The sequence below is a fragment of the Pseudomonas sp. ok272 genome, from assembly GCF_900109995.1.
In the GTDB taxonomy this organism is placed as follows: Bacteria; Pseudomonadota; Gammaproteobacteria; order Pseudomonadales; family Pseudomonadaceae; genus Aquipseudomonas.
This window is the reverse complement of record NZ_FOCB01000023.1, coordinates 1-44422: the sequence shown is the minus strand read 5'-3', so window position 1 is coordinate 44422 and position 44422 is coordinate 1. Positions and strand designations below refer to the sequence as shown.

Below are 44422 nucleotides of genomic sequence, written 5' to 3'. Positions count from 1 at the left end.
TGCCCGTGAGGCTTGACCATATAACACCCAAGCAATTTGCATGCTCCAAGCTGAAAAGCGAAAGAGACCAGATTGCGGTGTGTGAAGACGAAACGAACCGAAAGTTCGAGATCTTGCAAAACACCGAAATCTATCACGTACCCAATTTGCTGAAGCGCGGCCAGCTGGCCACGATTCGGTACCCGAATTTCTTGACGACCATAGAGCATTGGAACCACCTGATCCCATCCCGAACTCAGCAGTGAAACGATGCATCGCCGATGGTAGTGTGGGGTTTCCCCATGTGAGAGTAGGTCATCGTCAAGATTAAATTCCGAAACCCCAATTGCGAAAGCAGTTGGGGTTTTGTTTTGCCCGCAAGAAACATTGGGATCGTCCGCCAGCTGTCACCGTCACCCGACAATGCTAAGGTTCGGCCCTGGTTTTGTACTTTCCAAGGAAGCTTTTATGGCGGACGCCTCGCTGCTCAGTGCTGGATTTATGGTGGTCCACGGCAATCGCCTGGATGAACTGCGTAGTCTGGTGGTCAGTTGGATGCGGCGTTACCCGCTGGCGCCCCTGGAAAATGAAATTGCCCTGGTACAGAGCAACGGTATTGCCCAGTGGTTGAAGCTCGCCCTGGCCGAAGACCCGGAAGATGACGATATGGGCGGCTGTGGCATCGCGGCGGCCATTGATGTGCAACTGCCGGGCAGCTTCATGTGGCAGTTGTATCGACTGGTACTGGGACGAGACGAGATTCCCGCCAAGTCCCTGCTGGACAAAGCCCCGCTGACCTGGCGGCTGATGCGCCTGCTGCCCGAGTTGATCGATCAGCCACACTTCGAACCGCTGCAACGCTTCCTGACCCAGGACACCGACCTGCGCAAGCGCTATCAACTGTCGGAGCGCCTGGCGGACCTGTTCGACCAATACCAGGTGTACCGCGCCGATTGGCTGGAGGACTGGGCCGCCGGTCGCCACCAACTGCGCAACGGCCGGGGGGAGGCTAAACCACTGGCGCCGGCCAACTGCTGGCAGGCGGAGTTGTGGCGCGCACTGTTGCTGGACGTGGGCGAGCAAGGCATGGCGCAAAGCCGTGCCGGCGTCCACCAGCGCTTTATCGAAACCATCAACCGTCTGGACACCGCGCCTGCAGGCCTGCCATCGCGGGTGATCGTTTTCGGTATTTCTTCACTGCCCGCCCAAGCCCTGGAAGCGCTAGCGGGGCTGGCGCGCTTCAGTCAGGTCCTGCTCTGCGTGCACAACCCCTGTCGCCACCATTGGGCGGACATCGTTGCCGACAAGGACTTGCTTCGTCACCAATACAAACGCCAGGCGCGCAAGGCCGGCATGCCGGTGGTCCTCGATCCGCAAACCCTGCATCAGCACGCGCACCCGTTGCTGGCCGCCTGGGGCAAGCAGGGGCGCGACTACATCAACCTGCTCGACAGCTACGACGACCCCAACAGCTACCGCTCGGCATTCCGCGATGGGCGAATCGACCTGTTCAGCGAATACCAGCCGCTGACCATGCTCAACCAATTGCAGGACGATATCCTCGAACTGCGACCGCTCAGCGAGACCCGCGACCTGTGGCCGGCGGTTGACCCTGAGCGCGATCAGTCGATTCGATTTCACATTGCCCACAGCACCCAACGTGAAGTGGAGATCCTCCACGATCAACTGCTCGCACGCTTCAGCGCCGACCCGACGTTGCGCCCCCGCGATGTGATCGTGATGGTGCCCGATGTCGACAGCTACGCCCCCCACATCCGGGCCGTGTTCGGCCAGCTTGAGCGTGAGGACAAACGCTTCATCCCCTTCACCCTGACGGACCAGGGCCAGCGTGGCCGTGACCCGCTGCTGATTGCCGTCGAGCACTTGCTCAAGCTGCCGGATAGCCGTTTCCCGGTGAGTGAAATCCTCGACCTGCTCGACGTCCCGGCCTTGCGTGCCCGATTCGGCCTGGAGGAGCGTGACCTGCCGACCCTGCACCGCTGGATCGAAGGCGCCGGCATCCGCTGGGGGATGAATGCCGCGCAGCGTGCCGGCCTTGGCCTGCCGGATGAGCTTGAGCAGAATACGTGGCGCTTTGGCCTGCGCCGCATGTTGCTGGGATACGCGGTGGGCAGCGGCCTGGCCTGCGACGGCATTGAGCCTTACGACGAAATTGGTGGCCTGGATGCGGCCTTGATCGGCCCCTTGGTGGCGTTGCTCGACGCCCTGCAGATTGCCCATGAAGAACTCAGTCAACCGGCCTCGCCCGAGCAGTGGGGCGTGCGCCTGCAGGGATTGATGCAGCTGTTTTTCCTCGCGAGCACCGAGCACGATGACTTCCTGCTCGCCCAGCTTGAGCTGCTTCGCGAAGGCTGGCTGGAGACCTGCGAGTCGGTCGGCCTGCAAGACGCGCTGCCGCTGACCGTGGTCCGTGAAGCCTGGCTCGCCGGGCTTGATCAGGGTCGGCTGTCCCAGCGCTTCCTGGCCGGTGCGGTGAACTTCTGCACCCTGATGCCGATGCGAGCCATCCCGTTCAAGCTGGTGTGTTTGTTGGGCATGAACGACGGTGACTATCCTCGAGCACAACCGCCATTGGACTTCGACCTGATGGGCAGCGATTACCGCCCGGGGGACCGTTCGCGCCGCGAGGATGACCGTTATCTGTTGCTCGAGGCCGTGCTCTCGGCACGTGATCAGCTCTACATCAGTTGGGTCGGGCGCAGTATTCGGGACAACAGCGAGCGCCCCGCGTCGGTGCTGATCGGCCAACTGCGCGATCACCTGGCCAACGGCTGGCGGCTGGCCGGCGAGCACGACGACGAACTGCTTGAGACGCTGACCCAGGAGCATCCGTTGCAACCCTTCAGCGCCCGCTATTTTCATCACGGCAGTGAGCTGTTCAGCTATGCCCGCGAGTGGCAGTTGCTGCATGAGCAGCACCACAGCCCGCAAGCGCCAGCCCTGCTGGAGGCCTACGAGCAGGAAGAACCCTTGAGCCTGGGCCAGCTTCAGGACTTCCTGCGTAACCCCGTGCGCCACTTTTTCAGCCAGCGCCTCAAGGTGTTTTTCGAAGCCGCCGAAGCGCCGTTGGAAGACGAAGAACCTTTCGTGCTCGATGCACTGCAACGCTACAGCCTCAGTGACAGCTTGCTCGACGCCGCCCTGACTCACCTGGATCAGCCCGAGCAGGCACTGCAGGCGCAAGCCAAGCGCCTGCAAGACAGCGGCTTGCTGCCCATGGCCGGTTTTGGCGAGTGCCTGCAGCGTGAGTTGATCGAGCCGTTGCCGGACCTGGTGCAGCGCTATCAGCACCTGTTGGCGTTGTGGCCGAGCCCACAAAACAGCGCGCGGCCGATTTCGTTGCAGCGCCATGGCGTCAGCCTGGAGGGGTGGCTCAGCGACCTGCACCAACGCAGCGACGGTGGCTTGCTGGCCGTGACCACCATCCCCAACAGCATCGGCTCGATCAAGAATCGCAAGTGGCATCGCCTGACCCGGCCCTGGGTCAATCACCTGGTGGCCTGTGCCAGCGGCTGGTCCTTGACGACCGGGCTAGTGGCCAGTGACGACACCTTGCTGCTCGCGCCTATCGAGCAAAGCCGCGCCCTGGACATCCTCGGTGATGTGCTGCAAGCCTGGCAGGCCGGGATGCGCCAGCCGCTGCCGGTGGCCGTCAAGACCGCATTTGCCTGGCTGGGTCAGACGGACCCGGACAAGGCCGACGCAGCCGCGCGCAAAGCCTATGAAGGCGATGGCCAGACCACCGACGGCGAGCGTCGCGAAAGCCCGGCGCTGGCCCGTCAGTTCGCCGACTACAACGCCTTGCTCGCCGACGAAACCTTCGGTGGCTGGTGTGACGCACTGTACCGCCCGCTGCTTGAAGCGCCGTGGCGCTCCGTGACCCAAGAGGACGCGCACTGATGACTGCCAAACTTCCCCTCGCCCTGGCGTTCCCGCTGCGCGGCAGCCAGTTGATCGAAGCCAGCGCCGGCACTGGCAAGACCTTCACCATCTCCGCGCTCTACCTGCGCCTGGTCCTGGGCCACGGTGATGCGGACAGCGGATTTGGCCGGGAACTGCTGCCGCCACAAATTCTCGTGGTGACGTTCACCGACGCCGCCACCAAGGAGCTGCGCGATCGGATCCGCACACGCCTGGCGCAAGCGGCGCGGTTCTTTCGCGATGAAACCCCGGCCCCCGACACCTTGATTGCCGAGCTGCGCGAGCAATACCGCACCGAGCAATGGCCGGGTTGCGCCAATCGCCTGGACATCGCCGCGCAGTGGATGGATGAAGCGGCCGTCTCGACCATCCACAGTTGGTGCCAGCGCATGTTGCGCGAGCACGCGTTCGACAGCGGCAGTCTGTTCACTCAATCCCTTGAGACCGATCACAGCGATTTGCTCGGCGAGGTGGTGCGCGACTACTGGCGCCGGTATTGCTACCCGATGCAGGGCGACGCCCTGAACTGGGTACGCGCCAACTGGGGCGGCCCGGCGGCGTTGCTGGCGCGGGTACGTGGGGTGTTCGACAGTGAACGCGAGAGCGTCGAAGGCACGGCTCCGGCCGAGTTGATCGCCGCCTGCTTGCAGGCACGGCGCGAGGCATTGGTTGCCCTCAAGGCGCCCTGGGGGCCATGGGCCCGGGAGTTGCGGGAGATCTGCCTGCAAGGCGTCGCCAGCAAAACGGTGGACGGACGCAAGATGCAAGCCCGCTACTTCGAGCCCTGGTTCGAAAAAATCAGCGCCTGGGCCGAAGACGAAACGGTGGAGGACCTGGACATTGGCACCGGCTTCACCCGCCTGACCCCCGATGGCATGGCCGAGGCCTGGAAAGGCCCGGCGCCCGAGCATCCGGGCCTGCACGCCATGGCCGCCTTGCCGGCGAGCCTGGACGCGCTGCCCACCCCCGACGCGGCGGTCTTGAAGCACGCCGCGCAGTGGATCGGCGAGCGCTTCGAAGAAGAGAAGCGCCGTCGTGCGGAGATGGGCTTCGACGACATGCTGCTGCGCCTGCGCGCGGCGTTGCAGGCGCAGGGCGGCGAGCGCCTGGCGACCTTGATTCGCGAGCAGTTCCCGGTCGCCTTGATCGATGAGTTCCAGGACACCGACCCGGTGCAATACCGCATCTTCGAGAGCATCTACCGCATCGAAGACAACAACCCCGAGTGCGGACTGTTCCTGATCGGTGATCCCAAGCAAGCGATCTACGCCTTCCGTGGGGCGGATATCTACACCTACCTGCGCGCTCGCCAAGCCACCAGCGGACGCTTGCACACCCTGGACACCAACTTCCGCTCCAGCCACGGCATGGTCCGGGCAGTCAACCACGTGTTCCAACAGGCCGAGCTGCGTGAGCAGGGCCGGGGCGCGTTTCTGTTCCGGGAGCCGGACGGCGACAACCCGGTGCCGTTTTCCCCCGTGCAGTCCCAGGGCCGCAAGGAGTCGCTAGAGATCAACGGCCAGCCGGTGCCGGCGCTGAATGTCTGGCAGCTTGGCAGCGAGCAACCGCTGTCGGGCGCGGTCTATCGCCAGCAACTGGCGGCGGCGTGCGCCAGTGAAATCAGCGCGTTGCTCAACGCTGGCCAGCAAGGGCAGGCCGGCTTCGTGCGCGACGCGCAAGTGCTCAAGGGCTTGCTGCCGGCGGACATCGCGATCCTGGTGCGCGACGGCAAGGAAGCCCAGGCCGTGCGCAGCGCCTTGTCGGCCCGTGGCGTGCGCAGTGTGTACCTGTCGGACAAGGACTCGGTGTTCGCCGCCCAGGAAGCCCACGACCTGTTGAGTTGGCTCAAGGCCTGCGCCGAGCCGGACGTCGAGCGCCCGCTGCGCGCCGCCCTGGCCAGCATCACCCTGAACCTGTCGCTGATCGAACTGGAACGCTTGAACCAGGACGAGTTGGCCTGGGAGAGGCGCGTCATGCAGTTTCGCGAGTACCGGCAGATCTGGCGCCTGCAAGGTGTGCTGCCGATGTTGCGGCGCCTGCTGCATGACTTCGAGCTGCCCCAGGCGCTGATCGCCCGCAGCGATGGCGAGCGCGTCCTGACCAACCTGCTGCACCTGAGCGAGCTGCTGCAACAGGCCGCCGCCGAACTCGATGGCGAGCAGGCGCTGATTCGTCACCTGGGCGAACACCTGGCGCTGTCCGGGCAGGCTGGCGAAGAGCAGATCCTGCGGCTGGAAAGCGACGAGCAACTGGTCAAGGTAGTGACCATCCACAAGTCCAAGGGCCTTGAGTACCCCTTGGTGTTCCTGCCGTTTATCTGTTCGGCCAAGCCGGTGGACGGCAGCCGCTTGCCGTTGCACTACCACGACGAACGCGGCAGGCCCCAGGTCTCGCTCAGCCCGACGCCGGAGCTGATCGCCCTGGCGGACCATGAGCGCCTGGCCGAAGACCTGCGTTTGCTCTACGTGGCCCTGACCCGCGCCCAGCACGCCTGTTGGCTGGGGGTTGCCGATCTCAAGCGGGGCAATCACAACAGTTCGGTGCTGCACCTGTCGGCATTGGGCTACCTGCTGGGCGGCGGCGAGCGGTTGGCCGAGTCGGCGGACCTGCAACGCTGGCTGCGCGACCTGCAACAGGGCTGTGATGCCTTGAGCGTGGGACCGATGCCGCAGGCTTCGGACCTACACTTCCATCCCCCGCGCAATGAAGCGGTGCTGCTCGCGCCGTTGATTCCCCGGCGCCGTGCCGCGGAGAACTGGTGGATCGCCTCCTACAGCGCGCTGCGGGTCGGCGAGCGGCTGAGCGCGGCCAGCGATGAGGCCCCGGAAAGCGCCCAGGCGCAAAAGCTCTTCGACGATGAGCGCCTCGACCCCCATGCCCCGCGAGAAGTGCTCGCCAGTGGCGGCGACATTCATCGCTTCCCCCGGGGGCCCAACCCCGGGACCTTTCTCCATGGCTTGCTGGAGTGGGCCGGTGACGAAGGCTTCAAGGCGGAGCCCAAGGCCATCGAAAAAGCCATTGGCCGTCGTTGCAACCGTCGTGGCTGGGAAGGTTGGATCACCACCCTGAGCGACTGGCTGGGGCACTTGCTGCAGGTTCCCCTGCGCCTGGGCGGGGAGCCGCCGCTGGTGCTGGCCCAACTGAGCCAATACCGGGTCGAGATGGAGTTCTGGTTCGCCAGCCATCAGGTCGACGTGCTCAAACTCGATGAGTTGGTGCGCCAGTACACCCATGCCGGCGCGCCGCGGATGACCGCCGAGTCGGCGCTGCTCAATGGCATGTTCAAGGGCTTTATCGACTTGAGCTTCGAACACGCAGGTCGCTACTACGTGGCCGACTACAAATCCAACTGGCTGGGGGCCGAGGATGGGGCCTACACGGAGCAGGCCATGGAGCAATCGATGCTCGACCACCGCTACGACCTGCAATACGCGTTGTACCTGCTGGCGTTGCATCGCCAGCTCAAGGCGCGCCTGGTCGACTATGACTACGACCGGCACATGGGCGGCGCGGTGTATCTGTTCCTGCGCGGGACCCGCAGCACCAGCCAGGGCGTGTACTTCGCCCGTCCACCCCGGGAACTGATCGAGCGCCTCGACCGCCTGTTCCAGGGCAAGCCAGAGCCCAAGGCACCTGTGGCCTGGGAACAGGGAGTATTGCTATGAGCCGTTCCTTTGCCGACCTGCTGCCCACGCCGCTGACCGCCGAAAGCCTGGCCCAACTGACACCCTTGAGCCGGGCCGAGGATTTGTTGCTGCTGCTCGAACGCTGGGTCGAGCGCGGCTGGTTACGGGCCCTGGACAAGGCCTTCGTGGCGTTCCTGTTCGAACTGGCGCCCGACACCGATCCCTTGGTGTTGCTGGCGGCCGCGCTGACCAGTCATCAATTGGGCCACGGCCACGTGTGCCTGGACTTGTTCGAGACGCTCAAGGAGCCGGATTTCGCCCTGTCCCTGCCGCCTGAAGGTGACGTGCAGGCCGGCGCCCAACTGTTGCCCTCGCAATTGCTTGAAGCCCTTGAGGGCGTGCACTGGTGCAAGGTCCTGGCGTCGAGCCCCTTGGTGGCCTTGGCCGCCGATGACCGCGAAGACAGCCGCCATCGGCCCTTGGTGCTGTCCGGCAAGCGCCTGTACCTGCGCCGCTACTGGGCCTACGAGCGGCGCATAGACAGCGCCCTTCGCCAGCGCCTGGTGGCCGACGAGCCGACCCCCGCCGACCTGGCGCAACGCTTGAGTGGCCTGTTCGGCCCGGCCAAGCCAGACGCGCCCATCGATTGGCAGAAACTCGCGTGCGCCCTGGCCACGCGTGGTGCCTTCAGCATCATCACCGGCGGGCCGGGAACCGGCAAGACCACCACCGTCGTGCGCTTGCTGGCACTGCTCCAGGCACCGGCGGTGGAGGCGGGCGAGCCGCTGCGCATTCGCCTTGCGGCACCGACGGGCAAGGCCGCCGCCCGCCTGACCGAGTCCATCAGCCAGCAAGTGCGCACCCTGCACGTCGCTGAAGACGTCCGGGGCAAGATCCCCACCGAAGTCACCACGGTCCATCGCTTGCTCGGCAGCCGCCCGGGCACCCGGCACTTCCGTCATCACGCCGGTAACCGTTTGCCCCTGGATGTCTTGGTGGTCGACGAAGCCTCGATGATCGACCTGGAAATGATGGCCAACCTGCTCGACGCCTTGCCCAGCCATGCCCGTCTGGTGCTGTTGGGCGACAAGGATCAACTGGCGTCGGTGGAAGCCGGCGCGGTACTGGGCGACCTGTGCCGTGACGCCGAGGCCGGCTGGTACAGCCCACAGACCCGCGCCTGGCTGGAGGCCGTCAGCGGCGAAGCGCTCGGGGCCAGCGGCTTGCACGAAGACCTCGATGCCAGCCACCCGCTGGCCCAGCAGGTGGTGATGCTGCGTCACTCGCGGCGCTTTGGCGAAGGCAGCGGCATCGGTCAACTGGCGCGCTGGGTCAATCAGCAGCAGGCCGAACAGGCCCGGCACCTGCTGCAGGCGCGCAGTCATGCCGACCTGTATTCGCTGGCGCTCAAGGGCGAGCACGACCGAGCGCTGGAGCGGCTGTTGCTCGACGGTCATGGCGAGGGACCGCAAGGCTATCGCCATTATTTGAGCCTGCTGCGCAACCAGCGTCCGCCAGAGGACGTGGCGCCGGACGACACGCGCTGGGTCGAATGGGCGCGCAACGTGCTGCATGCCTTCGACGCCTTCCAACTGCTGTGTGCGGTGCGCAAGGGACCGTGGGGCGTAGAGGGGCTCAATCAGCGCATCACCGCGGCCTTGCTCAAGGCCCGGCTGATCGACAGCGACCAGCAATGGTACGAGGGCCGTCCGGTGCTGATGACCCGCAACGATTACGGCCTGGGCCTGATGAACGGTGACATCGGCATCGCGCTCAAACTGCCTGACCGCGAGGCGCGCGAGCCCGGGCGCTTCGTGCTGCGCGTGGCCTTTGCGCGCAACGATGGCCAGGGCGGCGTGCGCTTTGTACTGCCCAGCCGGCTCAACGATGTCGAGACGGTGTATGCGATGACGGTGCACAAGTCCCAGGGTTCGGAGTTCGCCCATACCGCGCTGATCCTGCCGGATGCCCTGAACCCGGTGCTGACCAAGGAACTGATCTACACCGGCATTACCCGCGCCAAGGACTGGTTCAGCCTGATCGAACCCCGTGGCGGCATCTTCGAAGAAGCGGTGCGACGCAAGGTCAAGCGCTTGAGTGGGTTGATGCTGGAACTGGGCTGACCGGACGAACACCCCATCCGGACCCCTTGTGGGAGCAACTGTCTCAGCCATGCCGCTCGTCACCGCCATCGCGAGCAGGAATCTGGGTTGAGCCCGTAGGAGCGAGGCTTGCCCGCGAACCGGCCAGCCCATTCAGCATCGATGTCGCCAGGCTTACCGCCTTCGCGGGCAAGCCTCGCTCCTACAAGGAATTGAGCTGCTCCCCGGATGTGTGTTCGCCGTGGACCAGGGTGGGAGCGGGCTTGCTCGCGAAAACGTGGTGACAGTCAATGATGATGTGACTGACCTGACCCCTTCGCGAGCAGGCTCGCTCCCACAGGAAATCTGACCGGCTTGTCTGCTGATTTGTCGCGATAGGATACCCCGCCTGACCTCGCTGCCATTTCGCCGCTGTGCTATCGTTGCGGCATCATTTTGATGTATTCAAAGAGACCTCTGCATGAAGCTGGCTGTCTGGATGACAGGGCGCCTGGTTGGCTACAAGCGACTGTTGCTGCTCAGCCTGCTCTGTTTGGTGAACCTGCCCGTATCCGCGCAGCCCGAGGCCTCCGTAAGCATGGCCGAGCAGCGCGCCAAGGCGGTCACGCAAGTGGTGCTGGGCATCCTCAGTTACGCCCGCTGGCCGTTAGAACCCGCGCAGTTGCGCCTGTGCGTGATCGGCCCTACCGAGTACACCGACGACTTGGTCAAGGGCACCACCCAAGCCACCGGCCGTCCCGTGCGGGTGCGGCGCCTGCTGGCCAACCATCCGGCGATTGCCAGTGAGTGCGATGCGGTCTACATCGGCAAGCTGACCGCCGATGAGCGCAGCGGGTTATTTGCCTCACTGATCGGGCGTCCGGTGCTGAGCATCAGCGAAGCGGACGATCCGTGCACGGTGGGCAGCCTGTTCTGTCTGCGGGTCAGCGACAACCACGTGGCGTTCGAGGTCAACCTCGACTCGGTCGCCCGCAGCGGCGTGCGGATTCACCCCAGCGTCCTGCAACTCTCTCGCCGCAAGGCGGTGCACCCATGAGCCTGCTCAGGCCCGGTAAGCGTCTGACCCTGCGTTCGGTGATCGGCCGTGGCAACCTGGTGGTCGCCCTGGTGGCCGTGACCATGGCCAGCGTGTCCCTGACCCTGCTGGGCGTGTTGGCGTTGCGGGTATACGCCGATCACAACCTGCAGTTGATTGCACGCTCCATCAGTTACACCGTGGAAGCGGCCGTGGTCTTCAACGACCAGACTGCCGCGACCGAGGCGTTGGAGATGATCGCCTCCACCGAAGAAGTGGCCGACGCCCGGGTGTTCGATGACCAGGGCCACCTGTTGGCGCAATGGCAGCGCCCGGAAACCGGCCTGGTGACCCAGTTGGAAATGCAACTGGCCCGCACCTTCCTGGAAAAGCCCATCAACCTGCCGATCCTGCATCAGGACCAGATCATCGGCAGCGTCCTGCTCACCGGGCATGGTGCCAGCCTGATGCGGTTCCTGCTCAGCGGGTTGGCCGGGATCATCCTGTGCACCGCCCTGAGTGCCTGGCTGGCCTTGTACTTGGCCCGGCGCCAGTTGCAAGGCATCACCGGTCCGTTGAGCCGCCTGGCCGAAGTGGCCCACGCCGCCCGCAGCGAGCGGGCATTCGACCGGCGCGTGCCGCCTGCGCGGATCGCCGAGCTGGACAACCTGGGCAACGACTTCAATGCCCTGCTCGACGAACTGGCGTCCTGGCAGACCCACCTGCGCAGCGAAAATGAAAACCTGGCGCACCAGGCCAGCCACGACAGCCTGACCGGCCTGCCGAATCGCGGGTTCTTCGAAGGCCGCTTGATCCGCGCCTTGCGCAACGCCAGCAAGCACCGCGAGCGGGTAGCGGTGCTGTTTCTGGACAGCGACCGGTTCAAGGAGATCAACGACAGCTACGGCCACGCCGCAGGCGATGCGGTATTGGTCGCCGTGGCGACACGGGTTCGTGCGCAGTTGCGCGAAGAGGATCTGGTGGCGCGTCTGGGCGGCGATGAGTTCGCCGTGCTGCTGTCGTCGCTGCACAAGGTCGAAGACGCCGAGCGCATTGCCGGCAAGATCATCAGCAGTATGGCGTTGCCGGTGAAACTGCCGGACAACACCCACGTGTTGACCTCACTCAGTATCGGCATCGCGATTTATCCGGACCATGGCGCCACCCCAGGAGCCCTGCTCAACGCCGCCGATGCCGCGATGTACCAAGCCAAGCGCCTCTCCCGAGGCGGGCAATACACGGCGCAGTCGGAGCACTTCGCCGCCAACGTTCAAACCAGGAGCTAACCCCTTGTTCTCACTGACCCAGCGTTCCCTTCGTTTTCTCGCCCTGAGCCTATTCATGGCCATGCTGGCCCTGACCGGCTGCCAGACCGCCCCGCAAAAGGGTCTGACCGCCGCGCAGATCGCCGTGCTCAAGCAGCAAGGTTTCGAGCTGACCGACGAGGGCTGGGCGTTTGGGTTGTCGGGCAAGGTGTTGTTTGGCAGTGACGTCAAAACCCTCAACACGCAGAGCAGCGAAATCGTCTCGCGCATTGGCAAGGCGCTGCTTGGCGCGGGGATCGACCGCGTGCGCATCGACGGCCACACCGATGCCTCGGGCAAGGAAACCTACAACCAGCAACTGTCCCTGCAGCGTGCCGAAAGTGTGCGTGACGTGCTGGCCAGCGTCGGCATGCCTGAAGCGAACATCCAGTTTCGCGGCCTGGGCAGCAGCGCCCCCGTGGCGTCGAACAAGACCGCAGGCGGACGCACCGAAAATCGCCGGGTGGCGATTGTGGTCAGCGCGGACTAATCGGCAAAGCGCCTCAGATCGACCGCTGGTTCATGCGTTGGGTCAGCTCTTCGGCGGACTCTTTACGTTCCGAGTAGCGGTCAACCAGATCCGGGCGGTCGCGTAGCAGCAGCGTGAACTTCACCAGCTCTTCCATGACGTCTACCACCCGGTCGTACAGCGGGGAGGGTTTCATGCGGTTGGCGTCATCGAACTCCAGATAAGCCTTGGGCACGGAAGATTGATTGGGGATCGTGAACATGCGCATCCAGCGGCCCAGCACGCGAAGCTGATTCACCACATTAAAGGACTGGGAGCCGCCGCTGACTTGCATGACGGCCAGGGTTTTCCCTTGCGTCGGGCGCACCGCCCCCAATGCCAGCGGCACCCAGTCCATTTGCGCCTTGAACACGGCAGTCATGGCACCGTGGCGCTCCGGCGAACACCACACCTGTCCTTCAGACCACTGCATCAGTTCGAGCAGCTCCTGAACTTTCGGGTGATCGTTCGGTGCGTCATCCGGTAGCGGCAGGCCGGACGGGTTGAAGATCCGCGTCTCGGCACCGAAGTGTTCGAGCAGGCGGGCGGCTTCCTCGACCAGCAGGCGACTGAACGAGCGGGTGCGAGTGGAACCGTACAACAACAGGATTCGTGGCTTGTGCGGAGCCTCATTGCCCTGGGTGGTGGGCAGGGTGAGTGTGGTGTCGAGATTGGGCAGTGAATGGCTCATGAGGGCTCCAGTTAGAGGGTGCTGATACGTTCGAGTTCTCGCGCTAGCGCATCGCGATCCAGTTGCGAGAACGGCAGGGCCAGGAATGCTCGGCAGCGCGTTTCAGTGTGCGCCAGGGTGGCGTGGAACGCCGCCGCTACCGTCGCTTCGTCACCCGTCACCTCCGACGGATCTTCCAGCCCCCAATGCGCCTTCAGTGCCGGCCCGAAGTACACGGGACAGGTCTCATTGGCCGCCTTATCGCAGACGGTAATGACAATGTCCGGTGGGCTGCTGTCAAAAGAGTCGTTGCCTTTGCTACTTAACCCGTCGATGGCAATGCCAGCCGCTTGCAGGGTGGTCAGGGTGCGCGGCAGCACCTGTCCCTTGGGGAAACTGCCGGCACTGATTGCCTGGAAGCCTTCCGGTGCGAGATGGTTGAACAGGGCTTCGGACAAGATGCTGCGACAGCTATTGGCGGTACACATAAACAAAACGCGCATGGGGACTCCACTGGCCAGACGAACAGGTTTAAACGCTCAGGCGCAAGGCCAGGGCGGACAGGGTGATGAACAGAATCGGCAGCGTGAGCACCACGCCCACCTTGAAGTAGTAACCCCAGGTGATACGAATGCCTTTGCGCGCCAGGACATGCAGCCAAAGCAGGGTGGCCAAACTGCCGATAGGGGTGATTTTCGGACCCAGATCAGAACCGATAATGTTGGCGTAGATCATGGCCTCGCGCACCACCCCCGTGGCATCACTGGCCTGAATCGATAGTGCCCCGATCAGTACCGTAGGCATGTTGTTCATCCCCGATGCGAGCAAGGCGGTGAGCAGGCCAGTCCCCAGCGCGGCGCCCCAGATGCCGAATTCAGCCAGGTGATTCAGGGCCATCGTCAGGTAGGTGGTCAGTCCGGCGTTTTTCAGCCCGTACACCACCAGGTACATGCCCAGCGAGAACATCACCACCTGCCAAGGGGCTTCACGCAGTACCCGTCGGGTTGAAATGATGTGCCCGCGCGCCGCGACCGCGAACAGCAACGCGGCACAGGCCGCCGCAATGGCACTGATCGGAATACCCAGCGGCTCCAGTGCAAACAGTCCGATCAACAACAACCCCAGAACGATCCAGCCCACACGAAAGGTCAACGGATCGCGCACGGCCTGTCGTGGCTCCTGCAGATCATCCAGCGAGTAGCGGCGTGGTATATCGCGACGAAAAAACCCGTACAGCACAACGAGCGTTGCGCTCACGGCCACCAGGTTGACCGGCACCATGATCGAGGCGTACTGGCTGAAGCCCAGGCCAAAGTAGTCAGCCGATACGATGTTGACGAGATTCGACACCACCAGCGGTAGGCTCGCGGTGTCGGCAATAAAGCCGGCCGCCATGACAAACGCCAAGGTAGAGGCGGGTGAAAACCGCAGTGCGAGCAGGATTGAGATAACGATGGGCGTCAGAATCAGCGCCGCCCCATCGTTGGCAAACAGGGCGGAAACGGCCGCCCCCAGCAGTACCGTGAAGGCGAACAGGCGACGGCCATCGCCCTTGGCCCAGCGCGCCACATGCAACGCGGCCCATTGGAAGAAACCCGCCTCATCAAGCAACAAACTAATGATGATCAGCGCAATGAATGTCGTCGTGGCATTCCAGACAATCGCCCATACCAGGGGGATATCGCCCACCGTCACGACACCGGCAATCAGCGCCAGAACAGCCCCCAACGAGGCACTCCAGCCAACACCCAAGCCCTTGGGTTGCCAGATGACCAGCACCATGGTGAATAGAAAAATAGCGAGCGCGCTCAGCATGTGAAGTCTCGATAGGTGCTGGTTCAGCAGCAGGCGGCGGTGTTGAGCGGGCGGTCGCCCATGGCGTTGAGTCGAGTGCTGTTTTCATCCAGCCAATCGGCGTTGGCGATCAAGGTTGTCTCAAGCACGTCGCGCACCCACGTTGGCAGGTCAGGGTTGAGCCGGTAGTACACCCATTGTCCCTGGCGCCGGTCGAGCAGCAGGCCGCACCCGCGTAACTGTGCGAGGTGGCGAGAGACCTTGGGCTGACTGTCGTCCAAGGCACAGACCAGTTCACACACACATAACTCGCCTTCGCGGGTGATGAGCAGGGTGGCCCGTACGCGAGTTTCATCGGACAGGCATTTGAAGACGGCGGCGGGATTGAGCATGGAAGTGGCTCTGGATATATAGTTATCCGAATATACGGCTATCCATATGTGCCGGGCAAGCCAAACAGGTAAAAAACCCAAGAGGCACCCCGCGAACTGCGCACCGATTCGGCGCAGGCAAGGGGGGGAGAAGGTTATGTTGAAGGCCACACCTCAGTCTACAAACCGAAGCTCCCGTGTCTCACCCATCAACAACCCTTGATTCAGCTCGGTAACTTCCCTGATGTAATCCCACAACAGGGTGATCCGCTTGAGCTTGCGCAGGTCTTCGCGGCAGTACATCCAGAACTGCCGCGTGATAGTGACCTCTTGCGCCAGTACCGGCAGCAACCGTGGGTCCTGGGCCGCCAGGAAGCACGGCAGGATTGCCAGCGAACGTCCTTGCTGCGCCGCGACGAACTGTGCGATCACGCTGGTGCTGCGCAGGTTGGCGCTGGCGCCGGGCAGTACGTTGGCCAGGTACAGCAACTCGGAGCTGAACGCCAGGTCGTCGACGTAACTGATGAATTGATGGCGCGCCAGGTCTGCCGGCTGGCGGATCGGCGGGTGTTGATCGAGGTAATCCTGGGTCGCGTACAGCTGCAAGCGGTAGTCGCACAGCTTGCAGCACACGTAGGGGCCGTGTTCCGGGCGTTCCAGGGCGATGACGATGTCGGCCTCGCGCTTGGACAGGCTGATGAAGTGCGGCAGCGGCAGGATGTCCACCGAGATTGCCGGATAGGCATCGACGAAGTGGCTGAGTTGCGGGGTGATGAAAAAGCTGCCGAAGCCCTCGGTGCAGCCCATCCGCACATGACCCGAGAGCGCCACGCCCGACCCCGACACCTGCTCGCACGCCATGTGCAAGGTGCTTTCAATCGACTCGGCGTACCCCAGCAAACGCTGGCCTTCGGCGGTCAGGACGAAGCCGTTGGTCCGCGACTTCTCGAACAGCAACGTGCCCAGCGCGCCCTCCAGCGAGCTGATGCGCCGCGACACGGTGGTGTAATCCACGGCCAGGCGCTTGGCCGCCGTGCTGGCCTTGCGGGTACGGGCCACTTCCAGGAAAAACTTCAGGTCGTCCCAGTTCAGGGAGCCCAGCGATGTGATGTTTTTTTGCATGTTGGACCGGCTTTTATGTGCGTTCTTATTAGAAGTTTGCACATCTATACTCCAAAAACAGTTCAATCACCAAGGCACGCTGCTCGCCTTGGCTCCCCCCATAACAATAAGCGCCGGAGACCCCCATGAACGCATCGCTTACGCCCAACGAAACCACCGTGCAAAAGGTCAAGCTGCTGATCAATGGCGAGTGGGTCGAGTCCAAGACCGCCGAGTGGCACGACATCGTCAACCCAGCGACCCAGCAAGTCCTGGCCAAGGTGCCGTTTGCCACCCAGGGCGAAGTGGCTGCCGCCATCGATGCCGCCCATCGCGCCTTCCAGACCTGGAAGCTGACGCCGATTGGCGCGCGGATGCGCATCATGCTCAAGCTCCAGGCGTTGATTCGCGAGCACTCCAAGCGCATCGCCGTGGTCCTGAGCGCCGAGCAGGGCAAGACCATCGCCGACGCGGAAGGCGACATCTTCCGCGGCCTGGAAGTGGTCGAACACGCCTGCTCCATCGGCACCCTGCAAATGGGCGAGTTCGCCGAGAACGTCGCCGGTGGCGTCGACACCTACACCCTGCGCCAGCCGATCGGTGTGTGCGCCGGTATTACTCCGTTCAACTTCCCGGCGATGATCCCGCTGTGGATGTTCCCGATGGCCATCGCCTGCGGCAACACCTTCGTGCTCAAGCCCTCGGAGCAGGACCCGCTGTCGACCATGATGCTGGTGGAGCTGGCGATCGAGGCGGGCGTCCCGGCGGGCGTGCTCAACGTGGTCCACGGTGGCAAGGAGGTGGTCGACGCGCTGTGCACCCACAAGGACATCAAGGCCGTGTCGTTCGTCGGTTCGACCGCTGTCGGCACCCACGTCTATGACCTGGCCGGCCAGCACGGCAAGCGCGTGCAATCGATGATGGGCGCCAAGAACCATGCAGTGGTGCTGCCCGATGCCAACCGCGAGCAAACCCTCAACGCCCTGGTCGGCGCCGGGTTTGGTGCCGCTGGCCAGCGCTGCATGGCCACCTCGGTGGTGGTGCTGGTGGGCGCGGCCAAGCAATGGCTGCCGGACCTCAAGGCGCTGGCGCAAAAGCTCAAGGTCAACGCCGGCAGCGAGCCCGGCACCGATGTCGGGCCGGTGATCTCCAAGCGCGCCAAGGCGCGGATCCTCGACCTGATCGAAAGCGGCATCAAGGAAGGCGCCACGCTGGAGCTGGACGGTCGCCAGATCAGCGTCCCGGGCTTCGAGCAAGGCAACTTCGTCGGCCCGACCCTGTTCTCCGGCGTGACCACCCAGATGCAGATCTACACCCAGGAAATCTTCGGCCCGGTGCTGGTGGTGCTGGAAGTCGATACCCTCGACCAGGCCATTGCGCTGGTCAACGCCAACCCGTTCGGCAACGGCACCGGCCTGTTCACCCAGAGCGGCGCGGCGGCACGCAAGTTCCAGAGCGAAATCGACGTCGGCCAGGTCGGCATCAACATCCCGATCCCGGTGCCGGTGCCGTTCTTCAGCTTCACCGGTTCGCGTGGCTCCAAGCTCGGCGACCTCGGCCCGTATGGCAAGCAAGTGGTGCAGTTCTACACTCAGACCAAAACCGTCACCAGCCGCTGGTTCGACGATGACAGCGTCAACGACGGTGTGAACACCACCATCAACCTGCGTTGAGGAAACCGACATGAAAATCGCATTTATCGGCCTGGGCAACATGGGCGCACCGATGGCGCGCAACCTGATCAAGGCTGGGCACGCGTTGAACCTGGTGGACCTCAACCAGGCCGTGCTGGCCGAGCTGGCGCAATTGGGTGGGCACATCAGCGCCTCGGCCCGCGAAGCGGCGCAGGGCGCGGAGCTGGTGATCACCATGTTGCCGGCGGCCGTGCATGTGCGCAGCGTCTGGCTGGGTGAAGACGGCGTGCTGGCGGGGATCGGCAAGGGCGTGCCGGCAGTGGATTGCAGCACCATCGACCCGCAGACCGCCCGTGACGTGGCTGCCGCTGCCGAAAAGCAGGGCGTGAGCATGGCCGATGCGCCGGTCTCCGGCGGCACCGGCGGCGCGGCGGCGGGGACCCTGACCTTCATGGTCGGCGCGCCACCGGAACTGTTCGCCACCCTGCAACCGGTGCTGGCGCAGATGGGCCGCAACATCGTGCACTGCGGTCCGGTCGGGACCGGGCAAATCGCCAAGATCTGCAACAACCTGCTGCTGGCCATCTCCATGGTCGGCACCAGCGAAGCCATGGCCCTGGGCGATGCCCTGGGGATCGATACCCGCGTGCTGGCGGGCATCATCAACAGCTCGACGGGGCGTTGCTGGAGTTCGGAGCTGTACAACCCGTGGCCGGGTGTCGTCGAAACGGCCCCCGCCTCGCGGGGCTACACCGGCGGTTTTGGCGCCGAGCTGATGCTCAAGGACCTGGGCCTGGCCACCGAAGCGGCGCGCCAGGCCCACCAGCCGGTGGTACTCGGCGCGGTGGCCCAGCAGTTGTACCAGGCGATGAGCCAGCGCGGCGAAGGCGGCCAGGATTTCTCGGCCATCATCAACAGCTATCGCAAGCCGCAGTAAGGGCACCATGCTTGCGTTTAGGCATTGAGAGGGCATCTGTGGCGAGCGAGCTTGCTCGCCACAGCGTGCGGTGGCGGCGCTCAGGCAAACACGAAGTACTTGCGCACGGTCTCCACCACTTCCCAGGTGCCGGTCATTCCCGGTTCCACGACGAAGATATCCCCCGCCCGCAGATGAATCGGCGCCAGGCCGTCCGGGGTGATCACGCAGTAGCCTTCCTGGAAATGGCAGTACTCCCACTTCACGTACTCGACCCGCCACTTGCCCGGCGTGCAGATCCAGGTGCCCATGATCTTGCTGCCATCCTCGCTGGTGTAGGCGTTGAGGTTGACGGTGTGTGGGTCGCCTTCGAGCTTTTCCCACTTGCAGGCATCGAGCACGGGCAGAGGATGGGTATCGCGCAGTACGGTAATGGGGGTAGACATGCTGACTCCGAACGTTAGGCAGGACTGAAGCCGCACCCTATAGCGCCCGGTGGGGTGTCAGTTGTCTGTGCTCGACCCCCAGCTATCCAGAAGCGCACAGGGCCTCAGATTTGCCCCAGTGGGCAATGGTTCTGCGCTTGCAGCAGATTGGCCTGCAGTTCGCTCAGTTGTTCGTGCTGGCGGGTCAGGTGGGCGATGGTATCCGCCAGTTGGGTCTTCTTATCGATGATCGCCTGGTGCGCCAGGTTCCACGGCACCGCCTGGCCACGGCGGGCGTCGAACATCACCTGCATTTCCTTGAGCTTGAAGCCCAGTTGCTGGGCGCATTTGATAAAGCTCAACAGCTCGATGCTGTGCTGATCATAGATGCGGTATTTGCCCTGGCGCTGCGCGGGTGGCAAGAGGCCGATGTCCTCGTAGTGACGGATGCTCTTGATGGTGGTGCCCGACAACTGCGCAGCTTTACCGATGTACATGAAAAGTCCCTTTTTCGTGATGCCTATCTGATGGCACTGGCGATTATCCCTGAGACTTAGCCTTGAGCGATAGCCTGGACTTTCATCAGCCACGCCTCGCGTTGCCCATCGGTCGAGCCCAGCACCGGACCGAAGGTCAGGGTGTGGCGCGGTTTGATCCCGCAAAACGCCAGGGTCGTGCGGCGCACCTGGTGCAGGCCGGGCATGCGATAGACCCAGCGGTAATACCAGGGCGGGGTGTCCATGGTCACCAGCAGGTCGGCGCTGCGCCCGCGCAATAGTTTTTCGGGGAAGGCCTTGCCGGGCCGGTACTTGAAGGCGAATCCGGGCAGCAGCACGCGGTCGAAAAAGCCCTTGAGCAACGCCGGAATCGCGCCCCACCAGATGGGATAGATCAACGTCAGGTGCTCGGCCCAGGTGATATCGGCCTGGGCCTGGAGCAGGTCGGCCTCCAGCGGCTGAACCTGTCGATAGCCCTCGCGCAGGATCGGGTCGAAGTCCAGGGCGCCCAGGCGCAGTTCACGCACCTCATGCCCGGCATTCCGGGCCGTTTGCACGTAGCGCTCGGCAAGCGCCGCGCAAAAGCTGGTGGTCGAGGGGTGGCCGAGGATCACGACTATTCGTTTGCTCATGGGCGTATTCCTGGGGCTGAAAACCCGAGGATAAAGTCCGCCCCATGGGGGAGAGTCAAGCGGCGGTTGGATACACGGCCCCGGCGGTGAAATTTCTCCGCGTCAAATGCCGGTTTCTTAGCAGTAAGTGCGAAACATTTGGCGTTGGCCGAAGATTTTTGCAAGAAAGTTCAGATGGTTCGCTCGTATCATTCACCTGTGAGCAAGCCGAGATTCCTACAATGAAAAGTACGCCGTCCTGGTGGGACATCAGCCCACCCTTGAGCACCGCAACCCCGACCTGGCCCGGTGATACGCCGTTCCAGGAAGAACGCGTGTGGACCTTCGGGCCGGAGTGCCCGGTCAATGTTGGGCGCATCACCCTGTCACCCCATACGGGCGCCCACGTCGACGCCCCGCTGCATTACAGCCCTGACGGCGCGCCGATTGGCGAGGTGTCGCTGGACGTCTACATGGGCACGTGCCGCGTACTGCATTGCCTGGACAGTGGCGCCCTGGTCCGCCCCGAACAGCTTGAAGGGCGCCTTGCCAACCTGCCCGAGCGGGTCTTGTTGCGCACCTATCGCCAGGCGCCGCTGACGACCTGGGACCCGGTCTTCACTGCCGTGGCCAAGGACACCGTCGAGTTGCTGGCCCGTCTTGGCGTGCGCCTGATTGGGATCGACACGCCGTCCCTGGACCCCCAGCAATCCAAGACCATGGATGCCCATAACGCGGTGGCCCGGCACGGCATGGCTATCCTCGAAGGCATCGTGCTCGACGACGTAGCCGAGGGCGACTACGAGTTGATCGCGCTGCCACTGCGCTTTGCCCACCTGGATGCGAGCCCCGTGCGGGCAATCCTGCGTCCGCTGCCTGCCCCTTTTCCTTTGGAGTCTGCTCGATGAGCCAATGTCCCTATTCGGCGAGCAATCAGCCGCCGAGCACCCCAACCGATGAGTGGCATAACGCCGAGCTGAATTTCTCCGACTCCATGAGTTACGGCGATTACCTGGACCTGGGACGGATTCTCAGCGCCCAGCACCCACTGTCGCCGGACCATAACGAGATGCTGTTCATCATCCAGCACCAGACCTCCGAGCTGTGGATGAAGCTGATGCTGCACGAACTCAAGGCCGCTCGGGAGCACGTGCGCCTGGGTGAGTTGCCGCCGGCGTTCAAGATGCTGGCGCGGGTCTCGCGGATCTTCGATCAGTTGGTGACGGCCTGGACCGTGCTGGCCACGATGACGCCCACCGAGTACCACGCGATTCGTCCGTTCCTCGGGCAGTCGTCGGGCTTCCAGTCGTTCCAGTACCGTGAGATCGAGTTCATTCTCGGCAACAAGAGCGCGACCCTGTTGCGTCCCCACGCCCATCGCCCGGAGTTGCTGGCCGAGCTGCAACTGTCGCTGGCCACGCCATCGCTGTACGACGAAGCGATCCGGCTGATGGTCAGTGCCGGGCTTGAGATCGACCCGCAGCGCCTGAGCTGCGACCCGACCCAGCCCACCGCCCACGATCCTTCAGTGGAAGCCGCCTGGCGCGTGGTCTACCAGAACCCTTCGCAGTACTGGGACCTGTATCAGTTGGCCGAGAAGTTCATCGACCTGGAAGACTCGTTCCGCCAATGGCGCTTCCGCCATGTCACCACGGTGGAGCGCATCATCGGCTTCCAGCCCGGCACCGGCGGCACTGAAGGCGTGGGCTACCTGCGCAAGATGCTCGACACCGTGTTGTTCCCGGAGTTGTGGCGGGTGCGTTCGACGCTCTGATCCCGCGCGATCACCGCTGGCGTGCCTCCTCGGTGTAAGCCTTAAGGCTTGGGGGAGGAGGGGAACATGTCGGCGGTGATTTGTTCCAGCATGTGGTCTGGACTGTAGTGGTGAAGTATCGCTTCGGGAATTGGGCGGACGGGGGTGGCGATGAAATCCTGCAAACCGTGCAGTGTGTCGTCACGGACGATGAAGATGTTCTCCGGCCGGAACAGGTTCAACGAGTTGACCGTTTGATTGGCGGTGATCAGCTTCTTGTTAAAGAAGATTGACTCCAATACCCGCAGGGTAATCCCGGACTGCCCCTCTTGATTGATATCGACCAGGATGTCCGCTTGAAGCGAACGCTTAATGTTTTCCTCATAAGGCAGGATGTCGTCGATGTAATAGTCGGACGTGCCGGTTGAACTGTAGTCTTTGGCGATATGAAAGTCGGCGATACAACCCTGGCGCTGTAGTTGTTGTGCCATTGATTCTATGGCGCGGACCCGGCCTTTATCGCGCCCCAGAAAAAAGCAGGTGGGCGTAACCCCAGGTGCGCGGGTTGTGCTGCACAGGCGTTTGGCATCATCAATCCCATAGGGGAAGAATTGATCCATGTATTGCATGCCGAACTCTTCGCATTGCGCTTTATCGAAGCTATACACGTTGTCGAACGTGAGCAGGGCATTGCGTACGTAATTGGCATCGACCAAGTCCCTGACCAACAGGACTTTTTTCCCCTTGAACTGTTGAATGATGCTGGGGTTCAGGCCACGGCCACTTTGGCCTTCATTACAGATCAGGATGTCGTCACTGGATTCTTTGTGTGCTGCCAGGATGCGCGAGGCGAGCCATTGATTACCAATGGAGCGGCGCTTGAGTCGCTTGTTGATTGAAATGAGGTAGCGATTCAAGCGCTTGGCGAAGTTGGGGACGGTAATGGTGCTAACGTCGTGCCGCCGTGCCAAGTTGGCGATCATGGTTTTTTCGTACTGAGCCGTCCAGCCAATAAAAAAGTATTTCATCCGGTCTTCTTAGTGCCCAAGCGGTAGGTACGGTAGTCAAGTAGTGGGTGACGCGAGATCAGCATAACGTCGCGGTGACTTCGGCGAGTGTGATGCGCGGTATCAGCGTGTCGGGGATTCTTGAGGTGGTCGACAAGTTGTAGACCGAGAAGTCTTTGCCCATGACTTCTTTTGACATCAGGCTCAGTGACGGCAGTATTCTGGACTCGAAGTAGTCATCCAGTCCGCACGGCGAGTTGGACTCTCCGTTGCGCTCATAAAACCGCCCCGCGTTTTGATTGAGGTCGACACCGACTAGATACACCTTGGTAAAGCCCAAGTGATAGGCGATTTGCAGGGCCAGGTACGCAACGGTACGCGCATCAAAAAAACCGTTCTTCAGGTTCTTGCTGAAACCGATGGTTTTATTTCGGCTCCCAAACTTTGCGCGGCGAATCAGCCCGGTCTTGTTTCCTGGCAGGTACTCTCTCCAGCCCGGCTTGGCGGTCGCCTTGGCGATAACGTACAGCTTGCCCTTGGGCGATGACTGGGACTGGGCGTGATCCTCCCACAGGGCCACGCGTTGACTCAGGCGCATGGCCAACTCGAACAACTCGGGTTGTTGCCTGGAAAACCCAGTGTCGGTACAGGTGTAGAAGTAGGGTTTTATCCCCGACTCGCGAAACATCGAGATCGCGCCATTCATGGTAATCATGGGAATGTGGGCGAACTGCTCGATCGGGAAGTCTTTTGCCGACGCACCGGAAGCGATAATGAAGACGGCGCCGGTCTCAACGTTTCGGCAGTCTTCAAAATCATGTGGGACATGACACTCGGCGTGGCAGTGTCCAGTGTGTTCAGCGGTGCGCGTCATATGAAATGTGTCTCTTGGTTTAGCTTTGCTTGCTTGAGTACGAATGAATAGGTGTCTAGGACGGTCCATTTGAGGAGGGGTTATGGTGCCACGTCTAGAGGACGTTTCTCAAATATGTCGATTTAGTCGTTATGTGTACGTTGCTGACAAAAAAAGCCCCGGTATTCATTGAATTCCGGGGCTTTTTATCGCGTCTTGAACGATTACCGCGCGGCAGCCACCGCGTTGGCCTTGTTCATTCGTATCCGGTAGAAGACGTAGAGAATCCCCACCCACACCGGTATCGCATACACCGATGCCCGCACGCCCGGGATCGCCAGCATCACGCAGATGATCATCAGCATGAAGGCCAGGCACAGGTAGTTGCTGAACGGGAACCAGAAGGCCTTGAACGACGGCACGTGGCCTTGTTCGGCCATGGCCTTGCGGAACTTGATGTGGGTCAGGCTGATCAGTGCCCAGTTGATCATCAAGGACGCCACCACCAGCGCGAACAACAGCTCCAGCGCGTTATGCGGGGCCACGTAGTTGATCACCACGCACAACAGCGTGACCAGCGCGGAAATCCCCAGGGCCCGCAGTGGCACGCCTTGCTTGTTGAGCTTGAGCAGCGCCTTGGGGGCGTCGCCTTGTTCCGCCAGGCCGAACAGCATGCGGCTGTTGCAGTACACACCGCTGTTGTACACCGACAACGCGGCGGTCAGGACCACGAAGTTGAGGATGTGCGCGGCCGTGTCGTTGCCGATCAGGGAGAAGATCTGCACGAACGGGCTGCCGCTGTAGGCATCGCCGGACGCGCCCAGGGTGACCAGCAATTGGTCCCATGGGTACAGCGACAGCAGCACGGCCAGGGCGCCGACGTAGAAGATCAGGATCCGGTACACCACCTGGTTGATCGCCTTGGGGATCACTTTGCGGGGTTCGCTGGCCTCGGCGGCAGTGATGCCCACCAGCTCCAGGCCACCGAAGGAGAACATGATGAAGGCCATGGCCATCAGCAGCCCCGTGCCGCCATTGGGGAAGAACCCGCCATGGCTCCACAGGTTGCTCACCGAGGCTTGCGGGCCGCCGGTGCCGGTGAACAGCAGGTAGCAACCGAGCACGATCATGCCAATGATTGCCACGACCTTGATGATCGCGAACCAGAATTCGGTCTCGCCGAAGAACTTCACGTTCAGCGTGTTGATCAGGTTGACCAGGACAAAGAACACCACCGCGCTGGCCCAGGTCGGAATCTCCGGCCACCAGAACTGAATGTACTTGCCGACCGCCGTTAGCTCGGCCATGCCCACCAGCACATACAGCACCCAGTAGTTCCAGCCCGCCAGGAAGCCGGTGTAGCTGCCCCAGTATTTGTGGGCGAAGTGGCTGAAGGAGCCCGCCACCGGTTCTTCAACGATCATCTCGCCCAGTTGGCGCATGATCAGGAACGCGATGAACCCGGCGATCGCATAGCCCAGGATCATCGATGGTCCTGCCGACTTGAGCACGCCGGCCGAGCCCAGGAACAGGCCCGTGCCAATCGCCCCACCCAAGGCAATCAGTTGAATATGCCGGTTCTTCAGACCTCGCTTGAGGCCTACCGGGTTAACCATGTCATCCGCCATACAGATTCCCTTTTTACTTGTTGTTGTCAGGGTTGATCGCACACACGCAGAATCAGCCCCTCACCGCTGAGGGATCAGATATTACTCTCGGTGAACTTTTCGTAATACAACTGAACGCACTCAAGCCCTTGATCCTGCCGCCATTGCTTGATGGATTCGACCATCGGCGGCGGACCGCACACGTACATATCCGCCGTTGTGTCCCGCAATTCGGCCACCTCGAAATGGTCGGTAAGGTAGCCCCGCTTGCCCGTCCACTGTGGCGAAGGATCGCTGAGCACCTCGGTGTAGCGAAAGCCCGGGAGTGTTTCGGCATACGCCTTGATCCGCTCGGCTTCGCACAAATCCGCGGCACTGCGCACGCCGTAGTACAGATGCACCGGCTGCTCGCAGCCGCGTGCGACGAGTTCATCGAGCATACCCAGCAGCGCCGACAGCCCGGTGCCGCCCGCCACCAGCACCAGCGGCCGGGCGACCTGGCGCAGGTAGAACGCGCCCAGCGGGGCTTCCAGCAACAGCTCATCACCCACTTGGCAGCGCTCGCGCACGTAGTTGCTCATCACCCCATCCGGCAGCAGGCGGATCAAGAACTGCAAGCGATTCCCCGGCCGGTTGGCGAAGGAATAGGAGCGTTGGTGCGCGGTCCCTGGAATCGACAGGCGGGCGTATTGCCCCGGCAGGAAGTCCAGGGGCTGGTCCAGTTGCAGGTACACAATCGCCGTGCTGTCGGAGACCGGCTGTACTTCGCAGACCTTGCCCAGGCGCTGCGCCGGCTTGGCGGCGTTGCACAGGCTCGACGCAAAATCGAAGTAAAACGTGGCATCAGACGTCACCCGGGTCTGGCAGGTGAGCATCTTGCGCTGCGCCAGATCGAGGCTGGAGAGGGCTTCCTCGTCGACGTAGTCCTGGCTGTAGTCGCCGGACTCACAACGGCCCTGGCAGGTGCCGCAGACCCCTTCGCGGCAATCTAGCGGTATGTTGATGCCGTTGCGCAGCGCGGCATCGAGCAGTATTTCGTTGGCCTGCACGGGAAAGAACAGGGTCTTGCCGTCGGCAAAGCTGAACGCCACTTTGTGATTCATTCGCACCTCTGCGTGTAGGTAGGTTGAAAGGTGAACGCCACGGTACGTGTGGGCGCGCGCCAGTTCGCGAAAGCGCGGGTCAGCCACGCCGTCATTCGCGAGCAGGCTCGCTCCCACAGAGGCGGGCGGTGTGCGGCCGACTAGAGGTGGTAGAAGTCGAGCACCGAGTTGATGTGGTCGTTGAGCAGCAACACGTGTTTGCGCATGATCAGCCAGCGGTCGCCATGGGGCTTGAGGCGATAGGTCGCGGAGCCATAGAACTGCTCCGAGGCGGCCAGGCGGAAGAACAACGTGTGCCAGTTCAAGCGGACCTCCAGTTCACCGTCGGGCAACTCGCTGATGCGCACGTTGTTGATCAGGTGCAGGGTGCGCGGCATCGGCGTGGCCGAGGCCGCCTTGCCGGTGCGCAGGCGGAACACGCGGTCCTCCAGGCCCGAGCGGTTGCTGTAGTAGATCAGCGACATCTCGCGCTTGGGGTCGCGGGTGTAGACGTGCTCGGAGTCCCATTGCGGCAAGTGGAACTCACTCAGCGGATCGAACAGCGCCAGGTAGGCGTCCCATTCCTTGGCGTCGCACAGCTCGGACTTGCGGTAGAAGAATTGTTCGATCTGGTACTGCAATTGCGCATTCATGCTCACACCTCACGCAGCTTCAGGGATTGGGCGTCCAGGCCATCGAGCAAGAACTTCTGCCAGTTGGCGTGCTGGTTGACGTACAGCCCCTCGTGGGTGAATTCGGTGCCGGTCATGGCCGGTGCGATGCCGATGGCCTCGCTGTTGGGCGTGGCCCCGGTTTCCCAGCGGTGGCTGCCTCGGGAGATATCGCTCCAGCGTTCCAGGCGGGCCTGGAAACCACGCTGGGCTTCACGGAACTCCACCAGGTCGTCCGGGGTGCCGAGGCCGGAGACGTTGAAGAAGTCTTCGAACTGGCGGATGCGGTTCTCGCGATCGGCATCCGACTCGTTCTTGACCCCCAGGCACTGGCTGATGATTTCGGTCTTGTTCCAGGCCACCGGACGGATGATGCGCAACTGCGAACTGATTTGATCGAGGAAGAACAGGCTCGGGTAGACGTTCAGGTTGCGCAGGCGATGCATCATCCACTCGGCCTTCTGCTGGCCGTATTCGTCGATCAGGCGCGGCATGATGGTCGCGTAGCCGGAGCGCACGGTCGGGTTGGGCATGTCGCTGAACAGCACGCTGTGACCGTTGTTGAAGGCGAACCAGCCGTCATCGGTGTTGGCGTCGCCCGCGCCGAGCTTGCTGTAGTCCAGGGTGGTGCCGCTGGCGGTGCCGTTTTCGCTGTTGACCTGCTGGCGATGTTGCACCGTGGCCACGTAGTTATAGTGGACCGTGCTGACGTGGTAGCCATCCAGGCCGTTCTCGTTCTGTAGCTTCCAGTTGCCCTCGTAGGTGTAGGCCGACTTGCCCGGCAGCACTTCCAGCTCGCCGGTGGGCGACTGGGCGACCATCATGTCGAAGAACACTTTGGCGTCGCCGAGGAAGTCTTGCAGGCTGTTGCTGCCGTTCACGTCCAGGCTGATGAACACAAACCCTTTGTAGCTCTCGATACGCGCTTTTTTCAGGCCGCGAGTGGCCTTGTCGAAGCCTTCGGGGTATTCGCCGGGGGCCTTGACCTTGACCAGGCGCCCGTCGCTTTTGTAGCACCAGGCGTGGAACGGGCAGGTGAACGTCGACTGGTTGCCCTTGCCGACCCGGGTCAGGGTGGTGCCGCGGTGCTGGCAGGCGTTGATCAGGGCATTGAGTTGGCCGTCACCGTCGCGGGTGATGATCATCGGCTGGCGTCCGGCGCGCATGGTGACGAAGTCGTGGTTGTTGGCCAGTTCGCTTTCGTGGCAGGCGTAGATCCAGTTCTTCTCGAAGATCAGTTCCATCTCCAGGTCGAACAGCTGGGGTTCGGTGAACATGTCCCGAGCAATGCGGAACACGCCTTCGGCCGGACGAAAGTCCAGGCAGCCTTCGATGAATGTTTTCCACTGTTCGACGTTTTTTTCGCCATTCATGGGTGTGCCCCTATTTTTATTCAGGCCAATCGGTATGCGCCATTAGAGAGACTGGGGTGGGTGAGGGTCTATCCGCTTAGTCGGCGAAGGCCATCCGCTAAGTATGGGGGTCTTCGGATTCACCTGAATCCGTGGGAGCGAGACCGGCTTGCCGGCGAAGGCGGCCTTCCGGCCGGCCTGGCTCTGGCGGATGGACTTCGATCCATTGTGGGAGCGAGCCCGCTCGCGAAGGCGGCCTGACAGCCAACCAATCACTGGCGGATGCCCTCGCTGCCACAAACCGGGGTAACACTTGAGCGTCGGTCTGTGCAGCGATGACTCACTGTCGTGCACGCGGTGATGAACGGCTGCCCCAATTGGCGCCAGTGCGCTACTGTCTGGACCTTGCGTCGAGCGCTATTCAGTGCGCCTTATCCACTTAGTGGGCGATTGTTATCCCTTCAGTGGGGGGCGGGTGGGCTGGTCTGGAAATTGCTCGTTTCTCACCAAAGGTGCGCCGTCAGAGTGCACCGAAAAAAATAATGCCGTGGGTGCCGTGATGAATAGCAACGCCGATTCACAGAGTCGCGATATTCGTATCGATCACTATGACCTTGAAGGGGCCAGGTCCTGGATGTCGGGGATCTGTGGTCCCCATCGCCTGGAGACCTCGACACCGACGCGTATCCGCTTTCATCACAGCGGCAACGTGTTCAAGTCCATGGCCACGACCCTGGGCACTCTCGAATACGGCACTGACGTCAACATCGATATCGAGGACGCCGAGCACTTCAGCAGCTACAGCCTCAGCCTGCCGTTGGTGGGGGAGCAGGAGTTGCTCAAGAACGGTAAGCGCCTGCGCTCCGACCGCGACCAGGGCGTGATCATTTCGCCCAATGAGCACCAGGTGCTGGCGATTTCCGGTGACTGTCGCAAGGTCCAGGTGGTGATCACCCGCGCCGCGATGAATGAGTCCCTGGAGGGTATCTTGCAGCGCCCGCTGGACGCGCCGCTGCGTTTCGAGCCGGCGATGGATGCGGTGGACGGCGCTTCGGCCGCGTGGTGGCGGATGGCGCGTTACTTCATCGATGAAGTGGAGCGCAGCAGTGCGTTGTTCGAGCAAGTGGCGTTCACCCGGGACCTTGAAAGCACGCTGATCAAGGGCCTGATATTCGCCCAGCCCAACAACTATTCCGATGAGTTGCGTGAGGTGTCCGGGGTCAAGTTGCCGCATTACCTGGTCAGGGCCAAGCAGTACATTCACGATAATGCCCGCGAGGCGTTGTGCCTGGAGGACCTCGAAGCGGCGGCCGGGGTGTCGCGCTTCAAGCTGTTCGAAGCCTTTCGAAAGTATTTCGCCCTGTCGCCGATGGCCTATTTGAAGAAGCACCGTTTGAATGCGGTGCGCCAGGACATTCTCGAGCATGGCCAGGCGCGCAATATCTCGGAAGTGGCCATGGCCTGGGGCTTTACCCACATGGGCCGATTCTCCGCCGAGTACCGCAAGTTGTTCGACGAGTCCCCCAGCGCGACCGTGCAGCGCAACGAAGCACGGCGGATGCGCTCTATCTGACGGGTGGGTCGCTGTGGGCGCTGTGGTGAATGTGTTTCGGTCCGCTGTGGGAGTGAGCTGTCGGATCGCCGCACCGTTGCGAAGGCGGCCTGGCAGCCGACCTGGCGCTTGCGTCTGTACTGCGATCTAAACTGTGGGAGCGGGCTTGCTCGCGAAAGCGGTGTGTCAGTCAGCATCGATGTTACTGACAGATTGCATTCGCGAGGGAGGGAGGCGCCTGGGCCTATTTGCGCGCCACCAGATCCAACAAGTCTTCCCGCTCCTTGATCTTCTGCAGCACGATCTCCGAGCGTATGTCGGTCACGCCTGCCGTGCGGTTGAGTTTGTTGACGATGAAGTCCGAGAAGTGTTTGAGGTTGCGGGCCTGTACCCGCAGCACATAGTTGCTGGCGCCGGTTATCACGTAGGCGGTGGACACTTCCGGCCATGACTGGACTTTCTTGACGAAGGTGTCGTGCCAGTCCTCGACGTCCTGGCGCAGTGACACGTGGACGATGGCTTCCAGTTCCACGCCCAGGCGCTCGGCGCTCAGTTCGGCGCGGTAGCCGGTGATGATCCCCTCGCTTTCCAGCAGCCTTAAACGCCGCAGGCAGGCCGAGGGTGACAGCGCGACTTTCTCGGCCAGTTCCTGGTTGCTGATGCGTCCGTCCAGTTGCAAAAAGTGCAGGATGCGCAGGTCTGTGGCGTCGAGAGTCATGGCTTGAATAAATCCGCGGTTTTTTGAGTTGGATTCGAATTATCTTCGAGATAACTACTATATGGCCCTGCACTTTGCACGAAAATTCTCTAAATCTTCGTTCATTATTTGTCCATTGATTCGCTGCGAAAGGGCCCGGGATACGGCGCCTAGCGGCCGCATGACACTTAAAGGACAGGACCTTCCATGACCACAAGAAACGACTGCCTGGCGCTCGATGCGCAAGACGCGCTGGCTGCGCTGCGTGATCAGTTCGCGCTGCCTGAGGGCGTGATCTACCTGGACGGCAACTCGCTTGGCGCCCGTCCCGTGGCCGCGCTTGAGCGGGCCCAGGCGGTGATTGCCCAGGAGTGGGGCGATGGCCTGATCCGCAGTTGGAACAGTGCCGGCTGGCGCGATCTGCCGCAGCGCCTGGGCAATCAATTGGCCCGTTTGATTGGTGCCGGCGACGACGAGGTGGTGATCACCGATACCACCTCGATCAACCTGTTCAAGGTCCTCGGCGCCGCCCTGCAGGTGCAGGCCGCGCGCTCGCCTGCCCGGCGGGTGATCGTCAGCGAATCCAGCAACTTCCCCACCGATTTGTACATCGCCCAGGGCTTGATGGACCTGCTGCAACAGGGCTACAGCCTGCGCCTGGTGGATTCCCCCGAAGCGCTGGTGCAGGCCGTCGATGCGGATGTCGCGGTGGTCATGCTGACCCACGTCAACTACAAGACCGGCTATATGCACGACATGCAGGCCACCACTGCATTGATCCACGAATGTGGCGCCCTGGCGGTCTGGGACCTGGCGCACTCGGCCGGCGCGGTGCCGGTCGATTTGCGTGGTGCTGGCGCGGACTACGCCATCGGCTGTACCTACAAATACCTCAATGGCGGGCCGGGTTCGCAAGCCTTCGTGTGGGTCTCGCCCGCGTTGTGCGATCTGGTGACACAGCCGCTGTCGGGCTGGTTCGGTCATTCGCGCCAGTTCGACATGGAGTCGGCCTACGAGCCGAGCCGTGGCATTGCCCGCTACTTGTGTGGTACCCAGCCGATCACGTCGCTGGCGATGGTCGAGTGTGGCCTGGACATCTTCGCCCAGACCGACATGGCCAGCCTGCGCCGCAAGTCCCTGGCCCTGACCGACCTGTTCATCGAGTTGGTCGAGGCGCGTTGCGCCGCCCACGGCCTGACGCTGATCACCCCGCGTGAGCACACCAAGCGCGGCAGTCACGTCAGCTTCGAACACCCCGAAGGCTACGCGGTGATCCAGGCGCTGATCGCCCGGGGCGTGATCGGTGACTACCGCGAGCCGCGGATCATGCGTTTCGGCTTCACCCCGCTCTACACCCGCTTCACCGAGGTGTTCGATGCGGTGCAGATCCTGGGCGAGATCCTCGACCAGAAAACCTGGGCGCAGGCGCAGTTCCAGGTGCGTCATAGCGTGACCTGAGGGCATGTGTTGAAGGGGAGCGTGTGGGAGCGAGCCTGCTCGCGAAAGCGATCTGTCAGCCAACAGGTAGGTTGGATGGGCCGGCCTCTTCGCGAGCAGGCTCGCTCCCACATCCACATCCACATCCACCGCTAGCGCTAGCGCCCACCGCTGCCATCGGCTGACAGGGCCGCCATCAAGGCGCTCGCATACCTGGGCAGCCCCTCGAACGAGTGAGCGCACAGCAACAACATTCGCCGGGCCCAGGGCTCGTTCAGTGCCCGGCATTTGAAGGCCTGCGGCGGGCCACGGCGCTCCACGGCGGCCAGCGGCACAATCGCCAACCCCGCACCCTGCGCGACCATGCGCATCACCCCGTCAAAGCCATCGACCCGAATGCGGATGCGCATGCGCAGACCCACGTGCAGCGCCTGTTCCTCCAGGTAAATCGCCAGCGCGCTGTGGGCATTGAGCCCGACGTAATCGTGGGCCAGGCTCTGCTTGAAACTCGGTGCCTGTACCTCGGCCAGCGGGTGATCGTTGGGCATGATCAGCACCAGCGGGTCGTCGCGAAAGGGTCGGGTGTCCAGGCCTGAGGTGTCCACCGCATCGGAGACAATCCCGAGCTGCGCCGCCCCCTGGCGCAATGCGTGGGTAATGCGCAAGCTCGGCAGCTCCTGCAGGTCGATGTCGAGGTTGGGGTGTTGGTGCAGAAAGGTCGCCAGCACTTCAGGCAGGTACTCGGTGAGCGCCGTGGTGTTGCACAGCAGGCGCACCTGGCCCTTGACCCCCTTGGCGTACTCCGCGAGGTCCTGTTGCAGGCGCTCGGCCTGTTGCAGCAACAATCGCGCGTGTTGCGCCAACGCATTGCCGGCCGGGGTCGGACTGATCCCGCGGCGACCGCGCTCGAAAAAAGCGATCCCCAGCGACGCTTCCATGGCCCGCAGTCGCGCACTGGCGGCGGCCAGCGACAAATGACTGCGTGCGGCCCCGGCGGTGATGTTGCCGGCGTCGAAGATGTTCAGGTACAGGCGCAGGTCAATCAGGTCGAAGTGCATGGTCTTGTGTCCGGGGCATTATGGTTCGGGGCGGCGCCTTCGCGAGCAGGCTCGCTCCCACATGGGTTCGCGTTTTCCCTGTGGGAGCGAGCCTGCTCGCGAAGCGGTCGACAGCCGCCATGAAGTATGTCCCTCAGTTAAAACAAGAGGCAGCCTCAGTGTATGGCACATTTTCAAGCACCGCCAAACCCCCGAGGATGGCGCCATGAATACTTCCCTGACGTTCTATCAAAACCTCGGCTTGTCCCTGTCTGTGCTGGTGATTGCTACCTTCATGATGGCCGGATTGATCAAAGGCATGATCGGTCTCGGCCTGCCGACGATTGCCATGGGCCTGCTCGGCCTGGCTATGGCGCCGACACAGGCAGCCGCGCTGTTGATCATTCCCGCCACCCTGACCAACCTCTGGCAACTGGCATTTGGCGGGCACTTGCGTGGGCTGGTGGCGCGGTTATGGCCGATGCTGCTGGCGATCTTTTTGGGCACCGGGGTCGGCACGCTGTGGCTGGAGATCGAAGGCGGGCAGTGGGTGGTGCGGGCGTTGGGCGGGGCGTTGTTGGTGTATGCCCTGAGTGGGCTGCTGCTCCCCGCCTGGCGGGTTGGCAGTCGCGCCGAGCGCTGGCTCGGTCCGCTGTGCGGCGTGCTTACGGGCCTCATCACCTCCGCGTCCGGGGTCTTTGTGATCCCGGCGGTGCCCTACCTGCAAGCGCTGGGGCTGAACAAGGATCAACTGGTGCAGGCGCTGGGCCTGTCGTTCACGGTGTCGACCCTGGCCCTGGCGGCCGGCTTGCTGTGGCGCGGCGCCTTGGGCAGCGCCGAGATGGGCGCTTCGCTACTGGCGCTGATCCCCGCTGTGTTCGGCATGCTGCTGGGGCAATGGTTGCGCCAGCACATCAGCGCCGAGCGGTTCAAGCGGGTGTTCTTCGTTGGCCTGGGGCTGCTTGGCGGTTACCTGTTGATCAGCGGCTAGCCGACGACGGGCTGAGCATGTCGATGGGGCGAATGTCGAAGTCACGCTCCAGGTAATCCATGCGCGTCTCGAAGAAGGCCTGCATGTGCGGTAGGTTCGAATGCACATCGAGGTGGGCCTTCGACTGCCAGATCTCATAGAAGATAAACAGCGTCGGGTCCTGCTGGTCGCGCAGCATGTGGTACTCGATGCAGCCCGGCTCGGCGCGGCTGGGTTCGACATAGGCGCGAAACAGCGCCTCGAAGGCCTCGGCCTGTTCCGGGCGGGTCTTGGCGTGGAGGATAAAACCGTGTTGCTGACTCATGGAAAGCGCCTCAATGGGTGGGTTGAGGGGATTTTACGGCAATAATCGGCTGGCAATTCTTGCGTGTGGATCAAAAGTCATTTGCCCGCGACGGGCTTACTCCTGGGGGATTGGGTCGATAACCTGCCGTCATCGAATTAAACCTTCTCGATCCCGCGAGTTATCCACAGCGCGGCGGATCGGCCCAGATGACGAGGCTTCTCATGAAAAAAGTACTGTTGCTCAACGGCGGTAAAAAGTTCGCCCACTCCGATGGTCGCTACAACAACACCCTGCACGAAGCGGCCCTGGCCGTGCTCGACCGCGGCGGTGTGGATGTCAAGGAAACCCACATCGACGCCGGCTACGACATCAAGGAAGAAGTGGCCAAGTTCCTCTGGGCCGACGTGATCATCTACCAGATGCCGGGTTGGTGGATGGGCGCGCCGTGGATCGTCAAGCAGTACATCGACGACGTGTTCACCGAAGGCCACGGCAGCCTGTATGCCAGCGATGGCCGCACCCGTTCCGATGCGTCGCAAAAGTACGGCAGCGGTGGGCTGATCCACGACAAGCAGTACATGCTGTCGCTGACCTGGAACGCGCCGCAACAAGCGTTCGATGACCCCACCGACTTCTTCGAAGGCAAGGGTGTGGACGCGGTGTACTTCCCGTTCCACAAGGCCAATCAGTTCCTCGGCATGAGCGGCCTGCCGACCTTCCTGTGTGTCGATGTGATGAAGCGTCCGGACATCGAGGGCGACGTGGCGCGCTACGAGCAGCACCTCAAGACGGTGTTCAACTTGCCGGCGTGACAGCGCGCCCGCGCGTATCCAGCTACTATCGAATCCCTTGCCCCTTGTGGGAGCGAGCCTGCTCGCGAAGGCAGTCAGTCGATACCTAAGTTGACTGACAGGCCACTTTCGCGAGCAGGCTCGCTCCCACAAGAAGTACCTGGCGCATTCGATAGAAAGGACACCCGTGAAAGCCCGATCCGATGAGTTGCAGATTTTCGTCAGTGTGATCGAGTGCGGTTCGATCTCGGCGGCCGCCGAGCAGGTGGGGCAGACGCCGTCGGCCGTCAGCCGCTGCCTGTCGCGCCTGGAAGCCAAGCTTGAGACCACGCTGATCAACCGCACTACGCGGCGCATGGACCTGACCGAGGAGGGCAAGTACTTTTTCGAACACGCCAAGCGCATCCTCGACCAGATGGATGAGCTGGAAGAGCGCCTGTCATCGCGGCACAAGACCCCCTCCGGACGCCTGCGGATCAACGCCGCGTCGCCCTTCATGCTGCACGCCATCGTGCCCTACATCGACGAGTTCCGTCGCGTGTACCCGGACATCCAGCTGGAACTCAACAGCAACGACCTGATCATCGACCTGCTGGAGCAAAGCACCGACATCGCGATCCGCATCGGCGCCCTGGCGGACTCCAGCCTGCACGCGCGCTCGCTGGGTTGCAGCCCGCTGCACATCCTCGCCAGCCCCGCCTACCTGGATCAGCACGGCAGCCCCGGCACCGTTGCCGAACTGGCCGGGCATACGCTGCTGGGCTTCACCCAGACCGAAACCCTCAACCATTGGCCACTGCGCCATGCCCACGGCGACCGCTGGCAGATCCAGCCGGACATCAGCGCCTCCAGCGGTGAGACCCTGCGCCACCTGGCGCTGGCGGGGCAGGGCATCGCCTGCCTGTCGGACTTCATGACCCGCGACGACCTCAAGGCCGGTCGCCTCACGGCGCTGCTGGTCGAGGCCAACAGCGGCTACCGCCAGCCGATCCACGCGGTGTACTACCGAAACTCCCAACTGGCGCTGCGCATCCAGTGTTTCCTCGACTTTATCCAGGGCAAGCTGGCCGGTTATGCAGATGAGGTGTTCGGCGGTTGAGCGTGACGGTTTTTTAGATTTGATCCGCACCCGCTCCAGGCCCTATCGTTCGCACCCTCAATAACAAGAAAAGGCTCGATTACATGCGCATTGTTTTATTCAAGACCCTGGCCCTCACGGCAGCCATTGCCGCCAGTTCGTCATCGTTCGCGGCGCTGCTGGAAGGTGGCGCGGTGGCGGCACCGAACCAGTACGGCGCCGATGTCGCGGCACAGATCCTGAAGAAGGGCGGTAACGCGGTGGACGCGGCGGTGGCCACGGCTTTTGCCCTGGCCGTGACCTACCCGGAAGCCGGCAACATCGGCGGGGGTGGCTTCATGACGATGTTCATCGACGGCAAGCCGTACTTCCTCGACTACCGCGAAACCGCGCCCAAGGCCGCGACCCGCGACATGTACCTGGATGACAAGGGCGAGATCATCGAGAACCTGAGCCTGGTCGGCGCCCGCGCTGCCGGTGTGCCGGGCACGGTGATGGGGCTGTGGGAGGCGCACCAGAAGTTCGGCAAGCTGCCCTGGAGCGAACTGCTCACCCCGGCCATCGGCTACGCCAAGACCGGCTTCAAGGTGGCGGACAAGCAGTACCAGTACCGCGAGGATGCGCTGAAGCTGTTCAACGGCACCACCAACTTCGCGGATTACTTTGGCAGCATGAAGCCCGGCGAGACCTTCCGCCAACCCGAGCTGGCCGCGACCCTGGAGCGCATTGCCGACAAGGGCGCCAGCGAGTTCTACGAGGGCAAGACCGCCGCCCTGCTGATTGACCAGATGAAGGCCGACAAGGGCCTGATCACCCAGCAAGACCTGCACGACTACAAGGTGGTCTGGCGCCAGCCGCTGGCCGTCAACTGGCGCGGCAACACCCTGTACACCGCGCCGCCACCGAGTTCCGGCGGCGTCGCCCTGGCCCAACTGATCGCCATCAAGGAAGAACGCGCCGCCGACTTCAAGGGCGTCGAACTGAACTCGGCCAAGTACATTCACCTGCTGTCGGAAGTCGAGAAGCGCGTGTTCGCCGACCGTGCCGACTACCTCGGCGACCCGGCGTTCTCCGAGGTGCCGGTCAAGCAACTGACGGACCCGGCGTACCTGAAGAAACGCGCCGCCGAAGTCAACCCGACGGCCATCTCGCCCACCGAAAACGTGCGCCCGGGCCTGGAACCGCACCAGACCACGCACTTCTCCATCGTCGATGCCGACGGCAACGCGGTCAGCAACACCTACACCCTGAACTGGGACTACGGCAGCGGTGTGGTGGTCAAGGGCGCGGGTTTCCTGCTCAACGATGAGATGGACGACTTCAGCTCCAAGCCTGGCGTGGCCAACGCGTTTGGCGTGGTCGGTGGCGATGCCAACGCGATTGCCCCCGGCAAGCGCATGCTGTCCTCGATGAGCCCAAGCCTGGTGACACGCGATGGCAAAGTCACGCTGGTCCTCGGCACACCGGGTGGCTCGCGGATCTTCACCTCGATCTTCCAGGTGCTGAACAACCTGTATGACTACAACCTACCGCTGGAGAAAGCCGTCGCCGCGCAACGCGTGCATCACCAGTTGCTGCCCAAGGACACGATCTACTACGACGCCTATGCGCCGCTCACTGGCAAGGTCGCCGATGAGCTGAAGAGCATGGGTTATGTCCTGGAAGACCAGGGTTGGGAGATGGGCGATATCCAGGCCATCCGCGTCAACGGAACGACCCTGGAAACGGCATCTGATCCCCGTGGTCGTGGGGTGGGCAAGGTCGTGAAGTAGTCCCGTCATCCTGGGGGAGTGGGCACTGCCGATGGGCATGGCCATCCCCCAGTCCTTGTGGGAGCGAGACCGGCTTGCCGGCCGGCCAATCTCTTGCGGATGTACCCAATATTCAAACTGTGGGAGCGGGCTTGCTCGCGAAGACGGCCTCCCAGCCGGCCTATCTCTTGCGGATGTACCTCAATTCAAACTGTGGGAGCGGGCTTGTCGGATCGCCGCAGGCAGTCCATTCAACATCCCTGTCGACTGACCCAGCGCCATCGCGAGCAGGCTCGCTCCCATCAAGATCGGTGTCTGCGGTAACGATGAAAATCCCGCCCACCCATTTTCATTAACCCCGGCACGCCATACCCCTGCGCGACATGGCTTGTCTGTGTGCGAAAGTTAGTTTCATGGTGTTTGAATCTGTCTCCTCGAAATGATTTATGAGTTTCACAACACATCGACGTGACCCTTTTCGAGGAGTACCGCATGGCACCGTCTTTCGGCTATTGGCTGCTGGTTTATGCCGCTGTCGCCATCATCGCGCTGATCGTCCTGATCGCTCGCTACCGGCTCAATCCGTTCATTGTCATCACCCTGATTTCCATCGGCCTGGCGCTGGTCGCCGGGATGCCGCCTTCCGGTGTGGTGGGGGCGTATGAGGCCGGGGTGGGTAAGACCCTGGGGCACATTGCGCTGGTGGTGGCGCTGGGCACGATGCTCGGCAAGATGATGGCCGAGTCCGGGGGCGCCGAGCAGATGGCGCGCACGCTCATCGACCGCTTCGGCGAGAAGAACGCGCACTGGGCGATGGTCTGCATTGCCTTCCTGGTGGGCCTGCCGTTGTTCTTCGAAGTGGGTTTTGTGCTGCTGGTGCCAATTGCCTTCACCGTGGCGCGGCGGGTCGGGGTGTCGATCCTGATGGTCGGCCTACCGATGGTGGCCGGGCTGTCGGTGGTGCACGCGCTGGTGCCGCCGCACCCGGCGGCGATGCTCGCGGTGCAGGCTTATCAGGCGTCGGTGGGGCAGACCTTGCTCTACGCGATCCTGATCGGCATCCCCACCGCGATCATCGCCGGCCCGCTGTACGCCAAGTTCATCGTGCCGCGCATCCAACTGCCCGCCGAGAACCCGCTGGAGCGCCAGTTTCTCGACCGCGAGCCGCGGGCCAAGCTGCCGGGGTTTGGCATCACCCTGGCGACCATCCTGTTGCCGGTGGTGCTGATGCTGATCGGCGGCTGGGCTGACCTGATCGCCACCCCGGGCAGCGGCTTGAACCAGTTCCTGCTGTTCATCGGCAACTCGGTGATCGCCCTGTTGCTGGCGACCCTGCTGAGTTTCTGGACCCTGGGCCTGGCCCAGGGGTTCAACCGCGAGTCGATCCTCAAGTTCACCAACGAATGCCTGGCGCCGACCGCCAGTATCACCTTGCTGGTGGGCGCGGGCGGTGGTTTGAACCGGATCCTGGTGGACGCCGGGGTCACCGACCAGATCGTCGGCCTGGCCCATGAGTTCCAACTGTCGCCGTTGCTGATGGGCTGGTTGTTCGCGGCCTTGATGCGCATCGCCACGGGCTCGGCGACGGTGGCCATGACCACGGCCTCGGGGGTGGTGGCGCCGGTGGCCATTGGTCTGGGTTATCCGCACCCGGAGCTGTTGGTGCTGGCGACTGGCGCCGGGTCGGTTATCTTTTCCCACGTCAACGACGGCGGCTTCTGGTTGATCAAGGAATACTTCAACATGACCGTGATCCAGACCTTCAAGACCTGGACCGTGCTGGAGACCCTGATCTCGCTGGTCGCCTTTGGCCTGACCCTGGGCCTTTCCTATGTGCTGTGAATCAAGCAGGTGCGCTAATTGGACATCCTTTACGAGATACGCGCCCGCCAGGATGCCTTCAGCGCCGGCGAAGGACGGATCGCCCGCCTGATGCTCGAAGACGTTGGCTTTGCCGCCTCGGCCAGCCTCGACGAACTGGCGCAACGGGCCGACGTCAGCAGTGCCACACTGTCGCGCTTTGCCCGCAGCGTCGGCTGTCGCGACCTGCGCGAACTGCGCCTGCAACTGGCCCAGGCCAGCGGGGTGGGCCGGCGCTTTCTCGACCCGGCGGGCTTGCCTGCCCAGTCAGCGTTTTACCGGCAGATCGTGGCGGACATCGAGTCGACCTTGCACCGGCATTTGTCCGGCTTTGATGAGTCGCGCTTTGCCGACGCGGTGCAACTGCTGGGCAAGGCGCGGATGATTCATGCGTTTGGCCTGGGCGGCTGGTCGGCGCAGTGCAGCGATGAGTTGCAGGTGCGCCTGGTGCGCCTGGGCTATCCGATTGCCGCCTGCCGCGACCCGGTGATGATGCGCGTCAGCGCCGCGTCCATGGGCCCGGAGCATGCGTTGATTGCCTGCTCGCTGACCGGCATCACCCCCGAATTGCTGCACGCCGTGGAGCTGGCCCGCAGCTATGGCACCCGCGTGCTGGCCCTGACCCTGGCGGATTCGCCACTGGCGCAACTGGCCGACGTGGTCCTGCCGCTGCAACGGGCCGAGACCGCGTTCATCTACAAGCCGACGGCCGCGCGCTACGGCCTGTTGCTGGCCATCGACGTGCTCGCCACCGAGCTGGCGTTGGCGGCCCCTGAAGACAATCAAGAGCGTCTGCGGCGGATCAAGCTCGCCCTGGACGATTACCGTGGCGGCGACGACCACCTGCCGCTGGGAGACTGACATGCAGTACCACACGCTGATCCGCAACGCCTCGATCATCGACGGCAGCAATCGCCCGGCGTACCTCGCCGACGTGGCCATTGTCGACGGCCGCATCGCCCGTATCGGCGACGTGCAGGGCGCCCGCGCCGAGGAAGAAATCGACGCGGCGGGGAGGGTGCTGGCGCCCGGTTTCATCGACGTGCACACCCACGACGACACCGTGGTCATCCGCCAGCCGCAGTTGTTGCCCAAGCTCAGCCAGGGCGTGACCACGGTGATCGTCGGCAACTGCGGCATCAGCGCCTCGCCGGTCAGCCTGCGCGGTGCGCCGCCGGACCCGATGAACCTGCTGGGGACGGCGGCGGCCTTTGTCTACCCGCGGTTCAGCGATTACCGGGCCGCCGTGCAAGCGGCCCAACCGTGCTTGAACGTGGCCGCGCTGGTGGGGCACACGGCGCTGCGTAGCAATCATCTGGACGACCTGTCGCGCACCGCCACGCCGGATGAAATCAGCGCCATGCGCGGGCAACTGCGCGAGAGCCTGGAGGCCGGAGCCCTGGGTCTGTCCACCGGCCTGGCCTACGCCAGCGCGTTCAACGCCAGCACCGATGAGGTGCAGCAACTGGCCGAGGAGCTGGCCGCGTTCGGCGCGGTCTACACCACCCATTTGCGCAGCGAGTTCGAGCCAGTGCTGGAGGCCATGGACGAGGCGTTCCGGATCGCTCGCCACGCCAGCAGCCCGGTGATCATCTCGCACCTCAAATGCGCCGGCGCCGGTAACTGGGGCCGCAGCCCGCAGTTGCTGGCGTCCCTGGAACAGGCCGCGCACACCCAGGCGGTGGCCTGCGATTGTTACCCCTACGCGGCCAGTTCCTCGACCCTGGACCTCAAACAAGTCACCGATGCCCACCGCATCACCATCACCTGGTCCACGCCCCACCCGGAGGTCAGCGGCCGTGACCTGCTGGACATCGCCGCCCAGTGGGACGTGCCGCTGCTGGACGCCGCCCGGCGCCTGCAACCGGCCGGCGCGGTGTATTACGGGATGGACGAGGCCGATGTGCGGCGCATCCTCGCCCACCCGCTGTCGATGATCGGCTCCGACGGCTTGCCCGAGGACCCGTTCCCCCATCCACGGCTGTGGGGCGCGTTCCCTCGGGTACTCGGGCACTTTAGCCGCGACCTGGGTTTGTTCCCGTTGCACACGGCGGTGCATAAGATGACGGGGCTGTCGGCGGCGCGTTTCGGGCTCCAGCAGCGTGGGGAGATCCGTGAGGGGTTTTGGGCTGATCTGGTGCTGTTCGATCCGTTGCGGGTGCGGGATGTGGCGGACTTCACTGATCCCCAGCGCAGTGCCGAGGGGATTGATGGGGTGTGGGTCAATGGGGTGCGCAGCTATGTTGATGGCCAGGCCAATGGTGCACGGGCTGGGCGGTTTTTGCCGCGGGAGGGGGATTTGCGGGTGGGGTTCAGCAGACCTTGAAATGGCGCGCGTTGCCATGGAATCAATAGCGCGCAACGGATCGGCGTCGCTCTACGATAATCGTCTGTAGGGTGATTCTGCGCGACTGGGTAGGACTCTTCTTTATCTGTCTCGATGCGGGGTGCGGGGGAGTGGTCGCCACCATGTGGGATCAATCATTGTTCAAGGCGTTACTCACGCCTTGGACGATTGATACATGGCCAACACACGTTGCGCGTTCTTCGACCACCGCCACTCGTCTCGGGTGCGCGGACTCAATCTAACCTTCACCCTGCTCTGTGGCCTAGCCAGTCAGCTACTCGCCCACCCCACCCAGGCCAGCACCCTGGAAGCCATCAACCACACCCACTGGGCGATCAATCGCTTCAGCGTCGATGGCCGTTCGGGCCTCGACATCATCGGCCCTTACCAGAGCGGGGGCGGTGGTTGCTGCTACATCGCGCCCAAGCGCTGGCAGCCGGGGATGATGGTGCGGGTTGATTGGGAGACAGGGGTGGCCTATCCCGATGGTTTTCCAGGCTTTGCAGATGAGGCGAAGTATTTAGTCTGGAGAAATAAAAATAGAGCCCTAAAACGCCAACACAGCAAGCTCGCCCCCATCCCCGACTACACCGGCCAGAAAGTTTGTGGCCTGACCGTGCACTTCCTGCCCTGCGATGAAGTACAAGTCACCACCTCCTGCCACGCCTACGGCAGCCCCCAATACCCGATCAACATCCCACTGCACTTGCCGGAGCCATCGTCATGTCCGATGTGAAGCACGCCCCTGTCTGTTACCCGCCGCCGTTTCCGATGCAGGGGCGCTTGCCCAGTCGCCCGGGGCAGATTTATCAGAATCACCGTCTGCAGCGCGACATGGAAGACGCGTACCTCGGTGCCCTGCGCCAGGCCGCCGGGCGCTGGGTGCAGCGTCCGTGCTGCCAGACGATGCACATCACGCTGTGCTTCGACGGCACCGGCAATAACCTCAACAACGACCTGTACGAATCCACGGTTGCGCACCCGACCAACGTCGTGCGGCTGTTTCGCGCCAGCATTGGCGCCGGGCATGCCGGTGGCACCGCCCACCGTGGTGAGAACAGCGGCTTGACCGATGCGCCGGGCAGCGGCGACAGCCAGTGCTTCAAGTACTACATGCCCGGCGTAGGCACGCCGTTTCCCGAGGTCGGCGACCTGGACTACAGCCTTTCTGGTCTGGGCCTTGGGTTGTATGGCGAAGAGCGGATCAACTGGGCCTTGTTGATGATCATCGATGCTCTGCGCCGCCTGTTGAAGCAACCCCGGCTGGATAACGCTGCCCTGCGAGCTTCGGTCAAGGCCATGGGCACTCGGCTGGGGGCGGAGTTGGCCGGTTACGGCAACCGCAGTCGCGAGTTCTACAAACAGCTTGATGCCCTGCGCACGCCGTTGCGTATTGCCCTGACCCAGCCCTCGGGTGGGTATCCGAAGTTGTTGGGCATCAAGTTGTTTGTCTATGGCTTTTCCCGGGGGGCGTCGACGGCGCGGGCCTTTGTCAGTTACCTGAACCAGTTGTTGTCCGGCGCGACACCAAGCCTGTCGCTGGGGGACCTGAGCTTGCCGGTCAGCGTGGAATACCTCGGTTTGCTGGACAGCGTGGCTTCGGTGGGGTTGGCCGATATCTTGCCGGGCGCCACCGGCCATATGGGCTGGGCCGATGGCACCCAGGCATTGCCCGAGGGCACGCTGGTCAAGCGCTGCCTGCACCTGGTGGCCAGCCATGAGCAGCGCCTGAGTTTTCCGTTGGAGTCGATCCGCCGGCAGGGCGGTGAGTACCC

Annotated in this window: 38 protein-coding genes and 1 rRNA gene; 22 read left to right on the top strand and 17 right to left on the bottom strand. The window is 63.0% G+C overall.

Annotated features, from left to right (window positions below; all coding sequences use genetic code 11):
* The first annotated feature begins 190 nt into the window (after nucleotides 1–190).
* The 7 genes from rrf to BMW74_RS23055 all read left to right on the top strand — a co-directional run bounded on the left by rrf (nucleotide 191) and on the right by BMW74_RS23055 (nucleotide 12458).
* Nucleotides 191–306: ribosomal RNA gene (rrf, locus tag BMW74_RS23085) — 5S ribosomal RNA — on the top strand.
* A 141-nt stretch (nucleotides 307–447) separates the two neighbouring features.
* Complete coding sequence (gene recC, locus BMW74_RS23080) at nucleotides 448–3900, top strand: exodeoxyribonuclease V subunit gamma (RefSeq protein WP_093426442.1); 3453 nt, start codon at nucleotides 448–450, stop codon at nucleotides 3898–3900.
* Entirely contained in the window at nucleotides 3900–7586 is a 3687-nt protein-coding gene (gene recB, locus BMW74_RS23075; RefSeq protein WP_093426441.1) for an exodeoxyribonuclease V subunit beta, read from the top strand. The genes recC and recB overlap by 1 nt, the downstream gene beginning before the upstream one ends.
* Entirely contained in the window at nucleotides 7583–9670 is a 2088-nt protein-coding gene (gene recD, locus BMW74_RS23070) for an exodeoxyribonuclease V subunit alpha (protein ID WP_093426440.1), read from the top strand. The genes recB and recD overlap by 4 nt, the downstream gene beginning before the upstream one ends.
* Nucleotides 9671–10109: 439 nt before the next feature.
* A complete protein-coding gene (locus tag BMW74_RS23065; RefSeq protein ID WP_093426439.1) occupies nucleotides 10110–10685 on the top strand; it encodes a regulatory sequestration protein YfiR in 576 nt (191 codons plus the stop codon).
* Entirely contained in the window at nucleotides 10682–11950 is a 1269-nt protein-coding gene (locus BMW74_RS23060) for a diguanylate cyclase DgcN/YfiN (protein ID WP_093426438.1), read from the top strand. The genes BMW74_RS23065 and BMW74_RS23060 overlap by 4 nt, the downstream gene beginning before the upstream one ends.
* A 55-nt stretch (nucleotides 11951–12005) precedes the next feature.
* Nucleotides 12006–12458: an outer membrane lipoprotein YfiB gene (locus tag BMW74_RS23055; RefSeq protein WP_093426444.1), complete on the top strand. Its 453-nt coding sequence runs from the start codon at nucleotides 12006–12008 to the stop codon at nucleotides 12456–12458.
* A 13-nt stretch (nucleotides 12459–12471) separates the two neighbouring features.
* Here the strand turns inward: BMW74_RS23055 and arsH are convergent, their stop codons facing one another.
* The 5 genes from arsH to BMW74_RS23030 all read right to left on the bottom strand — a co-directional run bounded on the left by arsH (nucleotide 12472) and on the right by BMW74_RS23030 (nucleotide 16433).
* Nucleotides 12472–13167 carry an arsenical resistance protein ArsH gene (gene arsH / locus BMW74_RS23050; protein WP_093426437.1) on the bottom strand — a complete coding sequence of 232 codons (696 nt, stop codon included), beginning with the start codon at nucleotides 13165–13167 and terminating at the stop codon, nucleotides 12472–12474.
* Between the two features lie 11 nt (nucleotides 13168–13178).
* Nucleotides 13179–13649 (bottom strand): arsenate reductase ArsC, encoded by a 471-nt coding sequence (locus BMW74_RS23045; RefSeq protein ID WP_093426436.1) that lies wholly within the window; start codon nucleotides 13647–13649, stop codon nucleotides 13179–13181.
* Nucleotides 13650–13677: 28 nt separating this feature from the next.
* Nucleotides 13678–14961 carry an arsenic transporter gene (locus tag BMW74_RS23040; RefSeq protein WP_093426435.1) on the bottom strand — a complete coding sequence of 428 codons (1284 nt, stop codon included), beginning with the start codon at nucleotides 14959–14961 and terminating at the stop codon, nucleotides 13678–13680.
* Between the two features lie 23 nt (nucleotides 14962–14984).
* On the bottom strand, nucleotides 14985–15332 hold the full coding sequence (locus BMW74_RS23035) for a metalloregulator ArsR/SmtB family transcription factor (protein ID WP_093426434.1): 348 nt from the start codon (nucleotides 15330–15332) through the stop codon (nucleotides 14985–14987).
* Between the two features lie 153 nt (nucleotides 15333–15485).
* Complete coding sequence (locus BMW74_RS23030) at nucleotides 15486–16433, bottom strand: LysR family transcriptional regulator (RefSeq protein ID WP_093426433.1); 948 nt, start codon at nucleotides 16431–16433, stop codon at nucleotides 15486–15488.
* A 125-nt stretch (nucleotides 16434–16558) separates the two neighbouring features.
* Here BMW74_RS23030 and BMW74_RS23025 point away from each other — a divergent pair, with 125 nt between their 5' ends.
* Both BMW74_RS23025 and mmsB read left to right on the top strand, forming a co-directional pair.
* A complete protein-coding gene (locus BMW74_RS23025; RefSeq protein ID WP_093426432.1) occupies nucleotides 16559–18085 on the top strand; it encodes a CoA-acylating methylmalonate-semialdehyde dehydrogenase in 1527 nt (508 codons plus the stop codon).
* A 10-nt stretch (nucleotides 18086–18095) separates the two neighbouring features.
* Nucleotides 18096–18983 (top strand): 3-hydroxyisobutyrate dehydrogenase, encoded by an 888-nt coding sequence (gene mmsB, locus BMW74_RS23020; protein ID WP_093426431.1) that lies wholly within the window; start codon nucleotides 18096–18098, stop codon nucleotides 18981–18983.
* Between the two features lie 80 nt (nucleotides 18984–19063).
* On the opposite strand, the gene BMW74_RS23015 is transcribed toward mmsB, so the two are convergent.
* The 3 genes from BMW74_RS23015 to BMW74_RS23005 all read right to left on the bottom strand — a co-directional run bounded on the left by BMW74_RS23015 (nucleotide 19064) and on the right by BMW74_RS23005 (nucleotide 20516).
* Nucleotides 19064–19408, bottom strand: coding sequence for a cupin domain-containing protein (locus BMW74_RS23015; RefSeq protein ID WP_093426430.1), 345 nt, complete (start codon nucleotides 19406–19408; stop codon nucleotides 19064–19066).
* A 104-nt stretch (nucleotides 19409–19512) separates the two neighbouring features.
* Nucleotides 19513–19884, bottom strand: coding sequence for a MerR family transcriptional regulator (locus BMW74_RS23010; protein ID WP_093426429.1), 372 nt, complete (start codon nucleotides 19882–19884; stop codon nucleotides 19513–19515).
* A 56-nt stretch (nucleotides 19885–19940) separates the two neighbouring features.
* Nucleotides 19941–20516, bottom strand: a complete 576-nt coding sequence (locus BMW74_RS23005; RefSeq protein ID WP_093426428.1) for an NAD(P)H-dependent oxidoreductase — start codon at nucleotides 20514–20516, stop codon at nucleotides 19941–19943.
* A gap of 221 nt (nucleotides 20517–20737) precedes the next feature.
* Between BMW74_RS23005 and kynB the strand changes: the two genes are divergently transcribed.
* The gene (gene kynB, locus BMW74_RS23000) at nucleotides 20738–21403 is read left to right on the top strand and encodes an arylformamidase (protein WP_093426427.1); all 666 of its coding nucleotides are present in this window, start codon (nucleotides 20738–20740) and stop codon (nucleotides 21401–21403) included.
* Nucleotides 21400–22269, top strand: coding sequence for a tryptophan 2,3-dioxygenase (gene kynA / locus BMW74_RS22995; protein ID WP_093426426.1), 870 nt, complete (start codon nucleotides 21400–21402; stop codon nucleotides 22267–22269). Before kynB ends, kynA begins: the two co-directional genes overlap by 4 nt.
* Nucleotides 22270–22310: 41 nt before the next feature.
* On the opposite strand, the gene BMW74_RS22990 is transcribed toward kynA, so the two are convergent.
* The 6 genes from BMW74_RS22990 to antA all read right to left on the bottom strand — a co-directional run bounded on the left by BMW74_RS22990 (nucleotide 22311) and on the right by antA (nucleotide 28841).
* On the bottom strand, nucleotides 22311–23276 hold the full coding sequence (locus BMW74_RS22990; RefSeq protein ID WP_093426425.1) for a WaaS/CpsH family glycosyltransferase: 966 nt from the start codon (nucleotides 23274–23276) through the stop codon (nucleotides 22311–22313).
* A 58-nt stretch (nucleotides 23277–23334) separates the two neighbouring features.
* On the bottom strand, nucleotides 23335–24129 hold the full coding sequence (locus BMW74_RS22985; RefSeq protein WP_093426424.1) for a lipopolysaccharide biosynthesis protein: 795 nt from the start codon (nucleotides 24127–24129) through the stop codon (nucleotides 23335–23337).
* 203 nt (nucleotides 24130–24332) lie between these two features.
* The gene (locus BMW74_RS22980; protein ID WP_093426423.1) at nucleotides 24333–25736 is read right to left on the bottom strand and encodes an amino acid permease; all 1404 of its coding nucleotides are present in this window, start codon (nucleotides 25734–25736) and stop codon (nucleotides 24333–24335) included.
* Nucleotides 25737–25810: 74 nt separating this feature from the next.
* Nucleotides 25811–26818, bottom strand: coding sequence for an anthranilate 1,2-dioxygenase electron transfer component AntC (gene antC / locus BMW74_RS22975; RefSeq protein WP_093426422.1), 1008 nt, complete (start codon nucleotides 26816–26818; stop codon nucleotides 25811–25813).
* A 140-nt stretch (nucleotides 26819–26958) separates the two neighbouring features.
* The gene (antB, locus tag BMW74_RS22970; RefSeq protein WP_093426421.1) at nucleotides 26959–27450 is read right to left on the bottom strand and encodes an anthranilate 1,2-dioxygenase small subunit; all 492 of its coding nucleotides are present in this window, start codon (nucleotides 27448–27450) and stop codon (nucleotides 26959–26961) included.
* 2 nt (nucleotides 27451–27452) lie between these two features.
* On the bottom strand, nucleotides 27453–28841 hold the full coding sequence (gene antA, locus BMW74_RS22965) for an anthranilate 1,2-dioxygenase large subunit (RefSeq protein WP_093426420.1): 1389 nt from the start codon (nucleotides 28839–28841) through the stop codon (nucleotides 27453–27455).
* Between the two features lie 538 nt (nucleotides 28842–29379).
* On the opposite strand from antA, the gene BMW74_RS22960 reads away from it, so the two are divergent.
* Nucleotides 29380–30393, top strand: a complete 1014-nt coding sequence (locus tag BMW74_RS22960) for an AraC family transcriptional regulator (protein WP_093426443.1) — start codon at nucleotides 29380–29382, stop codon at nucleotides 30391–30393.
* Nucleotides 30394–30616: 223 nt separating this feature from the next.
* Here the strand turns inward: BMW74_RS22960 and BMW74_RS22955 are convergent, their stop codons facing one another.
* The gene (locus BMW74_RS22955) at nucleotides 30617–31090 is read right to left on the bottom strand and encodes an Lrp/AsnC family transcriptional regulator (protein WP_093426419.1); all 474 of its coding nucleotides are present in this window, start codon (nucleotides 31088–31090) and stop codon (nucleotides 30617–30619) included.
* 186 nt (nucleotides 31091–31276) lie between these two features.
* On the opposite strand from BMW74_RS22955, the gene kynU reads away from it, so the two are divergent.
* Nucleotides 31277–32527: a kynureninase gene (kynU, locus tag BMW74_RS22950; RefSeq protein ID WP_093426418.1), complete on the top strand. Its 1251-nt coding sequence runs from the start codon at nucleotides 31277–31279 to the stop codon at nucleotides 32525–32527.
* Between the two features lie 137 nt (nucleotides 32528–32664).
* On the opposite strand, the gene BMW74_RS22945 is transcribed toward kynU, so the two are convergent.
* Nucleotides 32665–33564 (bottom strand): LysR substrate-binding domain-containing protein, encoded by a 900-nt coding sequence (locus tag BMW74_RS22945; RefSeq protein ID WP_093426417.1) that lies wholly within the window; start codon nucleotides 33562–33564, stop codon nucleotides 32665–32667.
* A 205-nt stretch (nucleotides 33565–33769) separates the two neighbouring features.
* Between BMW74_RS22945 and BMW74_RS22940 the strand changes: the two genes are divergently transcribed.
* Nucleotides 33770–34534, top strand: coding sequence for a sulfite exporter TauE/SafE family protein (locus BMW74_RS22940; protein ID WP_093426416.1), 765 nt, complete (start codon nucleotides 33770–33772; stop codon nucleotides 34532–34534).
* Here BMW74_RS22940 and BMW74_RS22935 read toward each other — a convergent pair.
* Nucleotides 34524–34838 (bottom strand): putative quinol monooxygenase, encoded by a 315-nt coding sequence (locus BMW74_RS22935; protein ID WP_093426415.1) that lies wholly within the window; start codon nucleotides 34836–34838, stop codon nucleotides 34524–34526. The genes BMW74_RS22940 and BMW74_RS22935 overlap by 11 nt on opposite strands.
* A 203-nt stretch (nucleotides 34839–35041) precedes the next feature.
* On the opposite strand from BMW74_RS22935, the gene BMW74_RS22930 reads away from it, so the two are divergent.
* From BMW74_RS22930 to BMW74_RS22895, 8 genes are all read left to right on the top strand, one after another.
* Nucleotides 35042–35632 carry an NADPH:quinone oxidoreductase MdaB gene (locus BMW74_RS22930; protein WP_093426414.1) on the top strand — a complete coding sequence of 197 codons (591 nt, stop codon included), beginning with the start codon at nucleotides 35042–35044 and terminating at the stop codon, nucleotides 35630–35632.
* Nucleotides 35633–35798: 166 nt separating this feature from the next.
* Nucleotides 35799–36710: a LysR family transcriptional regulator gene (locus tag BMW74_RS22925; protein WP_093426413.1), complete on the top strand. Its 912-nt coding sequence runs from the start codon at nucleotides 35799–35801 to the stop codon at nucleotides 36708–36710.
* Between the two features lie 83 nt (nucleotides 36711–36793).
* The gene (gene ggt, locus BMW74_RS22920) at nucleotides 36794–38461 is read left to right on the top strand and encodes a gamma-glutamyltransferase (RefSeq protein ID WP_093426412.1); all 1668 of its coding nucleotides are present in this window, start codon (nucleotides 36794–36796) and stop codon (nucleotides 38459–38461) included.
* A gap of 471 nt (nucleotides 38462–38932) precedes the next feature.
* Nucleotides 38933–40282, top strand: coding sequence for a GntP family permease (locus tag BMW74_RS22915; protein WP_093426411.1), 1350 nt, complete (start codon nucleotides 38933–38935; stop codon nucleotides 40280–40282).
* Nucleotides 40283–40300: 18 nt separating this feature from the next.
* The gene (locus tag BMW74_RS22910) at nucleotides 40301–41161 is read left to right on the top strand and encodes a MurR/RpiR family transcriptional regulator (protein WP_093426410.1); all 861 of its coding nucleotides are present in this window, start codon (nucleotides 40301–40303) and stop codon (nucleotides 41159–41161) included.
* A gap of 1 nt (nucleotide 41162) precedes the next feature.
* Nucleotides 41163–42626, top strand: a complete 1464-nt coding sequence (locus BMW74_RS22905; RefSeq protein WP_093426409.1) for an N-acyl-D-amino-acid deacylase family protein — start codon at nucleotides 41163–41165, stop codon at nucleotides 42624–42626.
* Nucleotides 42627–42822: 196 nt separating this feature from the next.
* The gene (locus BMW74_RS22900; RefSeq protein WP_093426408.1) at nucleotides 42823–43383 is read left to right on the top strand and encodes a Tli1a family immunity protein; all 561 of its coding nucleotides are present in this window, start codon (nucleotides 42823–42825) and stop codon (nucleotides 43381–43383) included.
* The coding region (locus BMW74_RS22895; RefSeq protein WP_139208456.1) for a T6SS phospholipase effector Tle1-like catalytic domain-containing protein at nucleotides 43371–44422 on the top strand (1052 nt) is incomplete at its 3' end. The genes BMW74_RS22900 and BMW74_RS22895, both read left to right, overlap by 13 nt.

Coding starts and splice junctions, on each gene's coding strand:
- recC (WP_093426442.1), top strand. CDS start 448: ATGGCGGACGCCTCGCTGCTCAGTGCTGGATTTATGGTGGTCCACGGC.
- recB (WP_093426441.1), top strand. CDS start 3,900: ATGACTGCCAAACTTCCCCTCGCCCTGGCGTTCCCGCTGCGCGGCAGC.
- recD (WP_093426440.1), top strand. CDS start 7,583: ATGAGCCGTTCCTTTGCCGACCTGCTGCCCACGCCGCTGACCGCCGAA.
- BMW74_RS23065 (WP_093426439.1), top strand. CDS start 10,110: ATGAAGCTGGCTGTCTGGATGACAGGGCGCCTGGTTGGCTACAAGCGA.
- BMW74_RS23060 (WP_093426438.1), top strand. CDS start 10,682: ATGAGCCTGCTCAGGCCCGGTAAGCGTCTGACCCTGCGTTCGGTGATC.
- BMW74_RS23055 (WP_093426444.1), top strand. CDS start 12,006: ATGGCCATGCTGGCCCTGACCGGCTGCCAGACCGCCCCGCAAAAGGGT.
- arsH (WP_093426437.1), bottom strand. CDS start 13,167: ATGAGCCATTCACTGCCCAATCTCGACACCACACTCACCCTGCCCACC.
- BMW74_RS23045 (WP_093426436.1), bottom strand. CDS start 13,649: ATGCGCGTTTTGTTTATGTGTACCGCCAATAGCTGTCGCAGCATCTTG.
- BMW74_RS23040 (WP_093426435.1), bottom strand. CDS start 14,961: ATGCTGAGCGCGCTCGCTATTTTTCTATTCACCATGGTGCTGGTCATC.
- BMW74_RS23035 (WP_093426434.1), bottom strand. CDS start 15,332: ATGCTCAATCCCGCCGCCGTCTTCAAATGCCTGTCCGATGAAACTCGC.
- BMW74_RS23030 (WP_093426433.1), bottom strand. CDS start 16,433: ATGCAAAAAAACATCACATCGCTGGGCTCCCTGAACTGGGACGACCTG.
- BMW74_RS23025 (WP_093426432.1), top strand. CDS start 16,559: ATGAACGCATCGCTTACGCCCAACGAAACCACCGTGCAAAAGGTCAAG.
- mmsB (WP_093426431.1), top strand. CDS start 18,096: ATGAAAATCGCATTTATCGGCCTGGGCAACATGGGCGCACCGATGGCG.
- BMW74_RS23015 (WP_093426430.1), bottom strand. CDS start 19,408: ATGTCTACCCCCATTACCGTACTGCGCGATACCCATCCTCTGCCCGTG.
- BMW74_RS23010 (WP_093426429.1), bottom strand. CDS start 19,884: ATGTACATCGGTAAAGCTGCGCAGTTGTCGGGCACCACCATCAAGAGC.
- BMW74_RS23005 (WP_093426428.1), bottom strand. CDS start 20,516: ATGAGCAAACGAATAGTCGTGATCCTCGGCCACCCCTCGACCACCAGC.
- kynB (WP_093426427.1), top strand. CDS start 20,738: ATGAAAAGTACGCCGTCCTGGTGGGACATCAGCCCACCCTTGAGCACC.
- kynA (WP_093426426.1), top strand. CDS start 21,400: ATGAGCCAATGTCCCTATTCGGCGAGCAATCAGCCGCCGAGCACCCCA.
- BMW74_RS22990 (WP_093426425.1), bottom strand. CDS start 23,276: ATGAAATACTTTTTTATTGGCTGGACGGCTCAGTACGAAAAAACCATG.
- BMW74_RS22985 (WP_093426424.1), bottom strand. CDS start 24,129: ATGACGCGCACCGCTGAACACACTGGACACTGCCACGCCGAGTGTCAT.
- BMW74_RS22980 (WP_093426423.1), bottom strand. CDS start 25,736: ATGGCGGATGACATGGTTAACCCGGTAGGCCTCAAGCGAGGTCTGAAG.
- antC (WP_093426422.1), bottom strand. CDS start 26,818: ATGAATCACAAAGTGGCGTTCAGCTTTGCCGACGGCAAGACCCTGTTC.
- antB (WP_093426421.1), bottom strand. CDS start 27,450: ATGAATGCGCAATTGCAGTACCAGATCGAACAATTCTTCTACCGCAAG.
- antA (WP_093426420.1), bottom strand. CDS start 28,841: ATGAATGGCGAAAAAAACGTCGAACAGTGGAAAACATTCATCGAAGGC.
- BMW74_RS22960 (WP_093426443.1), top strand. CDS start 29,380: ATGAATAGCAACGCCGATTCACAGAGTCGCGATATTCGTATCGATCAC.
- BMW74_RS22955 (WP_093426419.1), bottom strand. CDS start 31,090: ATGACTCTCGACGCCACAGACCTGCGCATCCTGCACTTTTTGCAACTG.
- kynU (WP_093426418.1), top strand. CDS start 31,277: ATGACCACAAGAAACGACTGCCTGGCGCTCGATGCGCAAGACGCGCTG.
- BMW74_RS22945 (WP_093426417.1), bottom strand. CDS start 33,564: ATGCACTTCGACCTGATTGACCTGCGCCTGTACCTGAACATCTTCGAC.
- BMW74_RS22940 (WP_093426416.1), top strand. CDS start 33,770: ATGAATACTTCCCTGACGTTCTATCAAAACCTCGGCTTGTCCCTGTCT.
- BMW74_RS22935 (WP_093426415.1), bottom strand. CDS start 34,838: ATGAGTCAGCAACACGGTTTTATCCTCCACGCCAAGACCCGCCCGGAA.
- BMW74_RS22930 (WP_093426414.1), top strand. CDS start 35,042: ATGAAAAAAGTACTGTTGCTCAACGGCGGTAAAAAGTTCGCCCACTCC.
- ggt (WP_093426412.1), top strand. CDS start 36,794: ATGCGCATTGTTTTATTCAAGACCCTGGCCCTCACGGCAGCCATTGCC.
- BMW74_RS22915 (WP_093426411.1), top strand. CDS start 38,933: ATGGCACCGTCTTTCGGCTATTGGCTGCTGGTTTATGCCGCTGTCGCC.
- BMW74_RS22905 (WP_093426409.1), top strand. CDS start 41,163: ATGCAGTACCACACGCTGATCCGCAACGCCTCGATCATCGACGGCAGC.
- BMW74_RS22900 (WP_093426408.1), top strand. CDS start 42,823: ATGGCCAACACACGTTGCGCGTTCTTCGACCACCGCCACTCGTCTCGG.